This is a genomic window from Variovorax sp. UMC13, assembly GCF_014170375.1.
In the GTDB taxonomy this organism is placed as follows: domain Bacteria; phylum Pseudomonadota; class Gammaproteobacteria; order Burkholderiales; family Burkholderiaceae_C; genus Variovorax.
This window is the reverse complement of the sequence record NZ_LZZW01000003.1, coordinates 391028-446217: the sequence shown is the minus strand read 5'-3', so window position 1 is coordinate 446217 and position 55190 is coordinate 391028. Positions and strand designations below refer to the sequence as shown.

The following is a 55190-nucleotide window of genomic DNA, read 5'->3' as shown; positions in this document are numbered from 1 at the left end:
GACTTGAGGTCGGCCTCGAGCGCGTCGATCTGCGCGTCGCTGATCTTGTCGACCGCCAGCACGATGGCCTCGCCCTCGATGATCTCGCGCGCGCGCATGCAGTCGAAGTATTCCTTGGTGCCCAGCGCGCGCACCGCGTAGGAGCGCGCATCGCGGCGCACCAGCAGGCCCTCGCCGGCCAGCCGCACCAGCGCCTCGCGCATGGGCGTGCGCGAGATGCGCAGGTCTTCCGCCAGCCGAGCCTCCTGCAGCGGGCTGCCGGCCGAGATCTTGCGGTCCAGGATCAGGGTGCGCAGGCTCATGTAGGCCTGCTCGGCCAGGCTGGCGGAGCGCACCTCGAGCGGTGCGATGGTGATGGTGGCGGGCTGGGCCGGGCTGGGAAGACTTGGCATGCGAGGGAAGAGAGTTTCCACAGACGGGGCGAAAAGCTTAGCAGGCCGGCCGCTGCGGCGTGAATGGTCTCACAGCCACTTGTCGAGCGGGCTGCCGGCGTTGGGCGCGCGCGGCCGCAGGCAGGGCTGGAAGCGGCCCGAGCCGGGCTCGGCCGAGAAGACGCCGTCTTCCCACACCACACGCCCGCGCGACACCGTGATGCCGGGCCAGGCACGCAGCCGCATGCCCTCGTAGGGCGTGTAGTCGGCCGCGTGGTGCAGCATGGCGTTGGCGATCACCTTCTCCTGCCCGGCCTCGAACTGGTCCCAGACCACGAGGTCGGCGTCGCCGCCCACCGCGATGGTGCCCTTCTTCGGGTACAGGCCGTACATGCGTGCCGGGTTGGTGGCCGTGAGCTCGACGAAGCGGTGTACGTCGATGCGTCCGGCCAGCACGCCTTCGCTCATCAGCAGCGGCATGCGCGTCTCGACGCCCGGGATGCCGTTGGGGATGCGGTCGAAGGAGGCGTCGTCGCCGGCCACGCGCTTGCCGTCGGGGCCGTGGATGTTGAAGGGCGAATGGTCCGACGAGAAGATCGTGAACAGCCCGCTCGACAGCGCGTTCCAGATGAACTGCTGGTTGGCCTTGTCGCGCGGCGGCGGGCTGCAGATGCAGCGCGCGCCGTGCATCGGATCGTCGGGGTCGATGCCCAGGTCTTCCGCGCTCAGGAACAGGTACTGCGGGCAGGTCTCGGCAAAGATCGGCAGGCCGCGCCCGCGCGCCCAGTGGATCTGCTCGACGGCCTCGCGGCCCGACACGTGCACGATCAGGATCGGCGTGTCGATCAGTTCGGCCAGCGCGATCGCGCGGTGCGTGGCCTCGCGCTCCACCGCCATCGGCCGCGAGCTCGCGTGGTAGCGCGGCGCGGTCAGCCCGGCCTCGAGCAGCTGCTCGGTGAGCCAGGCGATGCAGTCGCTGTTCTCGGCATGGACCATGGTCATCGCGCCCTGCCGGCGCGCCACCGCGAGCACCTCGATGATCTGGCGGTCGTCCAGCTTCAGGTCCTCGTAGGTCATGTAGATCTTGAACGAGGTGTAGCCCTTCTCGATCATCGCCGGCAGCTCGCGCTGCGTGACGTCCTGGGTGGGGTCGGACACGATCAGGTGGAAGGCGTAGTCGATCACCGCCTTGTCGTCGGCGCGGCGGTGGTAGTCGTCGACCGCGTCCTGGATGCTGCCGCCCTTCTGCTGCGCGGCGAAGGGCAGCACGGTGGTGGTGCCGCCGCAGGCCGCCGAGCGGGTGCCGCTGAAGAAGTCGTCGGAGAAGCGCGAGCCGTCGCTGGTGGGCTGGTCGAAGTGGCAGTGGCCGTCGACGCCGCCGGGCGTCACGAGCCGGCCGGCCGCGTCGATCTCGCGCGCGGCGCTGCCTTCGAGCTGTTGCGCGATCGCGCTGATGCGCCCGTCGCGCACGCCGATGTCGGCGGTGTAGCGGTCGCCGACCGTGGCGATGTCGGCGTTGCGCAGGATCAGGTCGTAGTGCGGCATGGGCGGCCTCCGGTCAGCGCTGCTCGAGCACCACGTCGGCGGGGGTCGCCACGGGTTCGCTCGCGTTGCCGTAGGCACGGCCGTAGTGGCGCTCGATGCGGCGCTGGATGAAGTCCCACACCGTGGTCATGAGCAGGTAGTAGATCGCGGCCACCACGAACAGCTCGAGCACCATGAACTTCTCCTGGATCAGCACCTGGGTGCGGCGCAACAGCTCCTCCATCGAGATCACCGAGGTGATCGAGGTGGTCTTGAGCAGGCCGTTGATGCTGTTGCCCAGCGTCGGGATGATCAGCCGCAGGGCCTGCGGCATCACGATGTAGCGCATGCTCTGGGCGCTGCTGAAGCCGACGGCGCGCGCGGCATTGGTCTGCCCCGCCGACACCCCCTGGATGCCGCCGCGCACCACCTCGGCCAGGTAGGCCGCCTCGTTGAGGATCAGGCCCAGCAGCGCCGACTCGAGCACCGACAGCTTCACGCCCAGCTGCGGCAGCCCGGTGTAGATGATGATCAGCTGGACCAGCAGCGGCGTGCCGCGGAAGACCCAGATGTAGAAGTGCGCCGGCGCCGCGAGCCAGCGGTGGCGGGACAGCCGGGCCAGGGCCAGCGCGCAGCCCACGACCAGTCCACCCGCGATGGACGCCAGCGTCAGCCACAGCGTCGTGAGCGCACCCTCGAGGATGTACGGGTTGAAGAGATAGTCGATGAAGCCCGACCAGTTCCAGCCTTGTCCCATGGAATTTCCTTGATTGCGAAGTCAGTGAGGAGCGCGGCGCGCGCTCAGCTTGCCGGGCCCTTGACGACCACGGCACCGTCGATCGCCTTGACGCCGTACTGGTCGAACAGCTTGGCGAAGGAGCCGTCGGCCTTCATGTCGTTGAGCACCTTGGCCACCGCCAGCGACAGCTCCTTGTTCTTCGCCGCCAGCGCGACCGGCGTGGGGAACAGGCCGTGCAGCACGCGGTCGAAGTCGCCGCGCTTCTGGTACTCGGCGCCGGTGGAGTCGATCGACAGCGCGACCTCGACCTGGCCCGCGCGCAGCGACTGGAAGGCCATCGCGAAGTTCTCGAAGGTGCGGATGGTCATGCCCTTCATGCCCTTGTCGGTCAGCTGCTTGTCGAGTTCACGCGCCTTGCGTTCCTCGAAGCCGCCGATCTCCACGCCGATGCTCTTGCCCGAGAGGTCCTCGGGCTTGCTGATCTTCAGCGGGTTGCCCTTGGCGGTGCTGATGCTGATGGCCTGGTCTTCGTAGGGCAGCATCTGCATCAGCTTGGCGCGCTCGTCGGTGTAGAAGATGCCGGTGTTGATCACGTCCCAGCGGCCGGCCTGCAGGCCCGGGATCATGGCCGAGAACTCGATGCGCACGTACTCGGGCGTGAGGCACAGGCGCTTGGCGATCGCCTCGCCCAGCTCGACCCGCATGCCCTTGAGCGCGCCGGTCTGGTCGACGAACTGCATCGGCGGCAGCGTCGGGTTGACCGACATGATCAGCGTGCCCTTCTTCACCAGCGCGGCGTCGGACACCGGCGAGGTGCAGGCCTGGGCATTGGCGATCCCCGTCCCGAGAATGGAAAGAGCAGCGGCCGTGGCGAAAGCGGAGAGCAGTTTCATGGTGATGTCCTGGTGAAGGTGGAACGAGGCGAGGGGTGGGGAAAGGCGGCGCTCAGCGCGCGATGGAATCGAGCAGGCCGAGACGGTCGAGCGCCAGGCGCAGGTCGGCGGCGTCGGCCGCGGGCAGCGGCAGCCGCGGCGCGCGCGGCTGGCCCACGGGCAGGCCCATCATCGACAGGCCGTCCTTCGAGGCCGCGACATAGCGGTGGCCGCCGACCCAGCGCACGATCGGCAGCATTTCCTTGTAGAGCGCCAGCGCGGCGGGCATGTCCCGCTCGTCGGCCACGAGCTCGAACAGGCGGGCCGACATCTTCGGGATCAGGTTGGAGCAGACCGCGACCCAGCCCTGCGCGCCGAGCCAGAAGGACTCGTAGCCCAGGATGCCCGCGAACACCGTCATGCGGTCGCCGCAGAGCTCGATGATGTCGCGCACCCGCGTGACCTCCAGCGTGGACTCCTTGATGTAGAGGCAGTTGTCGATGTGCGAGAGGCGCGCGACCAGCTCGGGCCTGAGGTCGACGTTGGCCGTGGCCGGGTTGTTGTAGACCATGATCGGCACGTTGATCGCCTCGCCCACCTTGCGGTAGTGGGCGAACAGCTCGTCGTCGGTGGGCGAGCTGTAGAAGGGCGGAATGATCATCACGCCGTCGGCGCCCATGCTTTCGGCCTCGCGGCTCAGCCGCACGCACTCGTCGGTCCACTCCGCGCCGGTGCCGATCAGGACGGGCACGCGTTTTGCTGCAGTCTGCACACAGGTCTCGATCACCAGTTGCCGCTCTTCGGGCGTCAGCGAGAGGAACTCACCGGTGCTGCCCAGGGGGATCAGCCCGTGGATGCCCTCCTCGATCTGCCAGTTCACCAGCTTCTTGAGCGCCGGCACGTCCACGTGCTTTCCGTCGGCGGTCATCGGGGTGATCAGCACCGTATAGGTGCCACGGAACGCTGTCATGGGTCGGTCCTCGGTAAAAAATCGGGTGACGAAGTATTTGTATACGGCTAGTATACGTATACGTTCAATCGCATCAAGCGGTTTTTTGCTTCGAACCTGTCCATGAGCGCACGCCTCACCCATTCCTCCATCGCCGCCGCCGGCCGGCCGATCCGCTTCTGGTACGACGGCCAGCCCGTCGACGGCCTCGAGGGCGAGACCGTGGCGGCCGCGCTCGCGGCCAGCCACCTCCGCCAGTTGCGCCACACGCGCGACGGCGAGCGCCGCGGCCTCTACTGCGGCATGGGCGCCTGCTTCGACTGCCTGGTCACGGTCGACGGCGTGGCCAGCCAGCGCGCCTGCCTGACCAAGGTGGCGGACGGCCAGCAGGTCCGCTCGGCCATGCCCGCCGGCACGCCGGACGATCCGCTGCAGCCGCTGGCCCCGGCCGCCGCCGAGCGGCCGGCCGAACGCGAGGTCGACGTGCTGGTGGTGGGCGCCGGGCCGGCCGGCCTGTCGGCCGCGCTGGCCGCGCGCCAGGCCGGCGCCGAGGTGCTGGTGCTCGACGAGCGGCTGCAGTCGGGCGGCCAGTTCTACAAGCCGCTGGCGCCCTCGCAGCAGGCGCCCCGCCCCGCCGACCGCCAGTTCGCCGACGGCCTGGCGCTCGAACGTGAAGTGCGGGCCGCCGGCGTGACGGTGGCGCAGGGCGCGCAGGTCTGGGCCGCGTTCTCCGCGCATGGAGTGAGCGCCCTGATCGACGGCCGGGCCACCAACATCCGCTGCCGCCAGCTGGTGATCGCGCCCGGCGCCTACGAGCGGCCGGTGCCCTTCCCCGGCTGGACCCTGCCCGGCGTGATGACCACCGGCGCGGCCCAGACGCTGGCGCGCGCCTACCGCGTGGCGCCGGGCCGGCGCGTGGTGGTCGCGGGCAATGGCCCGCTCAACCTGCAGCTGGCGGCCGAGCTGCTGGCCGGCGGTGCGCAGGTGCTCGCGGTGCTCGAATCGGCGGCTCGCCCATCCACGCGCGACTGGCGGCAGCTGCTGACCACCGCGCGCACCGCGCCCGACCTGGTGCGCCAGGGCTGGGCCTACCTGCGGCAGTTGCGCGCGCACAAGGTGCCGGTGCTGTGGCGCCATGCGGTGGTGGCGGCCGAAGGCGACGGCGAACTGCAGGCGGTGCAGGTTGTGGCGCTCGACGCGCAGGGCCGGCCCACCGACGCGCCGCCAATCCGCTTCGAAGCCGACACGCTGTGCCTGGGCTACGGCTTCATTCCCTCGACCGAACTGGCGCGCATGCTGGGCTGCGCGCACCACGTGGTCGATCGCCACCTGGGCTACCTCGCGACCGTGACCGCCGAGAACGGCGCCACCAGCCTGCCCGACGTGTTCGTGGTCGGCGACGGCGCCGACATGGGCGGCTCGCGCGTGGCGCTGGCCCGCGGCACGCTGGCCGGCCGGGCCGCGGCGCGCAAGCTCGGCCTGTCGTCGCCCCCCGCGGTCGCGCCCGCGAAGACCCGCGCGCGGCTGCGCCAGGCCGAATGCTTCCAGCAGGCGCTCTGGTCGCTCTACGACGCGCCTCCCGTGGCGCTGGCCGCGGTCAGCGACGACACGCTGCTGTGCCGCTGCGAGGAGATCACTTTCGGCTCGGTGCGCGAGCAGATCCGCGCGGGCCGCGACACGCTGGCCGCCCTCAAGCGCAACACCCGGCTGGGCATGGGCCGCTGCCAGGGCCGCTACTGCGCGGTCACGGCGGCGCGGCTGGTCAGCGAGATGACGGGCCGGCCGCTCGAGGTCGAGCAGTACTTCGCGCCGCGCCCGCCGGCCAAGCCGGTGCCGGCCGGCGCGCTGGGCTTCGAGAAGCCCGAATGGGGCGGCCACAAGCCGGCGATCACGCCCAACCTCGCGCGTCCGGTGGAACATGCGCCCTTCGACACCTTGCGCACCGACGTGCTGGTGATCGGCGCCGGCGTGCTGGGCTCCTGCCTCGGCCACTACCTGTCGAAGGCCGGCCAAGACGTGACGGTGGTGGACCGCGACGACCTCAACCTCCAGGCCTCGGGCGCCAACGCGGGCAGCCTGCATGTGCAGCTGCTGTCCTTCGATTTCGGCGCCAAGGCGCAGGAAGGCGGCGGCCCGGCCGCGGCCACGCTGCCGCTGGGCCCGATGTCGGTGCGGCTGTGGCAGGAGATCGAGGCCGAGAGCGGCGAGGACCTGGAGATCAAGATCACCGGCGGCCTGATGGTGGCCGATTCCGAAGCCGGCATGCGCTTCATCGAGGCCAAGGCCGCGCTGGAACGCAGCCACGGCATCGACGCGCAGGTGATCGACGCCGCCACGCTGCGCCGGCTGTCGCCGGCCCTGTCGCCGCAGCTGCTGGGCGCCGAACTGTGCCCGATGGAAGGCAAGATCAATCCGCTGCGCGCGACCTACGCCGTGGCCGCGCTCGCGCGGCAGCAGGGCGCGCGCTTCCTGCGCGGCTGCGACGTGCAGGACATCGAGCGCCGCCCCGGCGACGGCGCCGGCTTCGTGGTCCACACCTCGCGCGGCGTGATCCACGCGGGCCGGGTGGTCAACGCCAGCGGCGCCTGGTCGAGCAAGGTGGGCGACATGCTCGGCGTGCCGATCCCGGTCAAGGGCGCGCCGCTGCAGATGATCGTGACCGAGCCCGCGCCGCCGCTGGTCAACCACCTGGTGGCGCACGCCGACCGGCACCTGAGCCTCAAGCAGGCGGCCACCGGCGGCCTGATCATCGGCGGCGGCTGGACCGCGGCCTTCCACGAAGGCATGCGGCTCAACCGCGCCGAGCGTTCGAGCATCGAGGGCGGCCTGTGGGTCGCGCGCCAGGTGCTGCCGGCGGTGAGCGGCCTGCACATGGTGCGCTGCTGGGCCGGCATGAACGTCAACATCGACGGCGCGCCGATCCTGGGCGACGTGCCCGGCGTGCCCGGCTTCTACAACGCTGTCACCTCCAACGGCTACACGCTGGCGCCGATCGCCGCGCGCCTGGTCACCGACCTGATCGTGCATGGCCGCACCGACATCGACATCACGCCTTTCCGCATCGACCGCTTTCTCTGACGGAGCCCCATGACCGAATCCTCGCCCGCGCGCGACCTGCTGCGCCAATTCATCGACACGCACTTCGAAGACCAGGTCCGGACCCTGGCGCGCCTGGTGCAATGCCCCTCCGACAACCCGCCCGGCGACTGCGCGCCGCATGCCGAGCTCTCGGCCCGCCTGCTCGAGGACATGGACCTGGTGGTGGAGCGCCATGCGGTACCGCCCGCCTTCGCGCAGCAGCACGGCATGCGCAGCGTGACCAACCTGATCGTGCGCGAGCGCTTCGGCGAGGGCCCGGTGATCGCGCTCAACGCGCATGGCGACGTGGTGCCGCCGGGCTCGGGCTGGAGCCGCTCGCCCTACAGTGGCGAGGTGCGCGAGGGCTGGCTCTACGGGCGCGGCGCCGCGGTCTCGAAGTCGGACTTCACGACCTATGCCTTCGCGCTGCGCGCCCTGAAGGAGCTGCGCGCCGCCGGCACGCCGCTGGCCGGCACGGTCGAGCTGCACTTCACCTACGACGAGGAGACCGGCGGCATGACCGGCCCCGGTTGGATTCTTTCGCAGGGCCTGAGCCGGCCCGACTACGTGATCTCGGCCGCCTTCTCGCACCATGTGGTGGTGGCGCACAACGGCTGCCTGCACCTCGAAGTGACGCTGCGCGGCACCTCCGCGCATGCGGCGCGGCCCGACACCGGCGCCGACGCGATCGAGGCCGCCGCCACCCTGCTGCCCGCGCTCTACCGCCACCGCGACCAGCTCGTGCACCGGCCTTCCCGGACGCCGGGCATCACGCATCCGACGATGGTCGTCGGCCTGATCGAAGGCGGCATCAACACCAACGTGGTGGCCGACATGCTGAGCCTGCGCATCGACCGCCGCATCGTGCCGGAGGAGGTGCCCGAGGCGGTCGAGGCCGAGCTGCGCCAGGTCGTCGAGGAGGCCTGCGCCGCGCTGCCGGGCATCACAGTCGAGATCCGCCAGATCCTGCTGGCCCGCCCCTTCGCGCCCGCGCCCGGCGCGGCCGAATTCGCCGAACTCATGTGCCGCGAAGCCAGCGCGGTCATGGGCAAGCCGGTGACGCCCATCGGCGTGCCGCTCTACACCGACGCGCGGCTCTACAGCGAAGCCGGCATCCCGACCGTGATGTATGGCGCCGGCCCCGAATCGCTGCTCGAAGCCAACGGCCACCGCGCCGACGAACGCGTGCCGCTCGACGAACTGCGCAAGGCGACCGTGGTGGTCGCCAACACGCTCCTGCAACTCCTGACCTCGCCCGCAAAGGACCACCCATGATCGACATCCAGCAAGTGAGCAAGTGGTACGGCGCCTTCCAGGTGCTGACCGATTGCACGACCCAGGTCCGCAAGGGCGAGGTGGTGGTGGTCTGCGGCCCCTCGGGTTCGGGCAAGTCCACGCTGATCAAGTGCGTGAACGCGCTCGAGCCCTTCCAGCAGGGCCGGATCACGGTCGACGGCGTGGCGGTGGGCGACCCCAAGATCGACATCAACCGGCTGCGCTCGCGCGTGGGCATGGTGTTCCAGCACTTCGAGCTCTTCCCTCACCTCTCGATCGAGCAGAACCTGTCGATCGCGCAGGTCAAGGTGCTCAAGCGCTCGTCGAGCGAGGCGCGCACGCGCTCCATGGCGCTGCTCGAGCGCGTGGGCATGCAGGCCCATTCGCACAAGTTCCCCTCGCAGCTCTCGGGCGGCCAGCAGCAGCGCGTGGCCATCGCGCGCGCGCTGGCGATGGACCCGATCGCGATGCTGTTCGACGAACCCACCTCGGCGCTCGACCCCGAGATGGTCAACGAGGTGCTCGACGTGATGGTGCAGCTGGCGCGCGAAGGCATGACCATGATGTGCGTCACGCACGAGATGGGCTTCGCGCGCAAGGTGGCGCACCGCGTGATCTTCATGGACCGCGGCAGCATCGTCGAGGACTGTGCCAAGGAGGAGTTCTTCGGCAACGTCGAGGCGCGCTCCGACCGCGCCCAGCAGTTCCTCTCGAAGATCCTGCAGCACTGAACCTGGCTGCTAACCCTCCAGCCCGTGCCGCTGGTGCCACTCCGCCAGCGACTCGGAGGGAAAGCGCGCGAAGTGCCTGTGGCCCCGCCCCTTGGGCACATCCTCCCAGTTGGCGGCAAAGTCCAGCGCCGCCTCCACCACCTCGGGCGGCTTGGGCAAGGGCGTGTCGATGGCCGAGGCCTGCGGATGGATCAGCTCGGGCCAGCGCGGGTCCCACAGCCACAGCGCGCTGCCGCACTTGAGGCAGAAGCGGCGCTCGGCCTTGGAGCGGGTGGCGCGCTTGCCCTCCTCCCGCATCACGGCGTGGTAGGTGCCCAGGTGCTTCGCACCCTTGACCTTCAGCGTGCGGGCGTCGCCGCCCAGGTTGATCGCGTAGCCACCGCCGCCGGCCGTCTTGCGGCAGATCGAGCAATGGCAGTGCATGAATGGCACCGGGCTGTCGGCTTCGAGCGAGAAGCGGACGGCACGGCAGTGGCAGGAGCCTTCGAGGTGCATGGGTTTCCTCTCAAGAACGGATCGGACGATCCGCTTCGCCCCACTCTACACAGCGCGCCTCAGCACCTGCCCGGCCCGCGCACCGGTCGAGGCGCCCGCGCGCCAGGTCGGCACGCCGTTGACGATCACCGCCTCGATGCCCTCGGCCGCCTGCTCGGGCTCGGCGTAGGTGGCGGTGTCGCGCACGGTGGCCGCGTCGAAGACCACGATGTCGGCCTGCTGCCCCACGGCCAATGTGCCGCGACCCTGCAGGCCGAAGTTGCGCGCCGTGAGCCCGGTCATCTTCCAGACCGCGGTCTCGAGCGGGAACAGGCCGAGGTCGCGGCTGTAGCGGCCCAGCACGCGCGGGAAGGTGCCCCACAGCCGCGGGTGCGGGCTCGGGCCGGTGGGCAGGCCATCGGAGCCGATCATGGTGTCGTCGAAGGCCAGCACGCGCTGCACGTCGTGCTCGTCCATCAGGAAGGTGATCGCGCTGCCGGGCTGCAGGCGGCGCGCGGCCTCTTCACGCGCCACGCCCCAGTCGCGCGCGATGTCGTCGAGGTCGCGGCCCGCGCACTCGGGGTGCGGCGTGCTGGAGGCGATCAGCACCCGGCCGTCGAGCATGCCGCGGTCGGTGCGGATCATGGTGGAGCCGGCGTCGTAGGGGTAGCAGTCGAGCGCCACGCACTGGTGCTGCATGGCCTCGCGGATGCGCGGCAGCGTCTGCGCGGTGCGCCCGAAGTTGGCGCGCCCCTGCACCTTGTGGTGCGAGATCACCACCGGCACGCCCAGCGCCTGGCCGATGGCGAAGGTTTCCTCGAGCGCGTCCATCACCTGGTTCGATTCATCGCGCATGTGGGTCGCGAAGCGCGCGCCATGCGCAGCCAGGTCGCGGCCGACGGCGATGATCTCCTCGGCCGAGGCATGGGCCGCGGGCGGGTAGAAGGTGCCGGCCGACAGGCCCAGCGCACCGGCCTCGAGGGCTTCGCGCAGCAGGTCGCGCATGGCCTCGATCTCCTGCACGTCGGCGCCGCGCTGCAGGTCGCGCATGGCCCAGACGCGCAGGTTGGTGTGGCCCACGAAGGCCGCGACGTTGAGCGCGGCCGGGCGGTCGCGCAGCGCCTGCAGGTAGTCACCGAAGCGCGCGAAACGCGCGCCGTCGGCATCGTCCATCAGGCCCATGGGCATCGGCAGCACATCGCCCGTGCGCAGCGGCGCGGCGCTCATGCCGCAGTTGCCGGTGATCACCGTGGTCACGCCCTGCGAGACCTTGAAGCGCATCTCCGGCTGCAGCAGCAGCGCCTGGTCGTCGTGCGTGTGGGCATCGATGAAGCCCGGTGCGACGATGCGGCCGGTGGCGTCGATCCGTTGCGCGGCCCGGGCCTGCGACAGGTCGCCGATGGCGGCGATGCGCCCGTCGCGCACGCCGAGGTCGGCACGGAAACGCGGCGCGCGCGTGCCGTCGATCACGGTGCCGCCGCACAGCAGCAGGTCGAAGGAATCGTTCTCGGTGGGGTTCATCTCGGTTCCGGTGTTCAGCGCCGGCGGCGCACCACGGCCAGCATCAGCAGGCCCGACAGCACATAGAGCGCCAGCACGAAGTAGATGGCCGGCACCGGGTTGCCGGCGCGGGCGTTGATCATGCCGATGACCGGCGGGCTCACCGCGCCGCCCAGGATCGCGAGGCTGTTGATGAAGGCGATGCCGGTGGCGGCCACGGGCCGGGCCAGGTACTCGGTGACGACCGTGATGAACAGCGGCGTGGCGGCCGCGAGGCCGATCACCGCGATGCACAGGCCCAGCATCGACAGCGCCAGGTGGTTCTGCGACTGGATGGTGATCCAGAGCCCGAAGGCCGCGAGGAAGCTCGAGGCCGCATAGTGCCACCGCCGCTCGCCACGGCGGTCGGAGCTGCGGCCGATGAGGACCATGCCGACCACGCCCAGCACCTGCGGCACGGCCGCATAGAGGCCGATCTGCACCAGGTCGGTCACGCCCCAGCCCTTGATCAGCGTGGGCATCCAGAACACCAGCGCGTAGTTGGCGCCGATGAGCAGGAAATCGACCAGCGCCAACGCGTAGACGCGCGGGTCCTTCAGCAGCGCGCGCATGCTGCCGTGGCCGGCCGATGCCACCGCGGGGTCGGCCGCGAGCTGCCGGCGCAGCAGCGCCTTCTCTTCGGCCGACAGCCAGGGCGCCTGCTCGGGGCTGTCGTGCAGGCAGAACCAGACCACCACGCCCAGCACCGAGGCCGGCAGGCCCTGCAGCAGGAACAGCCACTGCCAGCCCGTCCAGCCGTGGAAGCCGTCGAAGTGCTTCATGATGAAGCCCGACATCGGGCCGGCGAGCACGCCCGCGGCCACGGCCGCCGCCATGAAGATCGCCACCACCTGGCCGCGCCGCGCCGAGGGGTACCACTGCGTGAGGTAGTAGACGACGCCGGGCAGGAAGCCGGCCTCGAACACGCCCAGCAGGAAACGCAGGGTGTAGAACTGCGTGGGCGTCTGCACGAACATCATGCCGGCCGCGACCAGCCCCCAGCAGAACATGATGCGCAGCAGCGTGGCACGCGCACCGATGCGCTTGAGCAGCATGCTGCTGGGCACCTCGAACAGGAAGTAGCCGATGAAGAAGATGCCGGCACCCAGGCCGTAGACCTCGTCGCCGAAGGGCAGCGTCTGCTTCATCTGCAGCTGCGCGTAGCCCAGGTTCACGCGGTCGATGTAGGCCACCATGTAGCAGACCATCAACAGCGGAAGCATGCGCCAGTCGAGACGCCGGAACAGGCGCCGCGACGCGTCGGGGTCGGCCGCGTCGGGCAGCGGCGGGGACAGGGTCTGGAGCGGGTGGGTGGTGTTCATGCGGGGTGCGGTGAAGCGGCGTGAGGGGTGGCGAAATTGTCGGTGCCGCCCTTCGCCGCCGCAATTTCGCGACCGCCGAAAGATGGCGCGAATCGGCGCGATGCGCGCGCCATCTTGCGCCATCCAGGCCCTGCTACGCTCCCGTGCATGAACGCGTATTTCCCCGGCAACCTCAAGCTGCTGTGCAGCCACTACCGCTCGATCGCCGACGTCTGCCGGCGGCTCGAGATCAACCGCGCGCAGTTCAACAAGTACTTGAGCGGCCAGTCGGTGCCGACGGCCCACAACCTCAAGCGCATCTGCGACTTCTTCGGCGTCGACGAGCTCGAGATCGCGCAGCCCGCGCCCGCCTTCGCGCAGCTGATCGGCGTGCGCCGCGACGGGGGCGCCGCGGCGCAGCCGAAGTCGCCGCCGCTCGCGCACCTCGAGCACCTGCGCGCGCAGTCCTCCGAATCGCGGCTGGCGCGCCATGTGGGCTACTACTTCGAGTACTACCACTCGATGTCCTCGCCCGGCCACATCCTGCGTTCGCTGGTCCACCTGCGCGCGGACGCCGGCCATTTCGGCTACGAACGCACCGAGCGCCTGCAGCGGGCCGACGCACCCGCCGACCATGTGCGCTGCCGCTACATCGGCACCGCCTTCGACCTGCAGGGCAAGCTGTTCCTGGTCGACTACGAATCGCTGACCTCCAACGAGATCTCGCAGACCGTGCTCACGCCCAGCTTCAAGAACCGCGTGACGCGGCTCAACGGGCTCAAGCTGGGCGTGGCCTCGAACGACCAGCGCGCGCCCTGCTGCAGCCGCGTGGTGTGGGACTACCTGGGCACCGAGATCCGGCGCGTGAGCTGCTACCGGCAACTGGGCCTGTTCGGGGCGGACGATCCGGCCATCGGCGCAGACATCCGCGAACAGCTGCAGGCGGTCAAGCTCGAGCAGGGCCTGTTCCAGCTGCGCTGACCGGCGCGCGCATCAGTTCGCGACGGCGGCGGCGGCAGGTCGCGGCGAAAGCGCCAGGGTCGCGGAATTGCCCGGGCCAGGGCCGGCTTCGAGAATTTGCCCATGACTTCTTCCTGCGCCCCGGGCACCGCTGCGGCGGGCCCCACCGACCTCTCGCTTGCCGAGCCCCTACACCGCCCCGCCATCGGCATCCTCACGGGCTCGGGCCCCGAGGCCGGCATCGACCTCTGGACCAAGCTGCTGCAGGAGAACCGGCGTCGCCTGGGCCCGGCCTTCCGCGGCGACATCGATGCGCCCACCGTCCACGTCGTCTCCGACCCGGCGCTGGGCCTGTCGATGGAACTCGAGCGCACCGAGGCACAGGTCTGGGCTGCGCTGAAGGCCGACGCACAGGCGCTCGACGGCCGGGCCGCCGTCTACGCGATCGCCTGCAACACGCTCAACCTGTTCGCCGACCGGCTGCATGGGCTGGCGTTGCGCGCGCAGCTGCTGTCCTTCACCGAGGTCGTGGGCGCGCACCTGGCGCGCATCGGTGCGCAGCGCGTGTGCCTGCTGGGCGCGCGGCCGGTGGCCGAACTGGGCGAGTGGTCGCCCTACCGCACGCTGCGCGCGCGCTTCGACTTCGAGCCGCTGGGCGCCGAGGCCACCGAAGCGCTGCACCAGCTCATCTACGACATCAAGTGGCGCGGTGCCGCGCACCCGGGCCTGCGTGAACGCTTCGCCGCGCTGCTCGCGGGCATCGAGGCCCCGATCGTGCTGCTGGCCTGCACCGAACTGCCGCTGGTGGCCGAGCTGCCGGGCGACGGGCGGCTGGTCGACGTGACCCAGTTGGTGGCCGAGGCCCTGCTCGAGCGCACGGGCGTGACGGCCGCGTCGTCGCCATGAGCACCGCGCCAAGCCTCGGCGTGCTCTACACCGGCGGCACCATCGGCATGCAGCCGCGCGCGGGCACGCTGGCACCGTCGGCCGCTCTGGCCGACAGCCTGCACGCGACCCTGCGGGCCCTGCATGGCGAGACCTTGCAGTGGCAGATCGCCACGCTCGCGCCGCCCATCGACAGTGCCGACGCCACCCCCGCCACCTGGCATGCGATGGCCGATGCGATCCTGGCGCTGGCCGACGCCGGTTGCGACGGCGTGCTGGTGCTGCACGGCACCGACACCCTGGCCCACAGCGCCGCGGCGATGGCCTTCCTGCTGCAGGGGCTGCCGATCCCGGTCGTGTTCACCGGCAGCATGCTTCCGGCCAATGACCCCGACAGCGATGCCTGGCCCAACCTGCGCGGTGCCATCGCCGCCCTGCGCGAGCCCGGCGCCGCGGGGGTGCGGCTGCATTTCGCGGGCCGTACCCTGAGCGCGGTGCGCTGCAGCAAGCGGCGCAGCGACGGCTTCGATGCCTTCGCCGAGCGCGCCCCCGGCCCGCCAACGGATCGCGTGGCAGCGCCCTGGCCGCTGCGCCAGCGCTGGCAGCCGCAGCGCGTGGCGCTGCTCACGCTGCATCCCGGCTTTGCGCCCGAACTGCTCGACGCACTGCCGCAGGCAGGCATCGCCGGCTGCGTGCTGGCCTGCTACGGCAGTGGCACCGCACCCACCGGCGATGCCGCCTTCATGGCCGCACTGGCACGCGCGCAACGCGCCGGCGTGCTGCTGCTGGCCGTGAGCCAGTGCCCCAAGGGCCGGGTGCGCATGGACAGCTACGAAGCGAGCCGGCGCCTGCGCGACGCCGGTGTGATCGATGGTGGCGGCATGACGGCCGAGGCGGCGCTCGGCAAGCTGCATGCGCTGCTGGCGGCGGGCCTGGACGACGTCGCCTGCGAACACTGGCTGCGACAGGATCTCTGCGGCGAGATGTGAACGCGGCCTGGGGTTGCGGCGCGGGATGTGGCATTCCGCATCGACCGGGCCTTCCGGAAAAGGCGGCCCTGCCGCAACGCCAGTTCCATCATCACGGGCCACCTCGGACGGCTCACGGCAGCAGGCGGTGCAAGGCCCGCGCGATGCGCTGGACGCCGAGCTCCATCCTCGCGGGCTCCAGGGAGGCGTAACCCAGCACGAGCGCGGCAGGCCGGCCGGGCATCGCCGCATGGGGCGTCGGCAGGTAGAAGCGCCCCAGGGGATAGGTCTGGACGCCCTCCAGCAGCGCCAGCCTCGCCAGTTCCTCCTCGCGCGCGGCGGGCAGGTGGTCGAAGGCCACGACCAGATGCAGGCCGCTCGAGGCACCATGCACGCTCACCTCGCCGGGCAGGTGGCGGCCCAGGGCGGCCAGCAGCGCACTCCGCCTGGCCTTCTGGGCCCGGCGCAATCGCCTGAGGTGGCGGTCGTAGGCCCCGCTTTCCAGCAGCCTGGCCAGGGTGCGCTGCGGTGCGCTCGGGGCATGGCGGTCGGCCATGCGCTTGGCCGTCGCAAAGGCGGCCACCAGCCGATGGGGCAGCACCATGTAGCCCAGGCGAAGCTGGGGCGACAGGGTCTTGGAGAAGGTCCCGACGTAGATCACCAGGCCGCGGTCGTCGAGCGCCTGCAACGCGGCTTCGGGCCGTGCCGCGTGGCGGTACTCGCTGTCGTAATCGTCCTCGACGATCCAGGCGCCTTTCGCGGCGGCCCAGTCGAGCAAGGCATTGCGCCGGCTGATGGTCATGAGTCCGCCCATGGGAAACTGATGGGTCGGCGTCACGTAGACCAGGCGCGCCTGTGGCACACGCGCCAGGTCGTCCGGCATGAGCCCCTGCGGATCGACCGCGACGCCCTGCAGGCTCGCCCCGGCGCACTCGAACACGTGATGCGCCATGCGGTAGCCGGGGTTCTCGACGGCCACGGTGTCGCCCGGTTCAACCAGCAGCCGCGCGCAGAGGTCCAGCGCCTGTTGCGACCCGTTGACGACCAGCAGCTGATCGGTCTCGCAGAACACGCCGCGCGCATGGGCCAGATGCACCCGCAGCGCCGCGCGCAGCTCCTCATGCCCTTGCGGATCTTCGTACGCCAGCATCGGCGCCCTTTCCCGCTCGACCTGCCGCGCGGCCTTGGCCCAGGCCAGGGTCGGGAAGTCGCGCCCCGACAGGGGGCCGTAGACGAAATCCACGGTGTCGGGCGTCGGCACGGACCGCGCCGGCAGGGCCAGGGCCTCCACCCGGCGGCCGATGGACGACAGCCCGGGCTCGACGCATGGCCGCTGGGCACGGCCCTTCGCGCCCTTCGGCCTTGCGGCCACGGATGCCGCGGCGCCCGCGGCCACGCGGGTCCCGGCGCCTTGCCGCATCTCGACGAAGCCCTCGGCCGCCAGCTGCTCGTAGACGCCCGACACGGTGGAGCGCGACAACCCGCGTTCCGCCGCACAGGCCCGCGAGGACGGGAGCGCGGTGCCGGCGGCGTAGGTCCCGTCCAGCACGCCGGACTTGATCTCGTCGTAGAGGGCGCGGCCACGGCCGCCCTGGCGCAGAAGCATGCTCGGGTCCTTCACTGGTCCTGTGGAATAAGCGAGAAGTGGCCCGAATAATCATGCCACCTCTCGCCATACTGGAGGGCACCCCACTTGCACGGAATGCGACGCAAAGACCATGTACCAACCTCCGCACTTCACCGAACGGAACGTCGAGGAACAACGCCGGATCATGGCCGAGCACCCCCTCGGCATGCTCGTGACCCACACTGCCCAGGGGCTGGATGCCGACCACCTGCCCTTCGAGCTGGATGCGGCCCGGGGTCCGCACGGCACGCTGATGGGCCACGTGGCGCGCGCCAATCCCGTGTGGCAGGCCGCTGCCGGGCAGGACGTCATGGTGGTGTTCCGCGCGGCCCAGGGCTACATCTCGCCCAGCTGGTATCCCAGCAAGCACGAGACGCACCGGCTCGTGCCGACCTGGAACTACGAAGTCGTGCATGCGCATGGAAAGCTGCGCGTGGTCGATGAACAGCGCTTCGTGCGCGGCATCGTCGCGCGCCTGACCCGACACCACGAAGCCACGGAGGCGACCCCCTGGAAGATGGGCGACGCGCCCGCGGATTTCATCGATCAGCTGCTCGCCGCGATCGTGGGGATCGAGATCGAGATCACCCGCCTGGAATGCAAGCGGAAACTCAGCCAGAACCGGGAAGCGCGGGACCTGGACGGCGCCATCCGCTCGCTCGGCGAGCGCGGCGCGGGGGAACTGGCCGCCGCGATGCAACAGGCGCGGCCCTGAGGCCGGGCGGCGGCCGCGGCCTCACTGCGGCGTCACGCCGGCCTGCTGCACCACCGTCTTCCAGCGCGCCGTCTCCGACTTCAGGTAGGCGCCATAGGCCTCCGCGCTGCCGCCGTAGGGTTCGGCGCCCGTGGCGCGAAGCCGGGCGACGAAGTCCTTCTGCTTCAGCACCGCATTGACCGCCGCGTTGAGCCGGCTCACCACCGCGGGCGGCGTCCCGGCCGCCACCACGATGCCGTTCCAGGCCGTGATCTCGAAGCCGGGCAATCCGGCCGCCTCGCTCACCGTCGGCACCTCGGGCATCAGCGGCGAGCGCTGCAGGGAGGCGATGGCCAGCGGCACGAGGCGCTTGTCGTGGATGAAGGGCAGCAGCGTGTTCTGCGTGGTGGTGAACATCTGCGTGTTGCCCGATACCAGGTCGACCAGCGCCGGCGCCGTGCCCTTGTAGGGCACGTGTTCCATCCTGATGTCGAGCTGCGTGGTCAGCAGCGCGGCCGCCAGGTGGTCGATGGTGCCGGCGCCCGAGGACGCATAGTTCAACTTGCCCGGGCTGGCCTTCGTCAGCGCCACGAACTCGGCGAAGGTCTTGGCCGGCACCGTGGTGCTGACGGCCACGACCAGCGGCACGCCCGCGGTGCGCACCACCGGGACGAAGTCCTTGAGCGGGTCGAACTTCGCCGAGCTGTAGAGCATCGCGCCGAGCACCAGCGAAGAGGTGTTGTAGAGGATGGTGTAGCCGTCCGCCGGGGCCGACAGCACCGTGGTGGAGGCCAGGTTGCTGCCGGCACCCGGCTTGTTGTCCACCACGATGGGCTGGCCGAGCTGCTCGGCCATGCCCTGCGCGAACATCCGCGCATTGACGTCGGTCGGCCCGCCCGCGGGGAAGCCGATCACCATGCGGATGGGCCGGTTCGGATAGGGGTCGGCCGCGTGGGCTGCGGGCGCCAGCGGCAGCATGGCTGTCGCCATGCAGAGCGCCGCAGCGCCAGTCAAGGATCGGATCACGCGCATGGTTTTGTCTCCTGGTTATGGGGTGGGGTCGCGAGCTCTGCCAGGACCTCCTGGGTGTGCTGGCCCAGCGTCGGCGCGGGACGCACGGGATCGGCGGGCGTTGCCGACCATCGCCCCAGCGGGGCCATGTCGTGGATCGGTCCTTCGCTCGGGTGCTCGAGCGTGCGGAAGAAGCCGACGGCGCGCAGGTGCGGGTCGTCCATCAGCGACGCCAGCGTGTGCAGCGGCATCACCGGAATGTCCGCCTTCGCGAGCGCCTCGAGCCAGTAGGCCGTACCGCGCAGGCGCAGCGCGGCGCTGACCTCGGCATAGAGCTCGCCGATGTGGCGCGTGCGCGCGGCGATCGATGCCAGCCGCGCATCGGCGTCGAAGCGCCCGGGCTCGCCGATCAGCGTGAAGAAGGCGCGCCAGTGGCGGTCGGTGTAGAGCAGCGCGCACACGAAGCCATCGCTCGTCGGGTAGGCCTGGCGCGACGGTGCGAGCAGCCGCGGATAGCCCGGCGGCGCGATCGGTGGCTGGTAGGTCAGGCCGGACATGTGCTCGCTCAGCACGTAGGGCACCATGGTCTCGAACATCGGGACCTCCACCGACTGCCCCTGCCCCGTGCGCAGGCGGTGCACCAGCGCCCCCAGGATCGCGGTGGCGGCCGCCTGGCCCACCACCCGGTCGACGATGGCCAGCGGCACATAGCGCGGCACGCCGTCGCCCACCTGCGCGATCAGGCTGGGGATGGCGCACACGGCCTGGATCATGTCGTCGTAGGCCGCGCGATCGGCATAGGGGCCGTCGCTCCCATAGCCGACGAGCGACAGGTGGATCAGGTCGGGCTTGGCGGCGCGCAGCAGGTCGGCATCGAGCCGCAGCCGCGCCAGCGCCGCCGGCCGCACGTTGCTCACGAAGACGTCCGCGGTCCTGATCAGGTCGAGCAGCACGCCGCGCCCTTCGGCCTGCTTGAGGTCCAGCACCACGCTGCGCTTGTTGCGGTTGGTGTGCAGGAAGCCCGCGCTCATTCCCGGGTTCTTCATCGGCCCCAGGTGCCGCACGGTGTCGCCCTCGGGCGATTCGATCTTGATCACGTCGGCGCCCATGTCGCCCAGGATCTGCGTGGCGAAGGGGCCCATCAGCACGTTGGTGAGGTCCACCACGCGCACGCCCTGCAACGGTCCGGCCATGGCTCAGGCGCCCCCGGCCGCGACGGCGCGCACGAATTCGGACACGGGCCGGCCGGCATCGAGCACGGCCCGCCCGATCAGCGGATGCCAGTGGTCTTCGGAGCCGTGCGCGACACGCCACTCGTGGAGCCGCCGCGTGTAGAGCTGCAGGTCGTATTCCGCGGTCACGCCGATGGCACCATGCACGGCATGCGCGATCGATGCCACAGGACCCACGGCCTCGCTGGTGCGGGCCTTGGCGATGGCCGCCTGCAGCAGCGTCGGCCTCGATGGCCCCCGCCAGGCGCATTCGGCGGCCATGCGGGCGGCCGCGCACTGCTCGGCCATCACGCCCAGCTGATGCTGGATGGCCTGGAACTTGCCGATCGACTTGCCGAACTGCACGCGGTCGTTGCCGAAGGCCAGCGTCATGTCGAACACCCGGCCCATCGCGCCGGCCAGCAAGGCGGCGTGCAGCGCCGCGCCGAACGAGGCCAGCGCATCGCCCCGGCGCGCGAAGTGCCGCGGTGCGGCGGACGCCGGCCACCGCAGGCTGGCCGTCTGGCTGTAGGTGCCGGCCGTGGCCGTCCTGGCCGCGCCTTCGCATGCCAGCAGCAGCAGGCGCTCGCCATCGTCGGCCAGCACATGGTCGGCGATCAGGCCATACGGCACCGCCGGGCAGGCCAGCCCGCCGTCGGGCGTGTTCCGCACCGCGGGTGCCAGGGTCAGGAGGTCCGCGGGCACGGCTTCCGCGGGCAGCAGCGCATGCGCCAGCATGGCCTGGCCCACGGGCAAGGCCACGGCATGGCGCCCGAGCAGCGCCAGCACGGGAAAGAGTTCGGCCATCGGCAGCGCGGCACCGCCGTCCTCCTCGCGCGCCAGCAGGCGCAGGAAGCCGGCATCGGCGATCAGGCGCCATGGCGCATCGTGCGGGCCGCCGGCTTCGATGGCACGCACCGACGCGGGCGTCGCGTGGTCACGCAGGATGGCTTCCAGGGCTTCGGCAAACATCGTGGGATCGTCCTTCGTCGTTTCAGCGCAGGCCGAGGCCGCGCGCAATCATTCCGCGCAGGATCTCGCGCGTGCCGCCACGCAGCGAGAAGGTCGGCGCGATCTGGCTGAGATAGGCGGCCGCCCGCAGCAGGTCGGCATCGACGTCGGCCGCCGGGTCCGCGCCCAGCGCTGCTTCGATGGCCGCGGGAATCTGCTGCTCGAACTCGGTCCCGATGTCCTTGACCAGGGCCGCCTCGACGATCGGGCTCTCGCCCGCGGCGAGCTTGGCGGTGACGGCGATCGAGAGTTGGCGCAAGGTGGCCAGATGCGCCGCGAACCGGCCGACGGTCGCGAGCTGCGCGGCGTTCGTCGCCTGCCCGGCCTCCTGCGCCGAGAGCCAACGGATCCAGCGGTCGAGCAGCACGATGCTCGAATACAGGCGCTCCGGCCCGCTGCGTTCGAACGCGAGCTCGGCCGTGACCTGCTCCCAACCCGCCCCTTCGCGGCCGATGAGTGCGTCGTCGGCGAGCCGGACGTCGTCGAAGAACACCTCGGAGAAATGCGCGTCGCCCGACAGGTCGCGGATGGGCCGCACGGTCACGCCCGGCAGCTTCAGGTCGATGATGAATTGGGACAGGCCGCGCTGGCGGTCCTCGGCGCTGCCCGCGCTGCGCACCAGCGCGATCATGTAATCGCAATGGTCGGCGTTGGTCGTCCAGATCTTGCGGCCCTGCAGCCGCCAGCCACCGCCCCCGTTGCCAGCATCCGCTTCGATGCGCGTCGCACGGGTGCCGACGCTGGCCAGGTCCGAGCCGGCATTCGGCTCGCTCATGCCGATGCAGAACAAGGCCTCCGCCGCACAGATTTTCGGCAAGTAGAAACGGCGCTGGGCCTCGGTGCCGTAGCGCAGGATCAGCGGACCGCTCTGCCGGTCGGCGATCCAGTGGGCCGAAACCGGCGCACCGCAGGCCAGCAGTTCCTCCACCAGCACAAAGCGGGAGAAGGCATCCATGGCCGCGCCGCCGTACTCGGCCGGCAGTGTCACGCCGACCCAGCCGCGCGCGGCCAGCCGGCGGCTGAATGCCGCGTCGTAGCCCATCCACGAGCGTGCACGAAGGTCCGCGGAGGCCGGCGGGAGTTCGCTCGCGAGGAAGGCGCGCACCTCGTCGCGGAAGCGCTCGGCATGCGCCGGCAGCAGCGCGGGCGCCAGGTTGTCGAGCAGCCCCGTCATGCGATGGACTGCAGCGGGCAGGGAGCGGTGTGGACGGACGGCATCGGATGGCACAAGCGGTAGGAAGGAGCCGCGGAGAATAGAAGCGGATGCCTCGTCGCGTCCAATATAAGTTTGCGTTTTCCCGATACCGAAAAGCGATGAGGACCGCGGGTGCGTCTATCGATACGGATGACCGGGTACTTTCCCGAAGAAGACATTCGATACAGGTATCGATACCATCGGATTCGATATCGCAATTACACGACCCATACGCGGCGGCGATGTCTTTCGCCGGCATCGCGCCGGGTACCGCCAACGCGCTGCAGCGGACGCCGATGCCAGGCTTCGTCCCGCCTTTCGGGCCGCAGGCCGGTCAGGGGACACTGCGCGTCCACATATCCTTGCGCCGACCTCTTCCTCACCCCATGGACCTTCGCCGCATCCGTCACTTCGTCGTCCTGGCCGAGACGCTCAATTTCCGCCGCGCGGCAGAGAAGCTGCACATGGCGCAGCCGCCGCTCTCGGTGTCGATCCAGAAACTCGAAGCCGAGCTGGGCGCGCGCCTGTTCGTGCGCTCGCCCAGCGGCGTCACGCTCACGCCCAGCGGCCTGGCCGCGCTGCCCGAGGCCAGGCGCATGCTCTTCCACGGCACGCAGTTGTCGGACGCGGCCAGGAGCGCCTCCGAGGGCACGGGCGGCAGCCTGCAGGTGGGCTTCGTCGGCTCCGCGAGCTACGGCATGCTGCAGCGCCTGCTGCCCCTCTTTCGCGCGGAGTATCCGGGCGTCGAACTGGGCCTGCGCGAACTCACCTCCACCCGCATCCTCGAGGGCATCGACGGCGGCGAACTCGACGTGGGCCTGGTCCGCACGCCGCTGCTGCTGGGCACCAGCGCCAGCCTGCTGCCCCTGGAACGCGACGCGTTCATCGTCGCGCTGCCGCGCGCCAACGCCCTGGCCGCGCAGGCCGAACTGAGCCTGGCGTCGCTGGCCCGGGAACCCTTCGTCATGTATGCCAGCGGGCAGGCGCTGGGCCTGCGTGCAGCCGCGATGCTGGTCTGCCAGGGCGCCGGCTTCGTGCCCCGGATCACGCAGGAAGCCGTGCAGATCCAGACGGTGCTGTCGCTGGTCGAGAGCGGGCTGGGCGTGGCCCTGGTGCCGTCGATCATGCAGCGCTTCCAGAGCAAGAACATTGCCTACCGGCGCATCGCCGACCTGCCGGCCTCGGCCCAGACGGGCCTCGCGCTGGTCTACCACCCCGCGATGGAGAGCGCCGCCGCCAGGCACTTCCGGCAGGTGGCGGCGCGGGTGTTCGAGCACGACGGGCGGTGAAGACACCCGGCCCGGACAATCCCGCAAATCCACCGCTCCTTCCCACCGGCATCCGGGCCCGAATGCGACCCGCGCTCATCGAGGCCCTTCCGTCTTGACCACGCCACGCACATTCAGTGCCGCCAGCCCACCGGCAGGGCGATGAGCGCCCAGGCCCGCGTGTGGAGGCCCCATGCCAACCAGAGCAGGTCGGGGTCCACGAAGACCCAGAAGCTTGCGTTGCGCCGGCCGCGCCGGGACCGCGTCCGGGAGAGGGCGTCTCAAATGTTCTTCGCCGGCCGCTCGTGCGGACCTGCAATCTGCCTAGAATCTGTTGACACTTTTTCTATCCGTGCCAATTTGGCTATCACAGAAGCAGAACGCGCAGGTACATATGAAGAGGGAACACGCAGCCATCCTTTCGGCACTCGACGCGGCCGGGGGAAAGATCATCGAGCGCTGGATCGATGAAACGGAGGTCAAGGAGGCCGGCGCCCGGCGGGCGATGGATGCGGAGGCGAACGGGATCGTGGAGGCCCTGCGCCAGGCGCTCGCGGCGCAGGCCGACCCCGCGTCCTTCCGCGGCCCCGAATGGAGCGACCTGCGGCATGTGCTGGAGTCGCTGTCGGGCTCGCGCGCGGCCCGGGGCCAATCGGCCGCCGACACCAGCCTGTTCATCCTCGCGCTGAAGAAGCCCCTGTTCACGGCGCTGCAGCAGGACCTGGGCGCCGACCCCGCCAGCCTGATCGAGGCCATCTGGGCCACGACCACGCTGGTTGACCAGATCGCGCAGTACACGGTGTCCACCTTCCAGCAGGCGCGCGAAGACATCATCAAGCGCCAGCAGGAGGAACTGCTCGAACTCTCGACGCCCGTGATCAAGCTGTGGGAAGGCGTGCTCGCGGTCCCGATGATCGGTGTGCTCGACAGCAACCGCACCCAGATCGTGATGGAGACGCTGCTGCAGAAGATCGCCGAGACCGAATCGGGCCTGGCCATCATCGACATCACCGGCGTGCCGACCGTCGACACCCTGGTCGCGCAGCATCTGCTGAAGACCGTCAGCGCCATCCGCCTGATGGGCGCCGACTGCATCATCAGCGGCATCCGCCCCCAGATCGCGCAGACCATCGTCCACCTCGGCATCGACCTGCAGGGCATCACGACCAAGGCGACGCTGGCGGATGCCCTGTCGATGGCGCTGCAGAAGAACGGCTGGCGCATCACGCGCGAAGGTTGACCCGGGATGGAACGCATTCCAATTCTGCGCATGGGCAGCGTGCTGCTGGTGACCATCCAGGTCGACATGCAGGACCAGACGGCCATGATGCTGCAGGAAGACCTGGCCGAGAAGATCGCCAAGACCGGCGCGAGCGGCGTGCTGATCGACATCTCGGCGCTGGAGATCGTCGACTCCTTCGTCGGCCGCATGCTGGCCAGCATTTCGGGCATCGCGCGCATCCTCTCGGCGACCACGGTGGTCGTCGGCATGCAGCCGGCGGTGGCCATCACGCTGGTCGAACTCGGCCTGTCGCTCGAGGGCGTGCGCACCGCGCTGAACGTGGAGCGCGGCGTCCAGCTTCTCGAGCGCTCGCGCCGGGAGGCCTCTCTTGGCCGCTGAGTCTTCCGGTCGGTGCCGCGTGGCACCGTCTGCGTCGCACGTGTCGGTCGCAACGCGGGAGCACCGGCGACGGTGGAGACGGGCGACGCGCCGTCTTTCGCCTTCGGGTCGGTCTGCGTCCCCATCCAGGGCGAGACGGTGTGCGGCGATGCCTGGTCGGTGGCGCTCGATGGCCGCCGGGCGACCGTGATGCTGGCCGATGGCCTGGGCCACGGTCCGCAGGCGGCGCAGGCGTCGCAGGCCGCCCTCGATGTCTTCTCGGACGATGCCGCGGGCGAGCTGCGCGGCATGGTCGAGCGCACGCACGTCCGCCTGCAGTCGACACGCGGTGCCGCGGTCTGCGCGCTGCGGGTCGATGCAGAGGCGCAGACGGTCCAGTGCGCGGGCGCCGGCAACGTGGCCGTGCGCGTCGTATCGGGCGTGTTCGATCGCTCGATGGCCACGCAGCACGGCACCGCCGGCGTGCAGATCCGCAAACCGGACCAGAGCACGCTGGCCCTGCCCCTGCATGGGGTGACGATCGTGCACAGCGACGGCCTCGCGAGCCGCTGGGACACCGCGCCGATCCTCCCCGTGCTGGAGCGGGACCCGACCCTCGCCGCGGCCATCCTGTTTCGCGATTTCTCGCGCGGCCGCGACGACGCCACCGTGGTGGTGCTGCGAGAGGCGGCGATAGCATGAGCCCCCACCAGACTTCGCCGGCCGTGGACACGCCGTCGGCGCACGGCGAGGCCGCCGCGCTGCTCGCGGCCGCCCGCGAGGAGATCGACGCGCTGCGGTCCGAGCTGGAAGAAACCAACCGCGGCGTGGTCGCCCTCTATGCGGAACTCGATGCCCAGGCCGAGGAGCTCAAGCGCGCGAACGAACTCAAGAGCCGCTTCCTGGCCTACATGAGCCATGAGTTCCGCACGCCGGTGAACGCGATCCGCAGCATCGCCCGCCTGCTGAGCGATCGCGTGGACGGGCCCCTGACCGACGAGCAGTCGAAGCAGGTCGATTTCATCCAGTCGACCGCGACCGAGTTCGCCGAGATGGTCGACGACCTGCTCGACCTCGCCAAGATCGAGGCCGGGCGCGTGGAGATCTCGCCGGCCTGGTTCGAGATGGTCGACATCTTTGCCGCGCTGCGCGGCATGTTCAAGTCGGTGCTGACCAACCCGGAGGTGAACCTGGTGTTCGAGGAGCCGGTCGGCCTGCCCAGGCTCTACACCGACGACCGCAAGCTCTCGCAGATCCTGCGCAACTTCATCGCCAACGCCCTGAAGTTCACCAGCCGCGGCGAGATCCGGGTGTCGGCACGCCGGCAGGACGACCACACGGTCCGCTTCTCGGTGCTCGACACAGGCATCGGCATCGAACAGAAATACCACGCGGCCGTCTTCGACGACTACTCGCAGGTCGACTCCCCGGTCCAGAAACGCCTGCGTGGCACCGGCCTCGGCCTCTCGCTGTGCAAGCAGCTCGCGGGCATCCTGGGCGGGCACGTCGAGCTGGAGAGCGAACTGGGCAAGGGCTCGTCCTTCTCGGTGATCCTGCCGCTGCACGTGGCAGGCGCCCCCGCGCCGGAGGTCCCATGACGGACGGCGCGGTCATCAACACCACCATCGACCGGTCGCTGCACACGGTGCTGGTGGTCGACGACAACCCGGCCACCCGCTATTCGACGGCGCGCATCATCCGCGCCGCCGGTTTCCGCACCGAGGAAGCCGCCACCGGCGCCGAGGCCGTGGCGATGGCACCGCGCGGCACCTCGGCCGTGATCCTCGACGTGCACCTGCCGGACATCGACGGCTTCGAGGTCTGCCGCCTGCTGCGCGCCGATGCTGCGACCGCCCTGCTTCCGGTCATCCACCTGTCCGCCACCTATGTGCAGAACGCCGACAAGGTCGCGGGCCTGAACGCGGGCGCCGACGCCTACCTGGTCCACCCGGTCGAGCCGGCGGTGCTCACGGCGACGCTGCAGGCCCTGATCCGCGCGCGCATGGCGGAAGACAGCCTGCGCCGCAGCGACACGCGCTTCCGCGCGGTCTTCAGCCAGGCCATGAGCGGCATCGTGCTGATCCACGCCAACGGCCACTTCGCCGACGTCAATCCGGCGATGGTGGCCATGCTGTGCCGGCCGTCGGACGAATTGCTCGAGCGGCCGATCAGCAGCCTGGCGCCGCCCGAATGGGCGGACTTCGTCAGGGAACGCACGGTCGACGCCCTGGCGGCCGGCGCGCCATGGCAAGGCGAATTCCCGCTGGTGCGGCCCGACGGCAGCTGGGTCTACCTGCAATGGAGCATCTCGGCGCATGTCGAGACCGGCTTGCGCATCGGCATCGCGGTCGACGTCTCGGAACGGCAGGAGCTCGACCGCCGTCGGCAGGAAGTGCTGGAGCGCGAGCAGGCCGCGCGGACGACGGCCGAACGCCACAGCCGGACGAAGGACGATTTCGTCGCCGTGCTGTCGCACGAACTGCGCACGCCGCTCAACGCGATCTCGGGCTGGGTGCACATCCTGAAGAAGCGCGGCGCGGCGCCGGAGATGATGCGCGCGCTGCAGGCCATCGATCGCAGCGTGCATGCGCAGGCACGCATCATCTCGGACATCCTCGACGTCTCGCGGATCAGCTCCGGCAAGCTGCGGCTCGACCCGCAGTGGTGCGACGCCGCGGCGGTCGTGAGCGAGTCCATCGAGGGGCTGCGCGATTCGCTGGTGCGCAAGCAGCTTCGCCTCGAACTCGACCTGCTGCCCACCGGCCAAGCCCACTGGCTGGACCCGACCCGCCTGCAGCAGATCGTCTGGAACCTGATGACCAACGCCATCAAGTTCTCCAAGGAGGGTGGCGTCATCCGGGTGACGCTGCAGCGCGAGCGCGATGTGCTCACGCTGTCGGTGCAGGACTTCGGACGCGGCATCCGCCCCGATTTCCTCGGCCACCTGTTCGATCGCTTCAGCCAGAGCGACTCGCCGGACAACCGCATCCATGGCGGGCTCGGGCTGGGGCTGTCGATCGTCAGGCACCTGGCACAGATGCACGGTGGCGACGCGATGGCGCAGAGCCCGGGCGTGGACCAGGGGGCGACCTTGACGGTCACCCTGCGTGCCACCGACGCGCATCCCGCGCTGCCCGCGCACCCGGTGGCCACGACCGCCGCCGCGCTGCCGGGCGACCATCCGCTGGCAGGCGTCGACGTGCTGATCGTCGAGGACAACACCGAAGCCAGCGAGATGCTGGAGATGATGCTGGCCGACGCCGGCGCCCAGGTGCGCGTGGCCGTGGATTTCGATTCGGCCCTCGAAGCCGCGAGGCAGCGCTGGCCCTTCGTGCTGGTGAGCGACATCGGGCTGCCGGGCCGCGACGGCTACGAGTTGATGCGCACGCTGCGCGAGCTGACCAGTGCATTCGACCGGCCCCGCATCCTGGCCGTGGCCCTGACCGCCTTCTCCCGCCCGCAGGACCGCGAGCGTGCGCTCGAGGCCGGCTTCGACCTGCACCTGGGCAAGCCGGTCCAGCCCCATGTGCTGCTGGCCGGGATCGACAGGCTCCGCGGCGCGCCTTCGGGCTTCGGCACCCTCGACTGACCGAGTGCCCGCCGCGGGCCCGGGGTCACTCCCGCGCGAAGAAGGCTTCGACCAGCCGCACCCAGTAGGTCGACCCCACCGGCAGCAGCTCGTCGTTGAAGTCGTAGTTCGGGTTGTGCAGCTCGCACGGCCCCATGCCGTGGTAGGTGTCCTCGCGGTGGCCGCCGCCGCCATTGCCGACGAACAGGTAGCAGCCCGGCACCTTCTCCAGGTAGAAGGAGAAGTCCTCGGCGCCGCCGTGCTGGGGCGTGTTCGGGTCGACCTTGTCGGCGCCGAAGGTGTCCTTGGCGACCTGCATCGCGAAGTCGGTCTGCGCGTCCCAGTTGACCAGCGGCGGATAGGCGCGGTGGAACTTGAGCTCGCCCGTGCCGCCGTGCACCTGCGGCAGCAGTTCGGCCATGCGGCGCATGTTGCTCTCGATCTCGTCGAGCACCGTGGTGCTGAAGGTGCGCACGGTGCCGCGGATCACGGCTTCACCGGGCAGCACGTTGTAGGCATCGCCGGCATGGATCTGCGTCACGCTCACCACCGCCACGTCGATCGGGTTCTTGTGGCGCGAGATCAGCGTCTGCAGCGCGCCGACCATCTCGGCCGCGATCACGATGGTGTCGACCGCCTTGTGCGGCTGGGCCGCATGGCCGCCGGTGCCGCGCACGATGATGTCGAAGCGGTTGCTCGAAGCCATGGCCGCGCCCTTGCGGAACGCGAAGTGGCCCGTCGTGAAGCCGGGCATGTTGTGGAGGCCGTAGATCTCCTCGCAGGGGAATCTGTCGAACAGGCCGTCGTCCATCATGGCCTTGGCGCCGGCGTTGCCGCCCTCCTCCGCGGGCTGGAAGATGAAGTTGACCGTGCCCTCGAAATCGCGGTGCGTCGACAGGTAGTGCGCCGCGCCCAGCAGCATCGCGGTGTGGCCGTCGTGGCCGCAGCCGTGCATGCGGCCCGGGTTCTTCGAGGCGTGCTTGAACAGGTTGTGCTCGGGCATGGGCAGCGCGTCCATGTCGGCGCGCAGGCCGATGGCGCGCTCGCCCGGGCCGCGGCTGCCGTGCAGCACGCCGACCACGCCGGTCTGGCCCAGGCCGCGGTGCACCTCGATGCCCCAGGCCGCGAGGCGCTCGGCCACCAGGTCTGAGGTGCGCGTCTCCTTGAAGGCGAGCTCGGGGTGCGCATGGATGTCTCGGCGCAGCGCGGTGAATTCCGCGTGGCGTTCTTCGATGTCGGCAATCACGGTCATTTGACTTGGTCCTTCACGTAGTCGGCAATTTCTCGGGAGACGGCGGTGAGCGCATCTTGCAGCGCATCGAAGTCCGCACTGCGCTCGCGGGTCTTTTCGTCCAGGTACAGGCCGCGGTGGATCTCCACCTGCAGGCTGTGGCGGCGCTCGGCCGGCCGGCCCAGGCGGGCGATCAGCGCCACGCCCTTGAACGGGTCGTTGATGGCCACGCTGAAGCCGCGCTTCTTCAGCGCCTGTGCCACCAGCGCGGTGAACTCGGGCGCGGCCGTGGTGCCGTCACGATCGCCCAGCACGAAGTCGGCCAGCGGATGGTCGCTCTGGATCTGCAGGCCCTCGTACGAATCGGCGGGCATCGAGTGAAGGTTCAGGTGCCACACGGCACCGAAGCGCGCGTAGGCGGCCTCGATCTGTTCCTGCATGGCGGCGTGGTACGGCGCGTGGTAAGTCGCGATGCGGCGCTGCACCTCGGCCACCGGCAGCTTGCGCGCGTAGATCGGCGACCTGCCGTTCTTCTCGGCGTCGCGCCAGATCAGGCCGATGCCCAGGCGCGTCTTCTCGCTGGGCTGCAGCGGCGTGGGCCAGGGCCCGGACAGCAGTTCGGCATCGATGTCCTCGATGTCGCGGTTGGGGTCGATGTAGGCGCGCGGGAACTCGGCCGCGAGCAGGGTCGCGCCGACCGAAGGCAGCGCCTGCCACAGCACGTGCACGTCGGTGTCTTCGCCGCCGCGCAGGACGTCGAAGGGCACGGCGTAGCCGAAGTCGTCGGGGTACTGCGTGCCGCTGTGCGGCGAGTCGCAGACCAGCGGCACGGGCTCGCCTTCGGGCAGGCGCAGCGTGAAAGGAGGGAACGGCGTCGGAACGCTCGGAAGGACGGTGGTGGTCATGAGGGTATGTCGTTGAGGTGGCAGGCGCTGGTGTGGCCGGTCTGCAGCGTGCGCAGCAGCGGCGCCTCGACCTTGCAGCGCGGCATCGCGTGCGGGCAGCGCGGGTGGAAGGCGCAGCCGGGCGGCGGCGCCAGGGGGGACGGCAGTTCGCCCTTGATGGGCTGGTAGGCGCGGCGCGTGGTCTCGAGCGTGGGCAGCTCCGACAGCAGCGCCTGTGTGTACGGGTGGTTGGGCGCGCTGAAGATGGTCTCGGTGGGCGCGACCTCGACGATGCGGCCCAGGTACATGATCACCACGCGGTCCGACACATGGCCCACCACGCCGAGGTTGTGGCTGATGAACAGGTAGGTCAGGTCGAACTCGCGACGCAGCGCGAGGAACAGGTTGAGCACCTGGGCCTGGATCGACACGTCGAGCGCGGCCACCGCCTCGTCGCAGACGATCAGCCGCGGCTTGAGGGCCAGCGCGCGCGCGATGCCGATGCGCTGGCGCTGCCCGCCCGAGAACTGGTGCGGGTAGCGCTGCGCGTAGTCGGGGTCGAGCCCGACCTGGCGCATCAGCGCGCCCACGTACTCGGCCTTCTGCGAGGCCTTGACCAGGCCGTGCACCACCGGCGCCTCGCCCACGATGTCGAGCACCCGCATGCGCGGGTTGAGCGAGGCCATGGGGTTCTGAAAGATCATCTGCACGCCCAGACCCCAGGCGCGGCGCTCGGCGGCGTTCATCTGCGCGATCGGCTTGCCCTGGTAGCTGACCGTGCCTTCGGTCGGTGGGTTGATGCCCGCGATCACGCGGCCCAGGGTCGACTTGCCGCAGCCGGATTCACCGACCACGCCGATCACCTCGCCGGGCCGGATCTCCAGGTCGACGTCGGCCACCGCATGCACCACCGAGGCGCGGTTCTGGGCACCCATGAGGTTGGCGATGCGCGCGGCCAGGTCGATGTCCTGCGTGAAGCGCTTGGAGATGCCCTGCAGTTGCAGCAGCGGCGTGCCGGTCGTCACGGGGATGGGTTGTTCGAGAACGGTGTCCATGCGGGTTCTTCAGGCCATCTCGGGGGTCAGCATGTGCCAGCAGCGCACCGTCTTGCCCGCGGGCGCGGGCTCGGGTTGCGGCACGGCCAGGCAGGTGTCGGTCGCATGGCCGCAGCGCGGCCGGAAGGCGCAACCCTGCGGCAGGTGCAGCAGCGAAGGCGTCATGCCCGGGATCTGCCGCAGCAGCGTGCCGTGCGTGGCGCGCGTGGGAATCGAATCGATCAGGCCGCGCGTGTAGGGGTGCGAGGGCGCGCGGATCACGTCGGCCGTGGCGCCGCTCTCCACGATGCGCCCCGCATACATCACGGCAATTCGGTCGGCCAGGCTCGAGACCACCGCCAGGTCGTGCGTGATCCAGATCATCGCGGTGCCGGTCTCGCGGCACAGCTTCTGCACCTCGTAGAGGATCTGTGCCTGGATGGTCACGTCGAGCGCCGTGGTCGGCTCGTCGGCAATGATCAGCTTGGGCCGGTTGAGCAGCGCGATGGCAATGGCCACGCGCTGGCGCATGCCACCCGAGAGCTGGTGCGGATAGGTCTGCAGCCGCTCCTCCGGCGAAGGAATGCCGACCATCGCGAGCGCATCGCGCGCGCGGGCGAGCGCGGCCTTGGCACTGACCTTCTCGTGCGCATGGATGGCCTCGACCATCTGCGTGTCGACGCGCAGCACCGGGTTGAGCGTCATCATCGGGTCCTGGAAGATCATCGCGATCTCCTTGCCGCGCAGCTTCTGCAGTCGCGCTTCCGATGCGCCCACCAGTTCCTCCCCCAGGTAGCGGATGTGGCCGCCCGCGATGCGCCCGGGCGCATCGATCAGGCCGATCACCGAGAAGCCGGTGATGCTCTTGCCCGAGCCCGACTCGCCCACCAGCCCGAGGATCTCACCGGCGTTCACACGCAGGTCGACGCCGTCGACCGCCTTGACCACGCCGCCGTGGGTGAAGAAATGGGTCTGCAGGCCCTGCACCTCGAGCACGGGCTGCGAAGAAGATGGTGCGGTCATCGGCGAGCACCCTCGCAGCGGTTGAACGAGGAGCCGAGGACGCGATCTGCGCAGCGAGGTCGTGGGGCACCGCGGAACCGGCTTTGCCGGGCCGCGGGTGCCGCCCCCTCGAAGGGGGTGGGCGAAGCGACACGCAGTGCGCGAAGACTGGGGGTGAGCTTCATTTGGCGTTGTGCGGGTTCAGGATATCGCGCAGGTGGTCGCCCACCAGATTGATGCCCACGATCGACAGCGCCAGCGCGATACCCGGGAAGAAGGAGATCCAGTAGTTGCCCGAGAGCAAAAACTCGAAGCCGTTGGCGATCAGCATGCCCAGCGAGGGTTCGGTCACCGGCACGCCCACGCCCAGGAAGGACAGCGTCGACTCGAGCGCGATGGCGTGCGCCAGGTCGATGGTCGCGATCACGATCAGCGGCGGCATGCAGTTGGGCAGCATGTGGCGCAGCAGCACCCGCGGCCAGCCCAGCGACATGCACTGCGCGGCCTCGATGTATTCCTTGGCGCGCTCGACCAGCGCCGCGCCGCGCGCGGCCCGTGCGAAGTAGGCCCACTGCACGATGACCAGCGCGATGATCACCTTGTCCACGCCCTTGCCCAGGATGGCCAGCAGGATCAGCGCCACCAGGATGGCCGGGAAGGACAGCTGGATGTCGACGATGCGCATCAGCAGCGCGTCGATCCAGCCGCCGAAGTAGGCCGCGGCCAGGCCGACCACGCTGCCGATGGCCAGCGCCGCCGCCACCGAGATGCCGCCCACCATCAGGCTGGTGCGCAGGCCGTAGAAGATGGCCGAGAGCAGGTCGCGCGCCTGGCCGTCGGTGCCCAGCCAGTAGGTCATGGTGCCGGCCGCGTCCTTGCTGCCGGGCGGCAGCTTGGAATCGAAGATGTCGAGCTTGCCGATGTCGTAGGGGTTCTGCGGCGAGATCCAGGGCGCGAGCAGCGCCACGCCGACCGCCAGCGTGAGCAGCACCAGGCCGAACACCGCCAGCTTGTTGGCCAGGAACTCGCGCCGGAAGCGCTGCCAGGGCGTCTCGGGCGGTGGCAGCAGCACCGGTCCTTCGGCGATCAGCGCGGGCAGCGCCTCGGGGGCGGCCACCGCGGCCTGGAGGGTGGTGTCGTTCATGCCTTGGCTCCCTGCAGCCGCACGCGCGGGTCGAGCACCGAATAGAGGATGTCCACCGCGAGATTGAGCATCACGAGGAAGAACACGATGAGGATCAGGTAGGCCACGACCACCGGGCGGTCGAGCGTGATGATCGAGTCGAGCAGCAGCTTGCCCATGCCGGGCCAGGCGAAGATGGTCTCGGTGACCACCGCGAAAGCCACCACCTGGCCGAACTCGAGGCCGCCCACGGTGACGATCGGGATCATGATGTTCTTGAGCAGGTGCACGCGCAGGATGCGGCTCCAGCCCAGGCCCTTGGCGCGCGCGAACTTGATGTAGTCCATGGGCAGCGCCTCGCGCGTGGCGGCCCGCGTCACCCGGATGATCAGCGCGCCCTTGGCCAGCGCGATGGTCACGGCCGGCAGCACCAGCCGCGACCAGCCGTCGAGCGTGAGCACGCTGAGGTCGAGCGGCCCCAGGTGCACCGTGGCGCCGCGCCCGCTGGCCGGCAGCCAGCCCAGGTACACGGCAAACACCATGATCAGCATCAGGCCGACCCAGAAGTTGGGCAGCGAGAAGCCCAGCACCGAGCCGGTCATGATGCCGCGCGTGCTCAGCGCATGCGGCCGCAGCCCGGCCCAGATGCCCAGCGGCACGCCGACCAGCATCGCGAGCCCCATCGACACCACCGCCAGCTCCAGCGTGGCGGGCATGCGCTCGAGGATCAGGCCCATGGCCGACTGGCCGGTGAGGAAGCTCTTGCCGAAGTCGAGCTGCACCGCATGCTGCATGAACAGCGCGTACTGCTGCCACAGCGGCTTGTCGAGGCCGAAGGCGGCGCGGATCTCGTCGCGCTCGAGGTCGGTGGCCTCGGCGCTGGCCATCATCGAGACCGGGTCGCCGACCACGTAAAGGCCGACGAAGACCAGGCCCGACATCACGGCCATGACGAGCACGGCCTGCAGCAGGCGGCGGATGATGAAGGCGGACATCGCGTCAGGAAAGGATCGTGGGGGCCGGCCCCTTCCAGAAGAGACCGGCCGTCATCGTGGAACAAAGATCGATCGGGCGCGGGCTCTGCGGCCCGTCGCCCCTGCGGCAGCGTCGGATGCCTGCGGGCTTACTTCGAAGGCACCGCGTACTGGATCATGGTCTGCTGGTCGGCGCGGCCCTTGAAGCTCACGTCCTTCTTCATCGCCCACACCGAGTGCTCGAAGTGGATCGGCAGCATCGCGAAATCGGCCATCGCGATCTCGCTGGCCTTGGCCAGCGTGGCCGCGCGCGCCTTGTCGTCCATCTGGTTGGCCGACTCGGCCACCAGCTTGTCCATCTCGGGGTTCGAGTAGCGGCTGCGGTTGGTGGTGCCCAGGCCCTTGTCCTTGTCGGGCGTGACCAGCAGCGAGTTCAGCGTGTTCGACATCTCGCCGGTCGCGGTGCCCCAGCCGGCCAGGTAGGCGCTGTAGGTGTAGCTGTCGCGGTTCTTGAAGAACACGGCCGGCGCGTTGGCGTCGATCGAGGTCTTGACGCCGATGCGCGTCCACATCGCGGCCAGCGTCTGCGCGACCTTGCTGTCGTTGATGTAGCGGCCGTTGGGCGTGCCCAGCACCAGCGTGAAGCCGTCGGGATAGCCGGCCTCCTTGAGCAGCGCCTTGGCCTTCTCGGGGTTGGGCTTGGCGGCCGTCGTGAGGTTCTTGCTGGCGCCGAACATCGGGTACGGCAGCAACTGCGCCGCGGGCGAGGCCACGCCGCCCATGGTGCGCGACACCAGCGCCGAGCGGTCGATGGCCAGCGAGAGCGCTTCGCGCACGCGCTTGTCGAGCAGCGGGTTCTTGCCGTTGGTGCCGGTGATGCCGGGCGTGGTCTCGCCGTTCTGGTCGAGCGCCACGTAGATGATGCGGTTCGAGGCCTTGGTCTCGACGCGCAGCTTGGCGTCCTTCTTGAGGCGCTCGAGGTCGTCGGTCGGCGGGTCTTCCACCAGGTCCACGTCACCCGCGAGCAGCGCCGCGGTGCGCGCGGCCGGATTGCTGATCGGGCGGTAGATCACCTTGTCCCAGGCCGGCGCCTTGCCCCAGTAGTTGGGGTTGCGCTCGAAGATGATCTCCGAGCCGCGCTTCCACGAGACGAACTTGTAGGGGCCGGTGCCGACCAGGCCGTTGCCGGCGTTGAGCTCGGTGGTGGTCTTGCCCTCGGGCGCGGCCCCGGCCGCGGCCTTGGCCGACATGATCGGCAGGCCCACCATGTTGATGGCGAGCAGTGGGTACGGCTCGGTGGTGGTGATGCGCACCGTCAGCGGATCGGGCGCCTCGATCTTCTCGACCTTCTGCAGGTAGACCTTGAAGGAGGACGGGCTGTTGGGCACCTTGGGCACGCGGTCCATGGTGAACAGCACGTCGGCCGAGGTCATGGGCGAGCCGTCGGAGAACTTGACGTTGGGCCGCAGCTTGAAGGTCCAGACCTTGCCCTCGGCGGTCCAGGACTGGGCCAGGCAGGGTTCGGGCGCGAGGTCGGCGTCGACGCACACCAGCGGGTCGAACAGCGTCTGCGAGAGCTGGATGTTCGGCGTGAGCGCGTGGTACTGCGGGTCCATCGACGTGGGCTCGGTCTTGAGCGCGACCACCAGGTCGCGCGCGAAGACGGTGCCCGAGAAAGCCGAGCCGGCCACCACGAGGGTGGCGAGCAGCTTGAAGGCGATCGGACGGCGGTACGGGTTTCCAGGCATGGGCGGAGTTCTCCAGCGGGTTCGGAAAAAGGATGTCGATGAGGCGTGGAGCAGGGCTTGCAAGAACTGCACCACGTCGCATCGGACGTGTCTTCCAGAATAGGGTTCGCGGCCGCCGCCGCGTCCCCGTGATAACCCGCTCGCCGCCTCCGGGCGGCCGCTTTAGATGGGCCGGGTCAGGTAGACCGCTTCGCGGCCCACGATCGGCAGCCGCGTGGGCATGAAGATCGTGCAGTCGTCGCAGGGCGAACGGATTTCCTCGGTGCCGTTCATCGCGATCAGCTCGCCCTCGGCGAAGGTCTCGAAGCCGATCAGCGGCCGGGTGAAGGCGAAGCTGGCGTCCTTCACCATGTGAGTCTGCAGCAGCTCGAAGCGGCGCTGCGGGCCGGGCGCGGGCGCGGCCGGGTCCTTGTCGATCAGGCCGAAGTGCGCGAGGAAGCCCAGCGTCACGGCCGTGGCCAGGTCGGCGGCCGACTGCTTGAAATGTTGGCCGCATTCGACCACCATCGCGGCACCCTTCCCTTCCGCCTCGCCGTGGTGGCCGTACTGGATCAGCGGCGTGCCCGAGCCCAGGCCATTGGGCATCACCAGGTGCACCGGCGGCAGGCCGACGGACAGGGCGACCTCGGCGTTGCGCTCGTAGGCCGGGTAGACCCAGAAGGGCACCACGTCCTGGCTGGTGGAATGGATGTCGAGGATGTAGTCGGCCGCGTCGATCACCGGGCGCAGCTCGCGCGCGCGGCGCAGCTCGGGGCTGTCCTCGCTGCCGTCGAGCAGTTCGGCCGACCAGATGCGGTTGAGGTTGTGGACGATCTGGCGGTTGTCGTAGGGCTTGGCTTCGTCGAAGGCGTTGTAGGCCTCGATGTGCGAGAAGCTCACCGTGAGCGTGCCGATCTTGGGCCGCACGCCGGTGTCGAGCAGGTGGGTCGCGGCCACCATGCCGCAGATTTCGTTGCCGTGCGTCAGCGCATTGATCAGCACGTGCGGGCCGGGCTTGCCCGATTCGAAGCGGTGGACGTAGTCGACGCCGGTGTTGCCTTCGCGGTAGGCCGACAGGTCACGGGGCAGGACTTCGAGCGCGGGTTCAGGAGATGTCATGAAGATGAAAGGAAGTGGTTCGTGCGGGGGGTCGCCAGTTTGCTACACATCGCAACAGCGCGTCGGCCGTGCCCCGCTTGCCGCAGCGCAACACGGCCCCTTCTCCGACACGCGCCGCGCCCGGCCCCGATTCCAATCGGGTGTGGCCTGCGTCCCGCGGGCTCGTCTTTTCGGAGGAACCCATGAGCCAATTCGCAACCATCCGCGGCCACGTCACCTACTCGCCCGGCGACGGCGTGCCGCTGGTCATCCCCGAAGGCACGGTGGTCGAAGTGGTGCTGGCGCCGGACAGCGCCACGCTGAGCTGGGAGGCCGAGAAAGGCGTGGTCGGCCTGACGGCCATCCCGCTGATCCAGTACGAGGAGTATCTCGAGGCCGGGAAGATCGTGCCGAAGGACGCATAGTTCGGGATCGGGTACCGGACGCAGAGGACGCGAAGGTTTCGCGAAGGACGCAAAAAAGAAATACCAAAATTGGTTTCTGCTCGCGCCGCGTTTTTGCAGAGCCATACGACTCTCGAGCGCACAACGCTGCCGAGAAGGCGCGAGGCAAAGTCCAAGATCATTTCCTTGGTCTTCGCTTTCGCGTCCTTCGCGAAACCTTCGCGCGCTTCGCGTACGGCTTTCCGCGTTCCCTCAGTGCCCACCGCCCAGGTAGGCAGCCTTCACCGCCGGATCGCTGCGCAGCTTGTCGGCCGGGCCGTGCAGCGAGATGCGGCCGTTCTCCAGCACGTAGCCGTAGTCGGCCACGCCCAGCGCGGCGGCGGCGAACTGCTCGACCAGCAGCATCGTCACCCCCTCGCTCTTGAGCCGCTCGATGATGCGGAACACCTCCGCCACGAGGATGGGCGCCAGGCCCATCGAGGGCTCGTCGAGCAGCACCACCTCGGGGTTCAGCATCACGGCGCGCGCCATCGCCAGCATCTGCTGCTCGCCGCCCGACAGCGTGCCGGCCAGCTGCATGCGACGCTCCTTGAGCCGCGGGAACAGTTCCAGCGCGCGTTCCAGGTCACCCGCCACGTCGCCGCGCGGCCGGCTGCCGGTGAGCCGCGGGAACGCGCCCAGCGTGAGGTTGTCGGTCACGGTCATGGTCGCGAACACGCGCCGGCCTTCGGGCGAATGGGCCAGGCCGAGCTTGGCGATGTGGTAGCTCTCGAGCCCGTCGATGCGCTTGCCGTTGAGCGTGATCTCGCCCGCAGTGGGCACGATCATTCCCGAGACCGCGCGCATGGTGGTGGTCTTGCCGGCGCCGTTGGAGCCGATCAAGGTCACGACCTTGCCCTTGGGCACCTCGATCGAGATGCCGTGCAGCACCTGCACCTTGCCGTAGCCGGCCGAAAGATTGTGGATGGTCAGCATGGACGGTTCCTCAGGCGGGGTTCGGAGCGGCGTCGGCCTGGCCGCCGAGATAGGCCTCGATGACCTTCTCGTCGGCCTGCACCTCGGCCGGCACGCCCTCGGCGATCTTCTGGCCGAAGTCGAGCACCGAGACCGTGTCGCACATGCTCATCACCACGTCCATGTGGTGCTCGATCAGGATCACGGTGATGCCATGGTCGCGGATCTTGCGGATGATCGCGATCAGCTCCTTGATGTCGGGCGCGGTCAGGCCGGCCGCGGGCTCGTCGAGCAGCAGCAGCTGCGGGTCCAGCGCCAGTGCACGCGCGATCTCGAGCAGGCGCTGCTTGCCGTACGGCAGGTTGCGCGCTTCCTCCACCGCGAACTCCGCCAGGCCGACGAAGCCCAGCAGCGACAGCGCCCGGCTGGCCGCGGCGTCACGCTCGCGCCGGTAGCGCGGCGTGTGCAGCGCCACATCGGCCAGGTTGCTGTCGAAGGTGTGGTGCAGTCCCACCTGCACGTTCTGCAGCGCGGTCATCTCGCCGAACAGCTGCACGTTCTGGAAGGTGCGCGCGATGCCCGACAGCGCGATGTCGGCCGAGGTGCGCCCGACCAGCGAACGGCCCGCGAAGGTCAATGCGCCCGCGGTCGGCACGTAGATGCCGGTGAGCACGTTCATCATCGTGCTCTTGCCCGAACCGTTGGGCCCGATCAGGCCGTGGATGCTGCCGCGGCGGATGCTCAGGTCGACGTTGTTCAGCGCCTTGAGGCCGCCGAACTGCATCAGCACGCCGGCGGCGTTGAGCACCTCTTCGCCGGTCTTGCCCGCCGCCGAAACCGACACCGCATCGGCCGCGCCGGCGCCGCCGGCCGTGACCTCGACCACCGGCGCGGGCCGGCGCATGTTGAAGGCCTTGCGCACGAAGCCGACGATGCCGTCCTGCAGGTAGTACACGACGAACAGCATGATCACGCCGAAGATCGAGAGCCGCCAATCGGTCATGGTCTGCAACCAGAAGGCCAGGCCGGCCAGCGCGATGCTGCCCACCACGGGAATCGCCATCTGCACCGGCGTGGCGCGCTGGCGCTGCACAGCGACCACCGCCGTGATCAACACCAGCACCGCCAGCGCCACCGACACGTAGCGGAACAGCACCACGTCGTCGAGCAGCTTGGGCAGCAGCACGATGATGGCCGCGCCCAGCATCGAGCCGATGCGGCTCTTGCGGCCGCCCATGATCACGGCCAGCAGGAACAGCACCGTGAGCTCGAAGTTGTAGGAGTTGGGCGAGATGTACTGCTCGGAGTACGCATAGAGGCAGCCCGCCAGCCCGGCGAAGCCCGCGCTGATCACGAAGGCGTAGACCTTGTAGCGGTAGACCGACACGCCCATGCAGTCCGAGGCCACCGGGCTGCCGCGCAGCGCCTCGAAGGCGCGGCCCAGGTGGGAGCGCAGGATGCGGTGCACCACGATCAGCGCCAGCACCATCAGCACCACCACCACCCAGTAGAACTCGCGCTCGTCGAGCTTGTGGCCGAACAGCGAGGGCTTCTCGAGCTTGATGCCCATCGGCCCCTCGGTCAGGAAGCTCATCTCGTTGATCAGGATCTGGATGATGGTGCCGAAGGCCAGCGTGACCATCGCCAGGTAGGGCCCCGACACGCGCAGCGCCGGCAGCGCCAGCAGCGCGCCGAAGCCGGCCGTGAGCAGGATCGCGGCCGGCACCGTGACCCAGAAGGGCGCGGCCAGCTTGAACACCAGCACGCCCGCGGTGTACGCCCCCAGCCCGAACAGGCCGGCGTGGCCCAGCGACACCTGGCCGGTGTAGCCGACCACGATGTCGAGCCCGAACAGCACGATCGCGTAGATCATGATGGTCTCGAGCAGGTGGATGTAGTACGGGTTGTCGAAGGCGATGGGGAACAGCAGCAGCGCGACGACGCCCGCGACGGCCAGCAGCAGGTGGCGGGGCTGGAGTTTCTCGGTGTGGACAGCCATCTCGTTCAGACCTTCTTGATGGCGGTCTTGCCGAACAGGCCCTGCGGGCGCACCGCCAGCACGATCAGCAGCAGCACCAGGCCGGGCACGTCCTTGTAACCGGTGCTCAGGTAGAAGCCGGTGGTGGTCTCGGCCACGCCCAGGATGATGCCGCCCACCACGATGCCCATGCCGCTGGTCAGGCCGCCGATGATCGCGACCGCGAAGGCCTTCAGGCCCAGCACCGCGCCCATGGTGGCGCCGGTGAGCGTGAGCGGCGCGATCAGCACGCCGGCGAAGGCGGCCGTCATCGAAGACAGCGCATAGGAGAAGGTGATCACCAGGCCGGTGTTGATGCCCATCAGCTTGGCGGCGTCGCGGTCGTTGAAGGTCGCGACCACGGCCTTGCCGTAGATGGTCTTGCGGTTGAAGAACTCGACCGCCAGCATCATCAGCAGCGCGCCCACCACCACCAGGATCTCCATCGGCAGCACGTTGGCGTTGAGGAACTTGAGCGGCGACTCGGGCAGCGGCGAGGGGAACTTGAGGTCGTCTCGGCCCCAGACGTTCTCGGCCACGTTCTTGAAAATGATGCCCAGCGCGATGGTCGACATGATCCAGCCGAACTCCGACTTGATCTTGATCGCCGGCCGCACGCCGATGCGTTCGACCACGATGCCCTGGAAGGCGCCGAACAGGCAGACGATCGGGATCATCAACCAGTAGTTCACGCCCAGCCCCACCAGCGTGAGGCCGACCAGCGCGCCCAGCATCAGGGCATCGCCCTGGCCGAAGTTCAGCGTGTCGGAGGTGGCGAAGGTCAGCTGGTAGCCGAACGCGATGACGGCATAGATCATGCCCAGCGCGATGCCGCTGAAGATCAGTTGGGTCAGGATTTGCATGCGGAAGCTCTCGCGAGACGCGGCGGAACGCCGACGATCAGGAAAGACGCCGCCGCGGGCAGGACCCGGGGCGGCGCCGGACGGCGCCAAGGCGCCAGGGACTTACTTGATCAGCGCGGCGTTGGCGGCCGGGTCCTTGAGCTGCACCTTGGCGGCGTTCTTCTGGTCTTCCGCATTCGCGTAGACCACGCGGCCGCCCTTGACCTCGCCGAACACCGGGATGTTCGCGGTGATCGCGTCATGGTCGGTCTTGGAGAAGGGCTTGTCGTAGGTCGTGACCACGCCTTCGACCGGCGTCTTCAGGTCCTCGAGCGCGGCCTTGATCTTCGGGCCGTCGGTGCTGCCGGCCTGCTTGATGGCCGCGGCCAGCAGGTAGATCGAGTCGTAGCCCTGCGCCGCCGACACCGGCGAGTCCATGCGGTTGTTCTTGGGCTTGAAGGTCTTCACGAAGTTGTCGATGAAGGCCTTGCGCTTGGGCGTGGTCGGCTCCTGGATGAAGGTCTGCGGCATGCGCGCGCCATCGCCGCCCGGGCCGGCGTTGTCGATGAAGTTGGCCATGGCCAGCGTCCAGCTGCCCACGATCGGCACCTTCCAGCCCAGCTTGGTCATGCCGTTGGCGATCTGCGCCAGTTCGGGCCCGATGCCGTAGGTCAGCACGGCTTCGGCGCCGGCTTCCTTGGCCTTGAGCAGCTGGGCCGTCATGTCGACGTCCTTGATGTTGAACTTCTCGACCGCCACGGCCGTGATGCCCTTGCTCTTGAGCGCCTTCTCCAGGTCCTCGCGGCCCAGCTGGCCGTAGTTGGTGGAGTCGGCCAGGATCGCGACCTTCTTGTAGCCGCGGCGCGTGATGGCCTCCTCCACGATCATCGGCGCCTGGATGCTGTCGTGCGCCGCGTTGCGGAACACGTAGTTCTCGGGCTCCTTCTCGAACTGCTTGGTGATGATCGAGCCGGTCGCCACGTTGTTGAGCACCGGGATCTTGGCTTCCTGGAAGAAGCGCTGCGAGGCCAGCGCCACGCCGGTGTTGATGTAGCCGACTGCGGCCACCACCTTTTCCTTGTTGATGAACTCCTGGGCGATCTGCACGCCGCGTTCGTTCTTGGCCTCGTCGTCGCGCTCGACCAACTGCAGCTGCCGGCCCAGCACGCCGCCGGCCTTGTTGATCTCCTCGGTCGCCAGGCGCACGCCGTCGCGCATGCTGACGCCCATCGACGACGAACCGCCGGTGAAGGGCCCGTCGACACCGATCTTGATCGGGTCGGCGGCAAAGGCGGCGGTCGAGAGGGCAATGGCACTGGCCAGGGCCAGGTGCTTGAAGCGGAACTGCATGTATGTCTCCAATGTTGTCGAAGTACTACGGGACTCAGGTCTCGCGCCGCGCTCGAACGGTCGAGCGGGACTTCAACGAACATAGCCAGAACGTCACCTGTTGCAGAGAGTGACAACCCTAGCGGGCAGCCGCACCGCGCTGGTGCGAGCCGCCCTCCCCCGGGCTCAGTCGGCGCTGGGGGCTGCGGGCGGGCGCCCGCCCTTGCCGGCCCCGCGCGCGGCCTTCTTGGCCTGGCGGTCGGCGTCGAGCTGCTGGCCCTCGGCCAGCCAGACCGCGAACTCCTCGGGCGTTTCCAGCGTGATCCGGCCCAGGCTGCCGTCGCGGAAGGCGTGCATCACGATCTCGGCCGCCTTCTGCACGTTGACCCGCCCCTTGCCCAGCAGCGCGCCGCGCTTGCGGCCGATGGCCTCGAGCAGGTCTTCGTCGGACAGCGCCGCCACCGCGGCGGCATCGAGATCGAGCTTGAAGCGCGCCGCCACCGTGCCTGCATAGCGGCGCTTGACGTAGTCGAGCAGCTCCAGCGCCACCTCCTCCTCGTCGAAGGCATTGCGCCCGACCGCGCCGCTGGCCGCCAGGTTGTAGCCGCTCTTGGCCACGATGATGCGCGGCCACAGCATGCCGGGCGTGTCCCAGAGGTAGAAGTCGTCGGCCAGCGTGATGCGCTGCTCGAGCTTGGTGATGCCGGCCTCGTCGCCGGTCTTGGCCTTGCGGCCGCCGGCCAGCGTGTTGATCAGCGTGGACTTGCCCACGTTCGGGATGCCGCAGATCAGCACCCGCATCGGCTTGGCCATGCCGCCGCGGTTGGGCGACAGCGCATGGCAGGCCTCGACCAGCGCGCGCGCCGGCGTGGCCTGGCTCGCGTCCAGGCCGATGGCACGGGTCTCGGGCAGCGCGTTGTAGTGCGCCAGCCAGAGCGCGGTGCGCTCCGGGTCGGCCAGATCCTGCTTGTTGAGCACCTTGAGCCCCGGCTTGTGGCCGGTGAGCTCGGCCAGCATCGGGTTCGCACTCGAGGCCGGCAGCCGGGCGTCGAGCAGCTCGATCACCACGTCGATGTCCTTGATGCGTTCGCCGATGGCCTTGCGGGTCAGGTGCATGTGGCCGGGAAACCACTGAATGGCCATGGCGCGCTTTTCCTTGTGTCTGCTGATGTGCGGGAGGGCCCGCATTGTCCGCGAAGACGGGGCGCCCCTTCGAAGTGCCCCTTCCGCCCGTCAGCGCGCGGGGGACTCGAGCGGCACCAGGATCGTGTCGCCGGTGGCCACCAGCCGGAGTTCGCCATCCTCGCCCTGCCCGAAAAGCTCGGCCGTGGTGAAGACCTGGCGCCGGCCGGCCTTGACCACCCGTGCGCGCACCACGAAGCGCCGGCCCACGCCGGGCGCGATGCAGTTGACCGAGAAATGCGAGGCCGTGACCTGCCCCGCCACCGTGGCGGCGGCGAAGCCGCAGGCCGTGTCGAGCAGCGCGCCGATCAGGCCCGCATGCAGGAAACCCGCGTACTGCCCCATGTCCTCGGGGCGCCAGTCCATCCGCAATTCGGCTTCACCGGCCTCGGCGCGGACCACCTCGAAGCCGGCCCAGCGGTTGAAGGTGGCGGTGGAACTCAGAGCCTGGAGGGTGTCGCGCATGGTGTCTTTCGGGGGTGTCCGGGCACTGTACGAAGGGGTGCGCCCGGCGCGCGTCGCACCGGTGACGCGGACACGGCGCACAGTTGCATGCGCGACAGCGGCCACGACAAGGCGCGACCGGCTGGTCAACTGCCTCGGTGCACCCCTATGATGGAACGCAGCACGAGCCCACGACGTTTTCGTCCCACCTTGTCTTTCGGAGTGACCATGAAACCTGTTTCTTCCTTGCTCCAGCGCCGCGCCGACGGCCTCTACCACACCGAGCCCGATGCCACCGTCTTCGACGCCCTCCATGTGCTGGCCCGCCACGAGGTCGGCGCGCTGGTCGTGATGCAGGGCGACAAGCTGGTCGGCGTGTTCTCCGAACGCGACTACACCCGCAAGGTCGCGCTGCTCGGCAAGAACTCCAAGGAAGTGCGCGTGGCCGAGATCATGACGGCCAACGTGTTCACCGTGACGCCGCAGACGCCCACCCACGACTGCATGGCGCTGATGAGCCAGAAGCGCATCCGCCACCTGCCGGTGGTCGACGGCGAGAAGGTGGTCGGCATGCTGTCGATCCGCGACCTGATGGACGACATCATCGCGGACCACGAGCAGACCATCGAGCAGCTGACAAGCTACATCCAGAGCTGAGCCGCGGGTCGCGCCCGGTCGATGGCCGGCGGCTTCGGTGGCCCGGCTCCGCGCGCAGGCGCTAGAGTGCGCGCTCGGCCGCCTTGCCGCAACTCCGGGCCCATGGACACCTTCGACCGCCAACTTCGCTACTTCCTGCGCATCGCGCAGCTGGGCTCGCTGTCGCGCGCCGCCGACGAACTCGACCAGACCCAGTCGGGCCTGAGCCGACAGCTGGCCGCGCTCGAGGCCCATGTGGGCAAGCCGCTGTTCACCCGCACCGGCCGGGGCGTGGAACTCACGGCCGCGGGGCGGCAGTTGCAGGAACAGACCGCCGGCGCCTTCGACACCATCGACCGCACGCTCGACACGCTGCGCGTGCGCGAGGGCATCACGCAGGGCACGGTGCGGCTCGCGGTGGTGCACACGCTGAGCTACTACTTCATGAGCGACGTGGTGTCGCGCTTCGTGAGCCAGCACGAGAGCGTCAACCTGTCGCTGATGGGCCGTAGTTCGCCCGACGTGGTGGACCTGGTCGAGAGCGGCAAGGCCGATGCCGGCTTCGTCTACGACGCGGCTGTCGCCTCCGCGAGCCTGGTGTGCCGGCCGCTGTTCGACGATGACATGTGCCTGATCGTGCAGGAGGCCAGCCCGGTCGAGGGACCGGTCGACCTCACGGCGCAGAGCCCGAAACTCGTCGGCTTCCCTTCGCACTACATGCTGCGGCGCATGGTCCACAGCGCGGGCATCACGCCCCACTTCACGGCCGAGGCGGAGACGGTGGACGCCATCCTCAAGCTGGTGTCCTCGGGCGTGGGCGCCTGCATCCTGCCCGGCCGGATCCCCGACAAGCTGCTGGTCGACTACCGGCTGCGCAAGGTGGCGATCGCGCGGCCGGTGCTGCGCCGGCGCGTGGTGGTGATCACCAAGGCCGACAAGACCCTTCCGCCCATCGTCGAGCGGCTCATCGACACGGCCATGGACATCGCCGCCACGCTCTGAGCCGCCGCGCCCGCATAGGAGCTATGCAGGCTGCTTCATGGCTCGAACGCGGGCCGATCCAGATACTTTCCGACGCTGGACGGCAGGGGTGATCGGCCCCTGCTGTCGCCAGCAGAAGAACCTGGTGACCCCCATGAGAGACACGCTGCGAAGCAAGGAATATTTCGACGAGCGCGCCACGCGCGAGATGGCGCTGCACATGCCACAGGCGCCCCGCGACATGAAGGAGACGCTGGCCGCGGCCTGCCGCATCCTGGCCATGACCGGGCAGGAGGCAGGCCTCGCGGGCCAGATCAGCGCGCGCTCCGAGCGACCCGACGCCTACTGGACCCTGCGCTTCGGCCTGGGTTTCGACGAGGCCACGCCCGACGACTTCATCGAGGTCGACCAGGACCTGAACACGCTCACGGGCCAGGGCATGCCCAACCCCGCGACCCGCTTCCACCTCTGGATCTACCGCGCCCGGCAGGACGTGAACGCCATCGTCCACACCCACTCGCCCTGGGCCTCGGCGCTGGCGGCCGCGCGCCAGCCGCTGGTGATCGCACAGATGGACATGACGCCGCTGCACGACGACTGCGCCTTCCTCGCCGACTGGCCTGGCGTGCCGATCGCCGACCAGGAAGGCGTGATCATCTCCGAGGCGCTGGGCGCGAAGCGCGCCATCGTGCTCGCGCACCACGGCTACCTGACGGCCGGCTGCTCGACCGAGGAAGCCACCTACCTGTCGGTCTACCTCGAGCGCGCCGCGCGCATGCAGCTGCGCGCGCAGGCCGCGTTCGGGCCGCTGACACCGGTCGACGACGCACTGGCGCGCGAAGCGCACGACTACCTGCTCAAGCCCTCGATCGTGAACGGCACCTTCGACTACTGGTGCCGCCAGACGCGCCGGCTCGAGGCGCAGCAGCGCTGATCCGGAAGCCACCACCATGAACACACAAGCTCCCGCCACCGGCCGCAGCCACATCACCGCGGGCCTGGCCAGCATGATGGGCACCACCATCGAGTGGTACGACTTCTTCCTCTACGGCACCGCCGCCGCGCTGATCTTCAACAAGATCTTCTTCCCCGCCTTCGACCCTGTCGTGGGCACCATGGCCGCCTTCGCCACCTACTCGGTGGGCTTCTTCGCGCGCCCGCTGGGCGGCATCGTCTTCGGCCACTTCGGCGACAAGGTGGGCCGCAAGTCGATGCTGCTCATCACGCTGCTGCTGATGGGCGTGCCCACCATCCTGATCGGGCTGATCCCCTCCTACGACCAGATCGGCTACTGGGCCGCGGTGCTGCTGGTGGCGATGCGCTTCCTGCAGGGCATCGCGGTGGGCGGCGAATGGGGCGGCGCGGTGCTGATGGCCGTCGAGCACGCACCGGCCGGCCAGAAAGGCTTCTTCGGCAGCCTGCCGCAGGTCGGCGTGGCGCCGGGCCTGATCCTGTCCTCGCTCGCGATGGGCGCGGTCGCCAAGCTGCCCGAGGCCGACATGCTGTCCTGGGGCTGGCGCATCCCCTTCCTGGCCAGCGTGCTGCTGCTGGCCGTCGGCTGGTTCATCCGCGTGAAGGTGGCCGAGTCGCCCGACTTCAAGGGCATGGAGGACACGGGCCGGAAGGTGAAGCTCCCCGTGGCCGAGGTGCTGAAGAAGTACCCGCGCGAGACCCTGACCGTGATCGGGGCGCGGCTGGCCGAGGTCACGTGGTTCTACACCACCGTCACCTTCGCGCTGGCCTATGCGACCGGCACCCTGGGCATCGCGCGCAGCGTGATGCTCGACGCCACCATCTGGGGCGCCACCGCGGCCCTGGTGTCGATGCCCCTCGCGGGCTGGCTGGGCGACAGGATCGGCCACAAGTGGGTCTTCATGCTGGGCACCCTCGGCATCGTGGCCTGTGCGCCGCTGTTCTTCCACTTCCTGCACCTGCGCGAGACCTTCTGGGTCAACGCCGCGCTGGTGGTGTCCATCGGCCTGGTCTATGCGCTGCTCTACGGCCCCGAAGGCAGCCTGTTCTCGGGCCAGTTCCCGCCGGAGGTCCGCTACACCGGCATCTCGCTGGCGGTGCAGGTCTCGGGCGCGATCGGCGGCGGCCTGGCGCCCATCGTCGCGATCTGGCTCCTGAGCAAGGGCAATGGCGATCCGCGCTACGTGGTCTGGTACCTGAGCCTGCTGGGCGCGGTCGCCTGCTTCAGTGCCTGGAAGATGCATGGGGATGCGAAGTTCAACACCCTGCCGGTGGTGCCGCGCGCACCGAAAGCGAGCCACCCATGAGCCCCACGATCGACTGCTACTTCTGGATGAACTCGGACTGGGCCTACCTCGGCGCCGATCGCCTCGAGGCCCTGGCCGCGCGCCAGGGTGTCGCGGTGCGCTACCTGCCGATCGACCTGCCCGCGGTGTACGCGCGCACCGGGGGCGTGCTGCTGGGCCAGCGGTCGCCCGAGCGCCAGGCCTACCGCGTGGCGGAACTCCGGCGCTGGTGCCGGCGGCTCGGCCTCCACGTGAACCCCGCGCCCCGCTTCATGTGCCCCGATGCGGGGCTGGCCTCGCGCATCGTGATCGCGGCCGACCAGGGCGGAGCGCCGGTGGCCCGCCTCTACAAGGCGGTCCTGGAGGCCGAATGGTGCGACGAGGAAGACATCTCCGACCCTTCGACGCTGCGGCGCATCCTGCTCGCGCAGGGCCTGCCTGCGGACGCCTTGCTGCGCCAGGCCGACAGCGCGAAGACGAGGACAAGCTACCAGCGCTACACCGACGAGGCGGTGCGCGCCGGGGTGTTCGGCTCGCCCTCGTATCTGTGGAACGGTGAACTCTTCTGGGGGCAGGACCGGCTCGACTTCCTGGAAGAGGCGGTGCAGGCGGATGGCCTGCGCGAGGCCGGGCCACCTGCGACCTGAGCCACGCTCCGCCTCACTTCAGAACGCCGAACCCGAAGCCGAAGGTGGTGCCCTTCTTCGCCGACGCGGGCGCGCGCTCCGGCTCGCGCGGGCCCGCCTCTAGGTCCTCGATCAGCCCCTGCAGGGCCAGCAGACCGTTCGCCATGGCCTTGGCATAGCCTTTGGACGGCCGCGCGGCACGCGAGAGCGGCGCCCATTCGACACCCTGCTCCAGCAGCACCCAGAAGAAGGCGCCGGGCTTCGGCTCCTCGACCGTCACGGCAAGAGCACGCAGGCCGCCTGGCACCTCAACGCTCCGGCAATCCGAGATAGGCGCGCACGTCCTTGCTCATCACACCGGCCGCGGCGACCGCCGAACGCAGTTTCGCCTCCGTCACCCCGAGACTTCGTGTCCAGTAGCGAAGCTCGTGCTCCTCGTTGAGGTTGACCCGGGCGGCATCTGCCGGTCCTCGAATGCTCTTGTCGTCTGCCATGGTGTCGTTCTCCGTTGGGAGCGCAGACATTGCGACCGGCGACGCCCGTGGCGAGCCAGCGAAACATGGCAAGGCACGTCGGACAACGCCCGGCTGCCGGCCCTCACCGTCCCCGCCGGCTTTTCCCGTTCGATCGTAGGACGGTGGCGACTGTGCGCGGCGGTACATCCGGGCGATTGCAGAATCCTCGCATGATCGAGCCCACCCAACTGCCCGACCCGGAACTGAGCCGCCTTGCGACGGAGTGGCGCAGCCGGGCGCTGCACGGCGATCCCGGGGCGCGCGGCATCGCCCACGAACTCGAGAGCGAACTGCGCCGGCGCAACGGCGCCCGGTTTCCGGCTTTCGACACCCTCGACATGCGCTCGCTGGAGAGCCGGCAGAAGCGGCCGCTGCAGTGGCGGTTCTGGCGGCGTTCCGAAGGCGACGCCGCCCGATGAGCCAAGCCCGGGCCTCGCGAACGAGGCGTGGGCCCGACCTTTCCGCGGCGGAAGCGCAGTGCCCCTTGCCGGCTAGATCGACTGTGCCGCCTTCGCCTGCTGGTACGCCGCATGCAGGCGCGCGAACACCGGTCCCGGCGCGCCGTTGCCGATCGGGCGGCCGTCGAGCGCGGTGACCGGCAGCACTTCCTTGCTGGCCGAACTCAGCAGCAGTTCGTCGGCCTCGCGCACCTCGGCTTCGGAGATCGGCCGCAGGTCGAACACGATGCCCTCGGCCTCGCACAGTTCGCGGATCAGCTCGTAGCGGATGCCCTCGAGCACATGCACGCTCTTGGGTGCGCCATGCACCACGCCGTCCTTCACCACCCACACGTTGGACGACGAGGCCTCGGTCAGCAGGCCGTCGCGCAGCAGCACGGTCTCGACCGCTTCAGCGTCGACCGAGATCTGCCGCGCCAGCACGTTGCCCAGCAGCGAGGTGCTCTTGATGTCGGCCCGCTCCCAGCGGAAGTCGCGCGCCGTGACGCAGGCCACGCCGGCCTTCAGCACGGCGGCGCTCGGCGCCTTCATCGCGCTGGACATCATGAAGACCGTGGGCACGATGCCGGCCGGCATCGCATGGTCGCGCGGCGCCACGCCGCGGGTGACCTGGATGTAGACCATCTGGTCGTCGGCCGCATGCGCCGCGATCAGGTGGCGGCAGCGCGCCAGCCATTCGTCGGTCGTCAGCGGCTGCGGGATGCGAACACTCGCCAGGCTGCGCTCGAGGCGCGCCATGTGCTGCGCGAAACGGAACAGCTTGCGGCCGTAGACCGGCACCACCTCGTAGATGCCGTCGCCGAAGATGAAGCCACGGTCGAGCACGGAAACCTTCGCCTCGGCGACGGGCGAATACTCGCCATTGAGATAGCACAGGGTGTCGGGAAGAACGGACATGCGGAGCGAGCAGCGAAGAGGAAGTGAAAGGGTCGCGGCCATTGTCGCCGCTGTGCCGACGGCCTGCCAGAGCAGCGCGCACCCCGAGGCGGCCCTCTCGCCTACGCGGCCCCTCGCGGCACGCGGCGACACTCGATGCATCCCTTGCACCGAAGAAAGAAAGCGTCCCGATCGATGGTTCCTGACGAAGCACACACTTGGCAGTTCTTCCGCGCCGGCGGCGTGGACCAGGTCCTGATCCGCAACGGCACCGACATCGCGCGCATCGGCCAGCTCGACCAGAAGCTCTGGGTCGCGCTGGCCTGCCCCGCCAGCGGCATCGAGATCGACCCGCGCACGCTGGCCCTGATCGACACCGACAGCGACGGCCGCATCCGCCCGCCCGAGCTGATCGCGGCCTGCGAATGGGCCTGCAGGCACCTCAAGGACCCGGACGTGTTGATGCAGGGCGGCGACACGCTCGCGCTCGATGCCATCGCCGATGCCGAGGGCGAAGCGGTGCCGCTGGCCGAAGAGGCCCGGCGCATCCTGCAGTTGCGCGGCAAGGAAGGCGCCGACCGGATCGCTCTGGCCGACGTGACAGATCGCAGCGAACTGCTGGCCGCGATGCGCTTCAACGGCGACGGCGTGGTGCCGCCCGAGAGCACCGACGACGAGGCGCTGCAGACCCTGCTGCGCCGCATCATGAAGACCCACGGCGCCGCGCGTGACCGCAAGGGCCTGGACGGCGTGGACCGCAAACGTGCCGAGACCTTCTTCGCCGAGGCAAAGGCGCTGCACGACTGGCAGTCGGGCGAGGGCAAGGACGGCGCCGACGGCACCGCGATGCTCGCCGCCGCGCAGGCCGTGGGCGCACTGCGCGAGAAGGTCGACGACTTCTTCGCGCGCTGCCGCGTCGCGGCCTACGACCCGCGCGCAGTGCCGGCCCTCAACCCCTCGCTCGAGGACTATGAGACGCTGGCTGCCCAGCCCGATCTGCGAACGCAATCGGACGGCATCGCTCGGCTGCCACTGGCACCGATCGCAGCCGGCCGCACGCTGCCGCTGCTGCGCGGCGTGAACCCGGCCTGGGCCGAGGCGCTGCGCACGCTGCAGCGCGATGCCCTGCCGCTGCTGGCGGCGGATGCGGACGCCGCCGAGCGGCAGGAAATCGGCGAAGCGGACTGGCGCGCGCTGCAGGAACGGCTCGCGTCCTGCCAGCGCTGGCTCGCGGCGCGTCCCGCCACGCAGCTCGGCGGGTTGAGTGCCACCGAACTGGCCGACAGCCTGGCGCTGCAGGGGCCGCTGATGCAGCTGATCGAGGACGACGAACGCGTCGAGCCGCACAACGCACGCATCGCCGAGCTCGAGAAGCTGCTGCGCTTCCAGCGTGACCTGCTCACGCTGGTCAACAACTTCGTGGCCTTCAAGGACTTCTACCGCCGCGAAGGCGCGATCTTCCAGGCCGGGCGGCTCTACCTCGACGGCCGCAGCTGCGACCTCAGCGTGGCCGTGGCCGACGCGGCCAAGCATGCGCCGCTGGCCGGTCTGGCCAAGGCCTGCCTGGCCTATTGCGTGTGCACGCGCAAGGGCGAGAAGATGACCGTGGTGTCGGCCTTCACCGCCGGCGACACCGACTTCCTGTTCGTCGGCCGCAACGGCGTGTTCTACGACCGCCAGGGGCGCGACTGGGACGCCACCATCACCAAGGTGATCGAGAACCCGACCAGCGTGGCACAGGCCTTCTTCTCGCCCTACAAGAAGTTCCTGCGCATGATCGAGGAGCAGGTGGCCAAGCGCGCGGCGGCCAGCGACACGGTGGCGCAAGGCTCGCTCGGTTCGCTGGCCTCCACGATCACCACGGCCGACAAGAGCCTGGCGGCGGGCGCGAAGCCGCCCGAACCGGTCAAGTTGCCGGGCCGCGTCGACGTGGGCACGGTGGCGGCCATCGGCGTGGCGCTGGGCAGCATCAGCGCGGTGCTGGTCGCGGTGTTCAGCAAGTTCGTCGACCTGGGTCAGTGGATCCCGATCGCGGTGCTGGGCCTGGTGCTCGCCATCTCGGGCCCGAGCATGCTGATCGCCTGGCTCAAGCTGCGCCAGCGCAGCCTGGGCCCGATCCTGGACGCCAGCGGGTGGGCGATCAATGGCCGCATGCACGTCAACGTACGGCTGGGCGGCTCGCTGTCGCAGACCGCGCACCTGCCGGCGCATGCCAGCCGCGTGCTGCGCGATCCGTACGCCGAACGGCATCGGATGACCGGCGCGGTGGCGACCTTGGTGGCGGTCTGCGCGCTGCTGGTGCTGGCCTGGCGCATGGACTGGCTCGACGGCCGGTTGCCGCCGGCCCTGCAGCGCAACCCGGCCGCGGTGTCGGCGCCCGCGCCGCCGGGCGCCTGACGGGTCGGCCTCAGCGGGCCGTGGCCCGCGTCGCCTTCTCGATCTCGAGCGTGCCCTGGGCCGCGCCGCTCTGCGGAACCTGTTCGCCCTCGCGCGCCGTGACTTCCGCCAGCCGCGCCGCGAGTTGCTCGGGCGCATCGGCGCCCGGCGCGACGAACACACCCTGCGTGAGGGTGATGTGGGCCGCCTCAAAGCCGCCCGCACCCGCGCACAGCACGGTGCGGTTGGGCGCGTCCTGCGCGGCCAGCACCAGCATCGCGGGTACCACGGCCTCGGGCTGCAGCGCGTCGAGCACGGCCTGCGGCATCAGGTCCTCCGTCATGCGGGTGGCCGCGGTGGGGGCCAGGCAGTTGACGCGGATGTCGCTCTTGGCACCTTCGATGCTCAGGGTCTGCATCAGCCCGACCAGCGCCATCTTGGCCGCGCCGTAGTTGCTCTGGCCGAAATTGCCGTAGAGGCCCGAGGACGAGGTGGTCATCACGATGCGGCCGTACTTCTGCGCCGTCATGTGTGGCCAGACGGCCTTGGTGCAGTGGACCGCGCCCATCAGGTGCACGTCGACCACCAGCCTGAAGTCGGCCAGTTCCATCTTGGCGAAGCTCTTGTCGCGCAGGATACCGGCGTTGTTGACCAGCACGTCGACCCGTCCCCAGGCATCGATCGCCTGCTGGGCCATGGCCTGCACGGCCTCGTAGTCGGTGACCGAGGCGCCATTGGCGAGGGCCTCGCCACCCGCGGCGACGATCTCGTCGACCACGGCCTGTGCCGCGCTCACCGAACCGCCGGAGCCGTCGCGTGCGCCGCCCAGGTCGTTGACCAGCACCTTGGCGCCGCGCGCCGCCAATGCCAATGCATGCTGGCGCCCCAGGCCACCGCCCGCGCCGGTGACGATGGCGACGCGGCCCTTGAAGTCGATCGAACTGTTCATCTCTTTGCCTGCTTCATGAATTCTTCGGAGCCAAGGTTGTACCTCAAGCCCGAAGCCCTGGGCAGCACGGACGGGACAGCGTCTCAGCGCACGGCGGCGCAGTAGGCCACCAGCTGGTCGATCTCGGCGGACTTGTCGAAGAAGGCATCGGCGCCGAGCCGGCGCGAACGTTCGCGCATGTCGGCCGTGGCGTAGTTGCTCAACACCACCACTTTCTGGTGCGACGCGCGGCCGCGGCAGGCATCGACCACGCCGAAGCCGTTGCCCTCTTCCAGGAACAAATCGACGATCGCCACATCCCACCCGTCGCGGTGGCTGCGCAGCCAGCTCACGGCCTCCTTCTCGGTGCTCGCGTGCGCCACCACCGTGGTATCGGCAATGTCCTCCAGAAAACCCACGAGGTTCTCGCGGATCACTGG

The 55190-nt window shown here is 69.6% G+C and carries 53 protein-coding genes (2 of these 53 running past the window's edge); 21 read left to right on the top strand and 32 right to left on the bottom strand.

Annotated elements, in window-relative coordinates; translation table 11 throughout:
- The 5 genes from A9977_RS02835 to A9977_RS02815 all read right to left on the bottom strand — a co-directional run.
- A protein-coding gene (locus A9977_RS02835; protein ID WP_183023339.1) for a GntR family transcriptional regulator crosses the window boundary here: on the bottom strand, positions 1-392 show its 5' portion. The gene continues 295 nt to the left of window position 1, outside the view; 392 of the gene's 687 nt are visible here — the first part of the coding sequence; it begins with the start codon at positions 390-392; its stop codon lies beyond the left edge, outside the window.
- A 69-nt stretch (positions 393-461) separates the two neighbouring features.
- On the bottom strand, positions 462-1916 hold the full coding sequence (gene hydA / locus A9977_RS02830) for a dihydropyrimidinase (RefSeq protein WP_183023338.1): 1455 nt from the start codon (positions 1914-1916) through the stop codon (positions 462-464).
- Between the two features lie 13 nt (positions 1917-1929).
- A complete protein-coding gene (locus A9977_RS02825; protein WP_183023337.1) occupies positions 1930-2652 on the bottom strand; it encodes an amino acid ABC transporter permease in 723 nt (240 codons plus the stop codon).
- Positions 2653-2696: 44 nt separating this feature from the next.
- Complete coding sequence (locus A9977_RS02820; protein WP_183023336.1) at positions 2697-3527, bottom strand: ABC transporter substrate-binding protein; 831 nt, start codon at positions 3525-3527, stop codon at positions 2697-2699.
- Positions 3528-3579: 52 nt separating this feature from the next.
- Positions 3580-4476: a dihydrodipicolinate synthase family protein gene (locus tag A9977_RS02815; RefSeq protein ID WP_183023335.1), complete on the bottom strand. Its 897-nt coding sequence runs from the start codon at positions 4474-4476 to the stop codon at positions 3580-3582.
- Between the two features lie 102 nt (positions 4477-4578).
- On the opposite strand from A9977_RS02815, the gene A9977_RS02810 reads away from it, so the two are divergent.
- The 3 genes from A9977_RS02810 to A9977_RS02800 are packed head-to-tail and all read left to right on the top strand — an operon-like array spanning position 4579 to position 9539.
- Complete coding sequence (locus A9977_RS02810) at positions 4579-7533, top strand: FAD-dependent oxidoreductase (RefSeq protein WP_183023334.1); 2955 nt, start codon at positions 4579-4581, stop codon at positions 7531-7533.
- Positions 7534-7542: 9 nt separating this feature from the next.
- Positions 7543-8808, top strand: coding sequence for a M20/M25/M40 family metallo-hydrolase (locus tag A9977_RS02805; protein WP_183023333.1), 1266 nt, complete (start codon positions 7543-7545; stop codon positions 8806-8808).
- Complete coding sequence (locus A9977_RS02800) at positions 8805-9539, top strand: amino acid ABC transporter ATP-binding protein (RefSeq protein WP_183023332.1); 735 nt, start codon at positions 8805-8807, stop codon at positions 9537-9539. Before A9977_RS02805 ends, A9977_RS02800 begins: the two co-directional genes overlap by 4 nt.
- A gap of 9 nt (positions 9540-9548) precedes the next feature.
- Here A9977_RS02800 and A9977_RS02795 read toward each other — a convergent pair whose 3' ends face one another.
- The 3 genes from A9977_RS02795 to A9977_RS02785 are packed head-to-tail and all read right to left on the bottom strand — an operon-like array spanning position 9549 to position 12874.
- A complete protein-coding gene (locus A9977_RS02795; protein ID WP_183023331.1) occupies positions 9549-10034 on the bottom strand; it encodes a GFA family protein in 486 nt (161 codons plus the stop codon).
- A 45-nt stretch (positions 10035-10079) separates the two neighbouring features.
- Positions 10080-11534 (bottom strand): amidohydrolase family protein, encoded by a 1455-nt coding sequence (locus A9977_RS02790; protein ID WP_183023330.1) that lies wholly within the window; start codon positions 11532-11534, stop codon positions 10080-10082.
- A 14-nt stretch (positions 11535-11548) separates the two neighbouring features.
- On the bottom strand, positions 11549-12874 hold the full coding sequence (locus A9977_RS02785) for an MFS transporter (protein ID WP_183023329.1): 1326 nt from the start codon (positions 12872-12874) through the stop codon (positions 11549-11551).
- A 147-nt stretch (positions 12875-13021) separates the two neighbouring features.
- Here A9977_RS02785 and A9977_RS02780 point away from each other — a divergent pair, with 147 nt between their 5' ends.
- From A9977_RS02780 to A9977_RS02770, 3 genes are all read left to right on the top strand, one after another.
- A complete protein-coding gene (locus A9977_RS02780) occupies positions 13022-13834 on the top strand; it encodes a helix-turn-helix transcriptional regulator (RefSeq protein WP_183023328.1) in 813 nt (270 codons plus the stop codon).
- A 102-nt stretch (positions 13835-13936) separates the two neighbouring features.
- Positions 13937-14719: an aspartate/glutamate racemase family protein gene (locus A9977_RS02775; protein ID WP_183023327.1), complete on the top strand. Its 783-nt coding sequence runs from the start codon at positions 13937-13939 to the stop codon at positions 14717-14719.
- Positions 14716-15687 carry an asparaginase gene (locus A9977_RS02770; protein WP_183023326.1) on the top strand — a complete coding sequence of 324 codons (972 nt, stop codon included), beginning with the start codon at positions 14716-14718 and terminating at the stop codon, positions 15685-15687. Before A9977_RS02775 ends, A9977_RS02770 begins: the two co-directional genes overlap by 4 nt.
- 112 nt (positions 15688-15799) lie before the next feature.
- On the opposite strand, the gene A9977_RS02765 is transcribed toward A9977_RS02770, so the two are convergent.
- Complete coding sequence (locus A9977_RS02765; protein ID WP_183023325.1) at positions 15800-17272, bottom strand: PLP-dependent aminotransferase family protein; 1473 nt, start codon at positions 17270-17272, stop codon at positions 15800-15802.
- Positions 17273-17384: 112 nt separating this feature from the next.
- On the opposite strand from A9977_RS02765, the gene A9977_RS02760 reads away from it, so the two are divergent.
- The gene (locus A9977_RS02760; protein WP_183023324.1) at positions 17385-18008 is read left to right on the top strand and encodes an FMN-binding negative transcriptional regulator; all 624 of its coding nucleotides are present in this window, start codon (positions 17385-17387) and stop codon (positions 18006-18008) included.
- A 21-nt stretch (positions 18009-18029) separates the two neighbouring features.
- On the opposite strand, the gene A9977_RS02755 is transcribed toward A9977_RS02760, so the two are convergent.
- The 4 genes from A9977_RS02755 to A9977_RS02740 are packed head-to-tail and all read right to left on the bottom strand — an operon-like array spanning position 18030 to position 22394.
- The gene (locus tag A9977_RS02755; protein WP_183023323.1) at positions 18030-19019 is read right to left on the bottom strand and encodes a tripartite tricarboxylate transporter substrate binding protein; all 990 of its coding nucleotides are present in this window, start codon (positions 19017-19019) and stop codon (positions 18030-18032) included.
- Complete coding sequence (locus tag A9977_RS02750) at positions 19010-20191, bottom strand: CaiB/BaiF CoA-transferase family protein (RefSeq protein ID WP_183023322.1); 1182 nt, start codon at positions 20189-20191, stop codon at positions 19010-19012. Before A9977_RS02750 ends, A9977_RS02755 begins: the two co-directional genes overlap by 10 nt.
- A gap of 3 nt (positions 20192-20194) precedes the next feature.
- Positions 20195-21181 carry an acyl-CoA dehydrogenase family protein gene (locus A9977_RS02745; RefSeq protein ID WP_183023321.1) on the bottom strand — a complete coding sequence of 329 codons (987 nt, stop codon included), beginning with the start codon at positions 21179-21181 and terminating at the stop codon, positions 20195-20197.
- A 22-nt stretch (positions 21182-21203) separates the two neighbouring features.
- The gene (locus A9977_RS02740; RefSeq protein WP_183023320.1) at positions 21204-22394 is read right to left on the bottom strand and encodes an acyl-CoA dehydrogenase family protein; all 1191 of its coding nucleotides are present in this window, start codon (positions 22392-22394) and stop codon (positions 21204-21206) included.
- Positions 22395-22801: 407 nt separating this feature from the next.
- Between A9977_RS02740 and A9977_RS02735 the strand changes: the two genes are divergently transcribed.
- From A9977_RS02735 to A9977_RS02710, 6 genes are all read left to right on the top strand, one after another.
- Positions 22802-23704, top strand: a complete 903-nt coding sequence (locus A9977_RS02735; RefSeq protein WP_183023319.1) for a LysR family transcriptional regulator — start codon at positions 22802-22804, stop codon at positions 23702-23704.
- 373 nt (positions 23705-24077) lie between these two features.
- Positions 24078-24923 carry an STAS domain-containing protein gene (locus A9977_RS02730; RefSeq protein ID WP_183023318.1) on the top strand — a complete coding sequence of 282 codons (846 nt, stop codon included), beginning with the start codon at positions 24078-24080 and terminating at the stop codon, positions 24921-24923.
- Between the two features lie 6 nt (positions 24924-24929).
- Complete coding sequence (locus tag A9977_RS02725) at positions 24930-25304, top strand: STAS domain-containing protein (protein ID WP_183023317.1); 375 nt, start codon at positions 24930-24932, stop codon at positions 25302-25304.
- Positions 25305-25376: 72 nt separating this feature from the next.
- Positions 25377-25985 carry a SpoIIE family protein phosphatase gene (locus A9977_RS02720; RefSeq protein ID WP_183023316.1) on the top strand — a complete coding sequence of 203 codons (609 nt, stop codon included), beginning with the start codon at positions 25377-25379 and terminating at the stop codon, positions 25983-25985.
- Positions 25982-26881 (top strand): sensor histidine kinase KdpD, encoded by a 900-nt coding sequence (locus tag A9977_RS02715; protein WP_183023315.1) that lies wholly within the window; start codon positions 25982-25984, stop codon positions 26879-26881. The genes A9977_RS02720 and A9977_RS02715 overlap by 4 nt, the downstream gene beginning before the upstream one ends.
- Complete coding sequence (locus A9977_RS02710; protein ID WP_183023314.1) at positions 26878-28872, top strand: response regulator; 1995 nt, start codon at positions 26878-26880, stop codon at positions 28870-28872. Before A9977_RS02715 ends, A9977_RS02710 begins: the two co-directional genes overlap by 4 nt.
- A gap of 25 nt (positions 28873-28897) precedes the next feature.
- On the opposite strand, the gene A9977_RS02705 is transcribed toward A9977_RS02710, so the two are convergent.
- The 8 genes from A9977_RS02705 to A9977_RS02670 all read right to left on the bottom strand — a co-directional run bounded on the left by A9977_RS02705 (position 28898) and on the right by A9977_RS02670 (position 37945).
- Positions 28898-30103 (bottom strand): M20 aminoacylase family protein, encoded by a 1206-nt coding sequence (locus A9977_RS02705; RefSeq protein WP_183023313.1) that lies wholly within the window; start codon positions 30101-30103, stop codon positions 28898-28900.
- Positions 30100-30987 carry an N-formylglutamate amidohydrolase gene (locus tag A9977_RS02700; RefSeq protein WP_183023312.1) on the bottom strand — a complete coding sequence of 296 codons (888 nt, stop codon included), beginning with the start codon at positions 30985-30987 and terminating at the stop codon, positions 30100-30102. The genes A9977_RS02705 and A9977_RS02700 overlap by 4 nt, the downstream gene beginning before the upstream one ends.
- Positions 30984-32021 carry an ABC transporter ATP-binding protein gene (locus A9977_RS02695; RefSeq protein ID WP_183023311.1) on the bottom strand — a complete coding sequence of 346 codons (1038 nt, stop codon included), beginning with the start codon at positions 32019-32021 and terminating at the stop codon, positions 30984-30986. The genes A9977_RS02700 and A9977_RS02695 overlap by 4 nt, the downstream gene beginning before the upstream one ends.
- Before the next feature lie 9 nt (positions 32022-32030).
- Complete coding sequence (locus A9977_RS02690) at positions 32031-33023, bottom strand: ABC transporter ATP-binding protein (protein ID WP_183023310.1); 993 nt, start codon at positions 33021-33023, stop codon at positions 32031-32033.
- A 160-nt stretch (positions 33024-33183) separates the two neighbouring features.
- Positions 33184-34146 carry an ABC transporter permease gene (locus A9977_RS02685; RefSeq protein ID WP_183023309.1) on the bottom strand — a complete coding sequence of 321 codons (963 nt, stop codon included), beginning with the start codon at positions 34144-34146 and terminating at the stop codon, positions 33184-33186.
- Positions 34143-35120, bottom strand: coding sequence for an ABC transporter permease (locus A9977_RS02680; protein WP_183023308.1), 978 nt, complete (start codon positions 35118-35120; stop codon positions 34143-34145). Before A9977_RS02680 ends, A9977_RS02685 begins: the two co-directional genes overlap by 4 nt.
- Positions 35121-35248: 128 nt before the next feature.
- Positions 35249-36847 carry an ABC transporter substrate-binding protein gene (locus A9977_RS02675; RefSeq protein ID WP_405054663.1) on the bottom strand — a complete coding sequence of 533 codons (1599 nt, stop codon included), beginning with the start codon at positions 36845-36847 and terminating at the stop codon, positions 35249-35251.
- A 162-nt stretch (positions 36848-37009) separates the two neighbouring features.
- Entirely contained in the window at positions 37010-37945 is a 936-nt protein-coding gene (locus A9977_RS02670; protein WP_183023307.1) for a succinylglutamate desuccinylase/aspartoacylase family protein, read from the bottom strand.
- A 182-nt stretch (positions 37946-38127) separates the two neighbouring features.
- Between A9977_RS02670 and A9977_RS02665 the strand changes: the two genes are divergently transcribed.
- Positions 38128-38349: a hypothetical protein gene (locus tag A9977_RS02665; protein ID WP_183023306.1), complete on the top strand. Its 222-nt coding sequence runs from the start codon at positions 38128-38130 to the stop codon at positions 38347-38349.
- A 231-nt stretch (positions 38350-38580) separates the two neighbouring features.
- On the opposite strand, the gene A9977_RS02660 is transcribed toward A9977_RS02665, so the two are convergent.
- From A9977_RS02660 to A9977_RS02635, 6 genes are all read right to left on the bottom strand, one after another.
- Complete coding sequence (locus tag A9977_RS02660; protein WP_183023305.1) at positions 38581-39303, bottom strand: ABC transporter ATP-binding protein; 723 nt, start codon at positions 39301-39303, stop codon at positions 38581-38583.
- Positions 39304-39313: 10 nt separating this feature from the next.
- On the bottom strand, positions 39314-41281 hold the full coding sequence (locus A9977_RS02655; RefSeq protein WP_183023304.1) for an ABC transporter permease subunit: 1968 nt from the start codon (positions 41279-41281) through the stop codon (positions 39314-39316).
- A 5-nt stretch (positions 41282-41286) separates the two neighbouring features.
- The gene (locus A9977_RS02650; protein ID WP_183023303.1) at positions 41287-42162 is read right to left on the bottom strand and encodes a branched-chain amino acid ABC transporter permease; all 876 of its coding nucleotides are present in this window, start codon (positions 42160-42162) and stop codon (positions 41287-41289) included.
- Positions 42163-42264: 102 nt separating this feature from the next.
- Complete coding sequence (locus A9977_RS02645; RefSeq protein WP_183023302.1) at positions 42265-43491, bottom strand: ABC transporter substrate-binding protein; 1227 nt, start codon at positions 43489-43491, stop codon at positions 42265-42267.
- A gap of 165 nt (positions 43492-43656) precedes the next feature.
- A complete protein-coding gene (gene ylqF, locus A9977_RS02640; protein WP_183023301.1) occupies positions 43657-44613 on the bottom strand; it encodes a ribosome biogenesis GTPase YlqF in 957 nt (318 codons plus the stop codon).
- A gap of 90 nt (positions 44614-44703) precedes the next feature.
- Complete coding sequence (locus tag A9977_RS02635) at positions 44704-45117, bottom strand: PaaI family thioesterase (RefSeq protein WP_183023300.1); 414 nt, start codon at positions 45115-45117, stop codon at positions 44704-44706.
- A gap of 207 nt (positions 45118-45324) precedes the next feature.
- Between A9977_RS02635 and A9977_RS02630 the strand changes: the two genes are divergently transcribed.
- The 5 genes from A9977_RS02630 (at position 45325) to A9977_RS02610 (ending at position 49618) form a co-directional block, all read left to right on the top strand.
- A complete protein-coding gene (locus A9977_RS02630) occupies positions 45325-45753 on the top strand; it encodes a CBS domain-containing protein (RefSeq protein ID WP_183023299.1) in 429 nt (142 codons plus the stop codon).
- 102 nt (positions 45754-45855) lie between these two features.
- Entirely contained in the window at positions 45856-46734 is an 879-nt protein-coding gene (locus tag A9977_RS02625; protein WP_183023298.1) for a LysR family transcriptional regulator, read from the top strand.
- 133 nt (positions 46735-46867) lie between these two features.
- Positions 46868-47647: an aldolase gene (locus tag A9977_RS02620; protein WP_183023297.1), complete on the top strand. Its 780-nt coding sequence runs from the start codon at positions 46868-46870 to the stop codon at positions 47645-47647.
- Positions 47648-47663: 16 nt separating this feature from the next.
- Positions 47664-48992, top strand: a complete 1329-nt coding sequence (locus A9977_RS02615; RefSeq protein WP_183023296.1) for an MFS transporter — start codon at positions 47664-47666, stop codon at positions 48990-48992.
- Positions 48989-49618 carry a 2-hydroxychromene-2-carboxylate isomerase gene (locus A9977_RS02610; RefSeq protein ID WP_183023295.1) on the top strand — a complete coding sequence of 210 codons (630 nt, stop codon included), beginning with the start codon at positions 48989-48991 and terminating at the stop codon, positions 49616-49618. The genes A9977_RS02615 and A9977_RS02610 overlap by 4 nt, the downstream gene beginning before the upstream one ends.
- 13 nt (positions 49619-49631) lie before the next feature.
- On the opposite strand, the gene A9977_RS02605 is transcribed toward A9977_RS02610, so the two are convergent.
- Complete coding sequence (locus tag A9977_RS02605; protein WP_310936078.1) at positions 49632-49877, bottom strand: hypothetical protein; 246 nt, start codon at positions 49875-49877, stop codon at positions 49632-49634.
- Between the two features lie 28 nt (positions 49878-49905).
- A complete protein-coding gene (locus tag A9977_RS02600) occupies positions 49906-50091 on the bottom strand; it encodes a DUF3606 domain-containing protein (RefSeq protein WP_183023293.1) in 186 nt (61 codons plus the stop codon).
- 191 nt (positions 50092-50282) lie between these two features.
- On the opposite strand from A9977_RS02600, the gene A9977_RS02595 reads away from it, so the two are divergent.
- Positions 50283-50531, top strand: a complete 249-nt coding sequence (locus A9977_RS02595) for a hypothetical protein (protein WP_183023292.1) — start codon at positions 50283-50285, stop codon at positions 50529-50531.
- A gap of 72 nt (positions 50532-50603) precedes the next feature.
- Here A9977_RS02595 and A9977_RS02590 read toward each other — a convergent pair whose 3' ends face one another.
- Positions 50604-51467, bottom strand: a complete 864-nt coding sequence (locus tag A9977_RS02590) for a D-amino acid aminotransferase (protein WP_183023291.1) — start codon at positions 51465-51467, stop codon at positions 50604-50606.
- Positions 51468-51641: 174 nt separating this feature from the next.
- On the opposite strand from A9977_RS02590, the gene A9977_RS02585 reads away from it, so the two are divergent.
- On the top strand, positions 51642-53843 hold the full coding sequence (locus tag A9977_RS02585) for a hypothetical protein (protein WP_183023290.1): 2202 nt from the start codon (positions 51642-51644) through the stop codon (positions 53841-53843).
- A 10-nt stretch (positions 53844-53853) separates the two neighbouring features.
- Here the strand turns inward: A9977_RS02585 and A9977_RS02580 are convergent, their stop codons facing one another.
- Positions 53854-54771, bottom strand: a complete 918-nt coding sequence (locus A9977_RS02580; protein ID WP_183023289.1) for an SDR family NAD(P)-dependent oxidoreductase — start codon at positions 54769-54771, stop codon at positions 53854-53856.
- An 83-nt stretch (positions 54772-54854) separates the two neighbouring features.
- On the bottom strand, positions 54855-55190 hold the 3' portion of the coding sequence (locus A9977_RS02575; RefSeq protein ID WP_183023368.1) for a response regulator transcription factor. It continues 33 nt past the right edge of the window; only the last 336 of its 369 coding nucleotides appear in the window; the start codon falls outside the window, past its right edge; it ends in the stop codon at positions 54855-54857.

What these genes read in the sequence shown, in the direction of transcription:
- A9977_RS02650 (WP_183023303.1), bottom strand. Translation starts at nt 42,162, where the DNA reads ATGCAAATCCTGACCCAACTGATCTTCAGCGGCATCGCGCTGGGCATG.
- A9977_RS02795 (WP_183023331.1), bottom strand. Translation starts at nt 10,034, where the DNA reads ATGCACCTCGAAGGCTCCTGCCACTGCCGTGCCGTCCGCTTCTCGCTC.
- A9977_RS02810 (WP_183023334.1), top strand. Translation starts at nt 4,579, where the DNA reads ATGAGCGCACGCCTCACCCATTCCTCCATCGCCGCCGCCGGCCGGCCG.
- A9977_RS02800 (WP_183023332.1), top strand. Translation starts at nt 8,805, where the DNA reads ATGATCGACATCCAGCAAGTGAGCAAGTGGTACGGCGCCTTCCAGGTG.
- A9977_RS02700 (WP_183023312.1), bottom strand. Translation starts at nt 30,987, where the DNA reads ATGACCACCACCGTCCTTCCGAGCGTTCCGACGCCGTTCCCTCCTTTC.
- A9977_RS02760 (WP_183023324.1), top strand. Translation starts at nt 17,385, where the DNA reads ATGTACCAACCTCCGCACTTCACCGAACGGAACGTCGAGGAACAACGC.
- A9977_RS02790 (WP_183023330.1), bottom strand. Translation starts at nt 11,534, where the DNA reads ATGAACCCCACCGAGAACGATTCCTTCGACCTGCTGCTGTGCGGCGGC.
- A9977_RS02705 (WP_183023313.1), bottom strand. Translation starts at nt 30,103, where the DNA reads ATGACCGTGATTGCCGACATCGAAGAACGCCACGCGGAATTCACCGCG.
- A9977_RS02620 (WP_183023297.1), top strand. Translation starts at nt 46,868, where the DNA reads ATGAGAGACACGCTGCGAAGCAAGGAATATTTCGACGAGCGCGCCACG.
- A9977_RS02685 (WP_183023309.1), bottom strand. Translation starts at nt 34,146, where the DNA reads ATGAACGACACCACCCTCCAGGCCGCGGTGGCCGCCCCCGAGGCGCTG.
- A9977_RS02670 (WP_183023307.1), bottom strand. Translation starts at nt 37,945, where the DNA reads ATGACATCTCCTGAACCCGCGCTCGAAGTCCTGCCCCGTGACCTGTCG.
- A9977_RS02730 (WP_183023318.1), top strand. Translation starts at nt 24,078, where the DNA reads ATGAAGAGGGAACACGCAGCCATCCTTTCGGCACTCGACGCGGCCGGG.
- A9977_RS02675 (WP_405054663.1), bottom strand. Translation starts at nt 36,847, where the DNA reads ATGCCTGGAAACCCGTACCGCCGTCCGATCGCCTTCAAGCTGCTCGCC.
- hydA (WP_183023338.1), bottom strand. Translation starts at nt 1,916, where the DNA reads ATGCCGCACTACGACCTGATCCTGCGCAACGCCGACATCGCCACGGTC.
- A9977_RS02635 (WP_183023300.1), bottom strand. Translation starts at nt 45,117, where the DNA reads ATGCGCGACACCCTCCAGGCTCTGAGTTCCACCGCCACCTTCAACCGC.
- A9977_RS02600 (WP_183023293.1), bottom strand. Translation starts at nt 50,091, where the DNA reads ATGGCAGACGACAAGAGCATTCGAGGACCGGCAGATGCCGCCCGGGTC.
- A9977_RS02735 (WP_183023319.1), top strand. Translation starts at nt 22,802, where the DNA reads ATGGACCTTCGCCGCATCCGTCACTTCGTCGTCCTGGCCGAGACGCTC.
- A9977_RS02825 (WP_183023337.1), bottom strand. Translation starts at nt 2,652, where the DNA reads ATGGGACAAGGCTGGAACTGGTCGGGCTTCATCGACTATCTCTTCAAC.
- A9977_RS02785 (WP_183023329.1), bottom strand. Translation starts at nt 12,874, where the DNA reads ATGAACACCACCCACCCGCTCCAGACCCTGTCCCCGCCGCTGCCCGAC.
- A9977_RS02590 (WP_183023291.1), bottom strand. Translation starts at nt 51,467, where the DNA reads ATGTCCGTTCTTCCCGACACCCTGTGCTATCTCAATGGCGAGTATTCG.
- A9977_RS02665 (WP_183023306.1), top strand. Translation starts at nt 38,128, where the DNA reads ATGAGCCAATTCGCAACCATCCGCGGCCACGTCACCTACTCGCCCGGC.
- A9977_RS02770 (WP_183023326.1), top strand. Translation starts at nt 14,716, where the DNA reads ATGAGCACCGCGCCAAGCCTCGGCGTGCTCTACACCGGCGGCACCATC.
- A9977_RS02805 (WP_183023333.1), top strand. Translation starts at nt 7,543, where the DNA reads ATGACCGAATCCTCGCCCGCGCGCGACCTGCTGCGCCAATTCATCGAC.
- A9977_RS02765 (WP_183023325.1), bottom strand. Translation starts at nt 17,272, where the DNA reads ATGCTTCTGCGCCAGGGCGGCCGTGGCCGCGCCCTCTACGACGAGATC.
- A9977_RS02820 (WP_183023336.1), bottom strand. Translation starts at nt 3,527, where the DNA reads ATGAAACTGCTCTCCGCTTTCGCCACGGCCGCTGCTCTTTCCATTCTC.
- A9977_RS02775 (WP_183023327.1), top strand. Translation starts at nt 13,937, where the DNA reads ATGACTTCTTCCTGCGCCCCGGGCACCGCTGCGGCGGGCCCCACCGAC.
- A9977_RS02610 (WP_183023295.1), top strand. Translation starts at nt 48,989, where the DNA reads ATGAGCCCCACGATCGACTGCTACTTCTGGATGAACTCGGACTGGGCC.
- A9977_RS02755 (WP_183023323.1), bottom strand. Translation starts at nt 19,019, where the DNA reads ATGCGCGTGATCCGATCCTTGACTGGCGCTGCGGCGCTCTGCATGGCG.
- A9977_RS02690 (WP_183023310.1), bottom strand. Translation starts at nt 33,023, where the DNA reads ATGACCGCACCATCTTCTTCGCAGCCCGTGCTCGAGGTGCAGGGCCTG.
- A9977_RS02750 (WP_183023322.1), bottom strand. Translation starts at nt 20,191, where the DNA reads ATGGCCGGACCGTTGCAGGGCGTGCGCGTGGTGGACCTCACCAACGTG.
- ylqF (WP_183023301.1), bottom strand. Translation starts at nt 44,613, where the DNA reads ATGGCCATTCAGTGGTTTCCCGGCCACATGCACCTGACCCGCAAGGCC.
- A9977_RS02715 (WP_183023315.1), top strand. Translation starts at nt 25,982, where the DNA reads ATGAGCCCCCACCAGACTTCGCCGGCCGTGGACACGCCGTCGGCGCAC.
- A9977_RS02655 (WP_183023304.1), bottom strand. Translation starts at nt 41,281, where the DNA reads ATGGCTGTCCACACCGAGAAACTCCAGCCCCGCCACCTGCTGCTGGCC.
- A9977_RS02815 (WP_183023335.1), bottom strand. Translation starts at nt 4,476, where the DNA reads ATGACAGCGTTCCGTGGCACCTATACGGTGCTGATCACCCCGATGACC.
- A9977_RS02615 (WP_183023296.1), top strand. Translation starts at nt 47,664, where the DNA reads ATGAACACACAAGCTCCCGCCACCGGCCGCAGCCACATCACCGCGGGC.
- A9977_RS02710 (WP_183023314.1), top strand. Translation starts at nt 26,878, where the DNA reads ATGACGGACGGCGCGGTCATCAACACCACCATCGACCGGTCGCTGCAC.
- A9977_RS02740 (WP_183023320.1), bottom strand. Translation starts at nt 22,394, where the DNA reads ATGACGGGGCTGCTCGACAACCTGGCGCCCGCGCTGCTGCCGGCGCAT.
- A9977_RS02585 (WP_183023290.1), top strand. Translation starts at nt 51,642, where the DNA reads ATGGTTCCTGACGAAGCACACACTTGGCAGTTCTTCCGCGCCGGCGGC.
- A9977_RS02645 (WP_183023302.1), bottom strand. Translation starts at nt 43,491, where the DNA reads ATGCAGTTCCGCTTCAAGCACCTGGCCCTGGCCAGTGCCATTGCCCTC.
- A9977_RS02625 (WP_183023298.1), top strand. Translation starts at nt 45,856, where the DNA reads ATGGACACCTTCGACCGCCAACTTCGCTACTTCCTGCGCATCGCGCAG.
- A9977_RS02680 (WP_183023308.1), bottom strand. Translation starts at nt 35,120, where the DNA reads ATGTCCGCCTTCATCATCCGCCGCCTGCTGCAGGCCGTGCTCGTCATG.
- A9977_RS02745 (WP_183023321.1), bottom strand. Translation starts at nt 21,181, where the DNA reads ATGTTTGCCGAAGCCCTGGAAGCCATCCTGCGTGACCACGCGACGCCC.
- A9977_RS02695 (WP_183023311.1), bottom strand. Translation starts at nt 32,021, where the DNA reads ATGGACACCGTTCTCGAACAACCCATCCCCGTGACGACCGGCACGCCG.
- A9977_RS02630 (WP_183023299.1), top strand. Translation starts at nt 45,325, where the DNA reads ATGAAACCTGTTTCTTCCTTGCTCCAGCGCCGCGCCGACGGCCTCTAC.
- A9977_RS02725 (WP_183023317.1), top strand. Translation starts at nt 24,930, where the DNA reads ATGGAACGCATTCCAATTCTGCGCATGGGCAGCGTGCTGCTGGTGACC.
- A9977_RS02780 (WP_183023328.1), top strand. Translation starts at nt 13,022, where the DNA reads ATGAACGCGTATTTCCCCGGCAACCTCAAGCTGCTGTGCAGCCACTAC.
- A9977_RS02595 (WP_183023292.1), top strand. Translation starts at nt 50,283, where the DNA reads ATGATCGAGCCCACCCAACTGCCCGACCCGGAACTGAGCCGCCTTGCG.
- A9977_RS02660 (WP_183023305.1), bottom strand. Translation starts at nt 39,303, where the DNA reads ATGCTGACCATCCACAATCTTTCGGCCGGCTACGGCAAGGTGCAGGTG.
- A9977_RS02580 (WP_183023289.1), bottom strand. Translation starts at nt 54,771, where the DNA reads ATGAACAGTTCGATCGACTTCAAGGGCCGCGTCGCCATCGTCACCGGC.